Below are 57,671 nucleotides of genomic sequence, written 5' to 3' on the forward strand. Positions count from 1 at the left end.
CCTCCGGATTCACCTTCCTCAAGATCGGATCCTATTACCAGGAGATCATCAAGGGAGCCATCATCGTCCTCGCCGTCGTCATCGATCAATACAGACGTTCAAGACAGGCAAGGGGAACTTAAACGGCCAAGGGCCGCGGCGATGGGGATCGCCATTGCCGCGGCCAGAGCTACTTTTATTGCTGTGTGGCGTGCGACGCCCTTGTCCGCCTCCAGATCCATCGCTCAAGGACACGCGCAAATGGCGACGATCGATTTGAACAGTGATCTCGGTGAAAGCTTCGGCCCATGGCAGATGGGCAATGATGCGGCTTTGCTGAAGATCGTCTCCAGTGCGAATATCGCCTGCGGTTTCCATGCGGGCGATCCCGCGGGAATTCTCAAGACGCTGCATGCTGCCCGCGCCTGCGGCGTCATCGTCGGCGCACATGTGGGCTACAGAGATCTGGTCGGCTTTGGTCGTAGAAACATGGATCCGACAAGTGCCGAACTCATCGCCGACACGATTTACCAGATCGGCGCTCTTCAAGCACTGGCGGCGGCGGCCGGAACATCCGTGCGCTACGTCAAGCCGCACGGAGCGCTCTACAATACGATCGCTCACGACGCGAGACAGGCATCCGACGTGATCAACGCCATCCAGCAGCTCGATAAGCGGCTGGCGGTGGTCGCTTTGTCGGGCTCGCAATTCGTCGAGCAAGCACGATCGGCTGGACTCAAGGTCATATGCGAGGCGTTTGCCGATCGGGCCTACAATCGCGACGGCAGCCTTGTCAGCCGCCGGCAGCCCGGTGCAGTCATTCACGACAGCCGAGAGGTCTGCGCACGAATGCTGCGCCTTGTGCAGGAGGGCCGGGTAACGGCCATCGACGGCACGGACATCGCCATCGAGGCACAATCGATCTGTGTTCACGGTGATAGTCCGGATGCCGTGGCGATCGCCAGGTCATTGCGCGAAGCCTTCTCGACACAAGCGATTGAAATACGGTCCTTCGCATCGGAGGGCGAAGACGATGCCTGAAAAGATCCGGTTCCGGCCATCTGGATCGAGTGCGATTCTTGTCGAACTCGACGGGCTGCAAGAAACCCTTAACCTTTTGGACGCCCTGCGTGCTCACCTTCCCGAGGGCGTGCGAGACATCGTTCCCGCCGCGCGTACCGTCATGGTGGACTATGATCCCGCAATTATCAGCCATCATGCCCTGACGCAACTCATCTCGAATCTTGACCTGTCTTCGCAGGCAGTGCGTCACGGCGAAACCTTCGAGATCCCTGTAACCTACGACGGAGAGGACCTGCGGGAGGTGGCCGATCTTCTCGGCTGCACACAAGCCGAGGTAATCCGCCATCATACCGAGGCAACGTTCACCGTTGCGTTCACGGGCTTTGCCCCGGGCTTTGCCTACATGACCTGCGATGATCCGATTTTCAATGTTCCGAGGCGAAGCACTCCTCGGGTTAGAATTCCGGCTGGCTCCGTCGCGCTTGCCGGAAGGTTCGGCGGTGTCTATCCGTCCGACAGTCCGGGCGGGTGGCAACTGATCGGCCGCACGCCGCTCAAGATGTGGGACCTGTCACGCGAGCGTGCCGCACTGCTGACCCCCGGTGATCGGGTCCGGTTCCTGGACCTGGCGCGGATGGGCGCGTCGAAGTTTCCGAAACCCGCAAAATCGCTTTCGAAAAAGCGGCCGCCTGCGAAGGACGGCATTCATGTCATTCGCACCGACCGTCCTGCGCTGTACCAGGATCTGGGGCGAGGCGGATGTTCGGGCCAAGGCGTTTCGATGTCCGGAGCAATGGATCGTGAGAGCTTGCGGCGCGCGAATTTGGCTGTCGGCAATCCGCAGACGGAAGGTGCAATCGAGATTGCGTTCGGCTGCTTTGAATTGAGGGCAGATCGGCCCGTCACTGTCGCCGTGACAGGGGCAACGTGCCCGTTGACAATCCGCACGGCCGGCGGTCAGCAGGTGGGGGCCGCCCACGGTGAGGCAATCGCTCTCGATGAGGGTGACGAGCTGGTGCTCGGCTTTCCCGACAGAGGCAGCCGCAGCTATCTCGCGCTGCGTGGTGGCTTTGCCGTTGATCCTGTGCTCGGTTCGGTGTCGGCGGACACCCTCGCCAAGATCGGACCCGATCCGATCATCGAAGGTGACATGCTCGTTCCGGCCGGTCGCCATGCCAATGCCGTCTGGTTGGGAGGCCCGCCACCGCAATTGCCGGACGACAAGCTGCCGGTGACGCTTGATGTCATCCTGGGGCCCCGAGTCGATTGGTTCACCCCGAACGGCGTCGAGACCTTCCTGGAACAGGAGTGGGTGGTCACGCCAGAGTCCAGTCGCGTCGGCGTTCGCCTTGCCGGGCCGCGGACCATCGAGCGGAAAGACGACGCCGAGCTCCCGTCGGAGGCGACGGTGCTCGGGGCGATTCAGGTCCCGCACAGCGGCCAACCCGTCCTTTTTGCGGCCGACCATCCCTTGACGGGCGGCTATCCGGTCATTGCTGTCGTTGCCGCTCACCACCTGGACCTTGCAGGCCAGCTTCCGATCGGAGCACGCATCCGGTTCAAGGCGACAGGCGACCAAAATCAAATCGTCGGGGAGACGGACAGATGAAAAAACTTCTTATCGCAAACCGGGGTGAGATCGCCGTCCGCATCGCACGCGCAGCTCGCGACTATGGAATAAAATCGGTTGCCATCTACTCGGACGCGGACGTCCGCTCGCTTCACGCCGAGGTTGCCGACGAGGCTTACGGACTTGGCCCTGGCAGGCCGAGCGAAACCTATCTCGACATAGACAAGATCCTCGCGATCGCAGCCCGCTCTCGCGCAGACGCGATTCACCCTGGATATGGCTTTCTTTCCGAACGCGCCGAATTCGCCAAGGCAGTCATCGATGCCGGCCTCATCTGGGTCGGTCCGAAGCCGGAGGTCATTACCGCTCTTGGTGACAAAGTCGAGGCGCGTCGCATCGCTGCCAAGGTTGGCGCTCCGCTCGTCAAGGGATCGGACGGGCCGTTGGCGTCGGCCGCAGAGGCCGTCGCCTTTGCCAAGAAAGCCGGTTTGCCGCTCGCCATCAAGGCGGCATTTGGTGGGGGCGGACGCGGGATGAAGGTGGCCTGGAAGCTGGAAGAGGTCGGCGAGCTGTTCGATTCGGCCGTGCGCGAAGCAACGGAGGCCTTCGGACGCGGCGAGTGCTACGCCGAGCAGTTTCTCGACAAACCAAGGCATGTCGAAGCCCAGATCGTCGCCGATACCCGCGGGAATACCGTCGTGCTCGGGACGCGCGATTGCTCGCTGCAGCGCAGGAACCAGAAACTGGTCGAAGAGGCGCCTGCGCCTTTCATCACCGAAGAACAGCGGACCCGGATACATGAATCGGCTCGTGCGATCTGCATGGAAGCGGGCTATACCGGCGCGGGAACGGTGGAATTCCTGCTCGCCCAGAACGGCGTCATCTCCTTCCTGGAAGTCAACACCCGATTGCAGGTGGAACATCCGGTAACCGAGGAAACGACCGGTATCGATATCGTCGTCGAACAGCTGCGAATTGCCGACGGGCTTCCGCTTTCGGTCACGCAGACGCCGGCGCCGCGTTGTCATGCCCTCGAGTTCCGGATCAACGCGGAAGATGCCGGACGCGGCTTCCTGCCGACGCCGGGGCTTATCAGCCTTTTTAGGCCGCCTTCCGGACCGGGTGTGCGCTTGGATACAGGAGTCGAGACGGGATCGGAAATACCCGGCCTTTATGATTCGATGATGGCGAAGCTGATCGTTACCGGATCCACACGAAGCGAAGCGCTGGCGCGCGCCCGACGAGCGCTTTCAGAATTTCGCATTGAGGGCGTCGCCTCCGTTCTGCCGTTCCACCGCGCCGTGGTCGACGAACCTGATTTTGTTGCGGAATCGGGGTTCAAGGTGTTCACGAACTGGATCGAGACCAGCTTTCGCGGAATTGAGCCAGATGCCCGGGTCGCCGTCGCCGAAACCGGCGTGATCCGCAGCTTCATGGAAATCGACGGAAAACGCCATTCGATCGCATTACCTGCCCATCTTTTTGCCGCCGCCCCCGTTTCCGGAGGGACGGCGCCTCCCGCCACCGTCGTGGGAGACGACGCAGTCACAGCACCGATAGGGGGGACGCTGCAGCAATGGCTGGTCGAAAACGGGGCTCAGGTCGAAAAGGGAGATTCGGTCGCGGTGATCGAGGCGATGAAGATGGAGACACGTATCAACGCACCGAAATCCGGCCAGATCGAGATCGGTGTCGAGAAGGGCGCCGTGGTGAGCTTTGGTGCAAAGCTCGCCGCAATCCATTAATCGCTTATCAGGCAAATCCGTGATGGTGACTGTTTTCGATATCATAGGCCACGACGCCAAGCGCGTGCGCCATCCGGAAAAGGCGCATCGGCCGGATACGGAAGTCATGCGCAAGCCGGACTGGATCCGCGTCAAGGCGCCGACCTCGAAGGGCTATGCCGAAACGCGCGCGATCGTGAAGGAGAACAAGCTCGTCACCGTCTGCGAGGAGGCCGGCTGCCCGAATATCGGCGAGTGCTGGGACAAGAAGCACGCCACCTTCATGATCATGGGCGAGATCTGTACCCGCGCCTGCGCCTTCTGCAATGTCGCCACCGGCAAGCCCAATGCGCTTGACATGGCAGAGCCCGAGAATGTCGCCAAGGCCGTCAGGGAGATGGGCCTCAGCCACGTTGTCATCACCTCGGTTGACCGCGACGATCTGGAGGACGGCGGCGCCGAACATTTCGAAAAGGTGATCTGGGCGATTCGCGCCGCGTCGCCGGCAACGACGATCGAGATCCTGACGCCGGACTTCCTGAAGAAGCCGGGCGCATTGGAGCGTGTCGTCGCCGCCAAGCCCGACGTCTTCAACCACAATATGGAAACGGTCGCCGGCAACTATCTCACCGTTCGTCCCGGCGCCCGCTATTTCCACTCCATCCGCCTGCTGCAGCGGGTGAAGGAACTCGACCCGACCATGTTCACCAAATCGGGCATCATGGTCGGCCTCGGCGAGGAGCGGAACGAAGTTCTCCAGCTGATGGACGACCTGCGCACCGCCGATGTCGACTTCCTGACGATCGGCCAATACCTGCAGCCGACCCGCAAGCACCACAAGGTCGAAAGCTTCGTCACCCCCGAGGAATTCAAGTCCTACGAGACGGTCGCCTACAGCAAGGGCTTCCTGATGGTCGCTTCCAGCCCGCTGACCCGCTCCTCGCACCATGCCGGCGACGACTTCGCAAGGCTGAGGGCGGCGCGGGAGAAGCGATCCAATGAAAAACACGACGATCCGCATCCCGATGATCGGATGCGAACACGTCCTGGCGAGCAGGCCTTGTCCGATCAGATCGCCACAAAGAGCCCGGGGGAGTAAATGTCACTGATTGCAATGCCTCCGGCCAGTGCCGACATTCTCTCGCGTGCATCTCACATAGTTGCAAGCCTCAAGGCAGTCCTGCCTCCTGACACCGTCATTTGCGATATCGAGGAAACCAGGGCCTATGAATGTGATGCTTTGACGGCGTATCGATGCCCGCCGCTTGCCGTGGTTCTTCCACGAACCACCGATGAAGTCGCGCTCGCCATGCGTACATGCCATGAGCTGGGCGTCCCTGTTATACCCAGGGGTGCCGGAACATCACTTGCGGGCGGTGCGCTGCCGACAGCCGACAGTGTCGTGATCAGCACGATACGACTGCGTGAAATCCTCGAGGTCGACACCGCCAATCGCTACATCCGCGTCCAAACCGGGGTCACGAATCTGGCGGTTACCGCGGAACTGGAAAGCGAAGGATTTTTCTACGCGCCGGATCCTTCATCACAACTTGCCTGCACGATCGCCGGCAACATAGCGATGAACTCCGGCGGCGCCCATTGTCTCAAATATGGCGTCACCACCAACAACCTTCTGGGGGTTCGCGTTGTTACGGCGTCGGGTGAGATTGCCGAGATCGGTGGAACGACCTGCGGCACCTTTGGTCTGGACCTTCTGGGACTGATCTGCGGATCGGAGGGTCAGTTGGCAATCGTGACCGAGGCGGTGCTGAAGATAGTGCCGAAGCCGGAAGGTGCACGACCGATGCTGATCGCCTTTGCCAGCGCGGAAGTCGCGGGAGAGTGCGTGGCGCGCATCATTCGCTCCGGCCTGCTGCCGGTCGCGATCGAATATATGGACGATGTCTGCCTGCGCGCCGTCGAAGCCTTCGCTAAAGCCGGCTACCCTGTTTGCGCCGCACTTCTGATCGTCGAAGTGGAAGGCTCGGAAGATGAGATAAGCAGCCAAACCGAGGCCATTCATTCAATCGCCTCCCAGCTCAATCCCGTCGAATTTCGCAGCAGCAGAAATGCCGAGGAATCGCTTGCCATCTGGAAGGGCCGCAAGTCGGCATTTGGGGCCATGGGCCGGCTTGGAGATTACCTCTGCCTCGACGGAACCGTTCCCGTATCGCAACTGCCCTACACGCTGAAACGAATTGGGGAACTGTCGAAGGACTATGGTCTGGAGGTGGCAAACGTCTTCCATGCCGGGGACGGAAACATGCACCCGCTCATCCTCTTTGATGCAAACACTCCCGGCGAACTCGAAAAGGCCGAGAGATTTGGCGCCGACATTCTGCGCCTTTGCGTCGATGTTGGCGGGTGCCTGAGCGGCGAGCACGGCATTGGCATCGAGAAGCGCGATCTGATGCCCAAACAATTCACCTCAATCGATCTTGCCCTTCAGATGGAGGTCAAGAGCGTCTTCGACCCCAGCTGGTTGCTCAATCCGGCGAAGGTCTTTCCGTTGGATGCGAGCAGAACCTTTCGCGAGGCGCACGCCGATGGTCGCTAAGCCTTGCTTCGAAGGTAATTGTCTCGCGCCCACGTCTGAAGCCGAATTGTCGGAGCTTGTCGCTGAGAGCGCTCGGTCAGGAACGCAGCTTCGCGTCATCGGCGGCGGTACGCGCGTTGAACCGGCGGGGATGGCAAGCGGGCACGAGGCCGTATCCACGCGACTGATTTCCGGGATTGTCGACTACGAGCCTGGCGCCTTGACGCTCGTGGCGCGCGCCGGCACGCCGCTGCATCAGATCGAGACCTTGCTGCAAAGCGAAGGTCAGATCTTGGCCTTCGAGCCGATGGATCATCGTCATCTGCTTGAAACGACTGGCACACCCACGGTCGGGGGTGTGGTTGGCGCAAATGTCTGCGGACCGCGCCGGTTGCTTGCCGGGGCCTGCCGCGACCATCTGCTCGGTGTTCGTTTCGTTGATGGATCGGGACGGATCGTCAAGAACGGTGGACGCGTGATGAAGAACGTCACGGGTCTTGACCTCAGTAAATTGATCTGCGGATCGTTTGGAACCCTGGGAATTGCAACCGAAGTTTCGTTCAAGACAGCGCCCGCTCCGGAACGAGAGGAAACGCTGGTTTTCAGCGAAGTCACGGCTTCTGAAGCAAGCTCCATCTTTTCAACGGCGCTTGCAACGCCCTTCGAGGTTTCCGGCGCTGCCTACTTCAAAAGCACCGCAAGGCTCCGGATCCAGGGCTTCTCGCAGCAGATCGCCTATCGTCGTGAACGGCTGAAAGAACTGTTTCGCAATTATTCAATCGATGTTTTCGACGGGGAGCAAAGCAAACAGTGTTGGATCGACACCCGTGACGTCAGGCATTTTGCGGCTACCGGGCACCCCGTCTGGCAGATCCTGGTCCGGCCGACGGATGCGCCCGATGTTGTATCGGCGCTGGAGCGCTTGGGCGGCACGGCCTCGCTCGATTGGGGCGGCGGACTTATCTGGTACAGCGGCGAGGCGTCTGCGACCGACGTTCGTCGTGTCTGCGGGCGCAGCCAGGCGAGAGCGGTTCGCGGCACCACCCTTGGCCCCAAGTCCTTTTTTCCTCTTGAAAATGAGTTCGTATCGCGCATCAGCCGATCGCTGCGCGCGACATTTGACCCTGCCGGGATTTTGAATCCCGATTTGCTGGATCGCTGACATGCAGACAAATTTCGACGAGACTCAGCTTGCCGACCCGGCCATCCAGAGGTCGAACGAAATCCTCCGTTCTTGCGTCCATTGCGGCTTCTGCACGGCAACCTGCCCGACCTACAAGGTTCTCGGGGATGAACTCGACAGCCCGCGGGGGCGCATCTATCTCATCAAGGATATGCTGGAAAACAGCCGGGTGCCGGACAAGAAGACGGTTGGGCATATCGATCGCTGCCTTAGTTGCCTGAGCTGCATGACGACGTGTCCGTCGGGTGTCCACTACATGCATCTGATCGACCATGCCCGTGAATATGTGGAAACCCGCTATAGGCGACCAATCCTCGAGCGATCGCTTCGGTGGGTTTTGGCGCAGATATTGCCTTATCCCGGCAGATTCAGACTGTCCCTTCGGGCGGCGCGGCTTCTTCGCCCTATGAAGCGCCTGCTTCCGGACGCTCGCCTGCGCGCCATGCTGGAAATGGTACCGGAACGGTTACCCGCGCCGAGTCGGAACGACAAGCCGCAGGTATTTCGTGCCGTGGGCGCGCGACGAAAGCGGGTGGCACTTCTAACCGGATGTGCGCAACGCGCGCTGAACACGGATATCAACGACGCGACGATCAGGCTGTTGACGCGCCACGGCTGCGACGTCGTGATCCCGGAGAATCTCGGCTGTTGCGGCGCGATCACCCACCACATGGGAAAGGCGGCACAAAGTCACGTGGCTGCCGCCGCGACGATCAATGCTTTCACGGCGGAGATCGAAGGGGAGGGTCTCGACGCCATTGTTGTCAACACTTCGGGCTGTGGAACGACCGTCAAGGATTACGCCCATTTGTTTCGCGACAGTCCTCTCGCCGGAAGAGCCGCCCGCGTCGCGACCCTGGCCAGAGACATCACGGAATTGATGCATGATCTCGGCGGACTTCGCCAGCCGCTTGTAAAAGAGCGTTTGCGCGTAGGCTATCACGCCGCCTGTTCGCTTCAGCACGGCCAGCAGATCAAAACGCTCCCGAAGGATCTGTTGAAGAGTGCGGGGTTCGAGGTCGTCGAGCCGAAGGACGCCCATATTTGCTGCGGATCGGCCGGAACCTATAACCTCATGCAGCCGGCAATATCCGCAGAATTGCGATCCCGAAAAGTAAAATCGATCGAGTTTGTCAAGCCGGATGTCATTTGCGCCGGCAACATCGGTTGCATGATACAGATTGGGTCGGGAACCGACATACCACTGGTTCATACGGTCGAACTGCTGGACTGGGCGACCGGCGGACCACGCCCGCGTTCGCTGCCGTCTGACGGACAGCATGCACCCGAGGGCAAGTCGAGATGAGAAGCTTACGACGCGCCGAGCCGGTTGGAAACGAGCCTAGCGGCCTCGATAACGCGTTGACCTATACGCTTTATCTGCCGATCGGGCATCCGGTGAGCCGGCCCCGATACGGAAATCCCCGCAACGGCTTCACCGTGGACGTTCAATATGGGAGCAGCAACACATCGCATTCCGGCGGCTTTTTCTTCATCATCGAACGCATAGCCGCGTTGTCGCGTGACTTCCAATTCGTCCTTAAGCTGGTCGAACGTACGCAAAGTATTGGCCGTGAAGCGCTGCAGAGTCGCGCCTTTGAAAAGAACGCCGAGCCTTTCCTCGTCATAGGTGCTGAGAAGCGCCTTTCCGATCCCGGAAGCGTGCAAGGGCGAGAGCGTTCCGGGCGGAAAGAAGGCTCGGATCGATTCGTGAGTTTCAACCTGACTGACGAACAAGACCTTTCCATTTTTCTCTATTCCAAGGTTGGACGTCTCGCCCGTCTCCAGCATCAGCTCTCGCATGACGGGACGGCTCCGCTCGATGACATTCGTTCGTCTCAGGAACGCTGCGCCGAGGCGATACGCCTCCGGGCCGATGTGGAAAATCTGACCGTCGGGGCTCATCTCGACATAGTCCCGTCGTTCGAGGGTTGTGAGAACACGGTGCATGGTCGCTGCGGACTGGCCCAAATGTTTTGCGAGCTCGGACAGCGTCATTCCCTCCGGCGACGCAAGCGCCTCCAGCACGTCCAGGGCGCGATCGAGCGACTGAACGACATTCTGGGTCTGGGGGTCGTTGAATCCTTTCGGCCGCCCACGGCGACGTACTGGCACAGTCATCGGCTTCTCCCTGCAGCAACGAATTCAAGTATTAAATGCACTGAAAAATAATGTCATACAATGAAAAAATATAACCGATTGATTTGTAATCTATTTATGCAAAAATCTCACTTTTTGAAAAACATTTTCAAAAAAATATACCGCCGCCTTGGATCGTGCTAGTCATAGGATATCGCCAGCAGGAAAGGCTAGAAATGTATACGCAGAACCCCGTCTTCATACCTGGCCCGACGAACATGCCGGAGGTCTTGCGCAGGGCAGCGGATCTTCCGACGATCGATCACCGCTCGGCCGCGTTCGCAGACATCCTTCAGCCGGCGCTTGCCGGCGTAAGGAAGGTTGTGAAGTCCGAAGACGCGGAGATCATCGTGTTTCCGGCGACCGGCAGTGGGGGATGGGAAGCAGCGATTACCAATCTGCTGAGCCCCGGGGACAAGGTTCTCGCCGCACGTCACGGGATGTTCAGTCATCGCTGGATCGATATGTGTCAGCGTCACGGACTGCAGATGGATGTCGCCCATTCGTCCTGGAAACACCCGCTTCCCCTGGCCGAATACGAAAAGAGACTTGTTGCCGATAAGGGGCACGACATCAAGGCGGTGCTTGTAACGCACAATGAGACTGCGACAGGGGTCAAGTCGGACGTCGGTGCGGTCAGACGTCTCCTCGATGAAGCCGGGCATCCGGCGCTGCTGCTCGTTGACGGCGTCAGCTCGATTGCCTCCATGGATTTCCGTATGGACCAGTGGAAGGTCGATGCGGCGATCACCGGCTCCCAGAAAGGCTTTATGCTGCCCGTCGGCCTGGCGATCCTTGCGCTGTCGGCAAAGGCGATGCAGGCGGCCCAGTCCGCAAAACTCCGCAGAGGTTTTTTTGACATCCGCGAGATGGCTAAAAGCTATCCTGCAAGCGGCTATCCATACACGCCCTCTGTTGGCCTGCTGAACGGTTTGAAGGTATCGACCGAGTTGCTGCTCGGGGAGGGGCTGGACAATGTTTTCAAGCGCCATGCCCGCATTGCATCAGGGGTGCGCGCGGCTGTTTCAGCCTGGGGGCTGCGCCTCTACGCGCAGGAAGCAAGCTCGTTCTCCGATACTGTAAGTGCGATCGAAACCCCCGAAGGCTTTGACGCGACTTCCATCGTCACTCTTGCGGCGCAGAAATACGGCGTTGCCTTTGGCGCCGGCCTCGGGGACGTCGCCGGCCGTGTCTTCCGTATTGGCCATCTCGGAAGCATGAGCGACGTCATGGCTCTTTCGGGAATTGCGACCGCCGAGATGGCGATGGCCGATTTGGGCTTGCCGATCCGCCTGGGCTCGGGTGTGGCGGCCGCGCAGGAGATCTATCGCAACACTGCGGCTTCGCCTGTCCGCAAAGCAGCCTGAGAGGGAACTGAACATGTATATTCCAACGATCTCCGACATGTTCGAGGCGCATGATCGCATTCGTCCTTTCATCCACCGAACGCCTGTCATGACCTCGGCCTACATCAATTCGCTGGCCGGCGCCGAACTCTTCTTCAAATGCGAAAACCTTCAGAAAGCCGGTGCCTTCAAAGCTCGTGGGGCGTCGAATGCGGTCTTCGGTCTCAGCGACGAACAGGCTGCCAGGGGCGTCGCGACACATTCGTCGGGCAATCACGGGACATGTCTGTCTTATGCGGCGGGACGCCGCGGCATTCCCTGCACCGTCGTCATGCCGCACAGTGCTCCGCAGGCCAAGAAGGATGCCGTGCGCGGTTACGGTGGCACGGTGGTTGAATGCGAACCCTCAACGTCTTCGCGAGAGGCAGTATTTGCTGAAGTCGTCGCGAAATCCGGAGCGGAATTCGTCCATCCTTATAATGATGCGCGCGTTATCGCCGGCCAGGCGACATGCTCGCGAGAGCTTCTGGAACAGGTCGATAATCTCGACGCCGTCATCGCGCCGATCGGTGGAGGGGGCATGGTTTCAGGCACATGCCTGACCCTTTCGAACCTCGCTCCGCGCGTCAAAGTCTACGCTGCCGAGCCAGAACAGGCCGATGACGCCTACAGAAGCTTCAAGGCAGGCCACATCATTGCCGACGACGCGCCGAACACGGTTGCTGACGGGCTCAAGGTCCCGCTCAAGGAACTGACGTGGCATTTCGTGAAGCGTAACGTCAGCGATATCGTGACCGCTTCCGAAGAAGAAATCATCGAGGCCATGAAGCTGATCTGGAAGAGAGCAAAGCTTGTCATGGAACCGTCGAGCGCCGTTCCGCTCGCCGCGATCTTGAAAAACAAGAGCATTTTCGCCGGCAAGCGTGTCGGCGTCATCATCACCGGCGGAAATGTCGATCTCGACACTCTGCCCTGGCTATGAAGGGGAATCTCATGAACGCAGATGCAAAATTCAATCAGCTGGACGTTGGCTATGATGTACCGGCCGTGCCGGGCATGTCGGTAGACGATATACAGACGCCATGCCTTATCCTCGACCTCGACGCACTCGAGAGAAACATTCGCAAGATGGGCGACTATGCTAAGGCCCACAACATGCGTCATCGCGCCCACGGCAAGATGCATAAGTCCGTCGATGTTCTGCGGCTGCAACAGGAGCTTGGCGGCGCGATCGGCGTATGCTGCCAGAAAGTTTCGGAAGCAGAAGTGTTCGTGCGCGGCGGGATCAAGGACGTCCTTGTATCGAACCAGGTCCGCGATCCGGCAAAGATCGACCGTCTTGCCCGGCTGCCGAAGCTCGGCGCGAGAATAATCGTCTGCGTCGACGATCCGCTCAACGTTGCAGAGCTCGCAACCGCTGCTCGCAAGCACGGCACGACCATTGAATGTTTCGTCGAAATCGACGTTGGCGCGGGGCGCTGCGGCGTGTCGTCAAGCGCCGCGGTGGTAGAGCTCGCAAAGGCCATTGCAGGCGCGCAAGGGCTCCGCTTTGCCGGCATACAGGCCTACCAGGGCGCGATGCAGCATCTCGACAAATATGTGGACCGAAAGGCGAAGCTCGATCTTGCCGTGGCACAGGTGAAGGAAGCCGTCGAGGCTTTGAAGAAGGCTGGCCTGGAACCCGAACTCGTCAGCGGCGGCGGGACCGGCAGCTACCATTTCGAAAGCACGTCCGGTGTCTACAATGAGCTACAGTGCGGAAGCTATGCATTCATGGACGCCGACTACGGTCGCATCCTCGACGAGAGCGGCAACCGCATCGACAAGGGCGAGTGGGAAAATTCCCTGTTTATCCTGACGAGCGTGATGAGCCACGCGAAAGCCGACAAGGCGATCTGCGATGCGGGTCTCAAGGTTCAGTCGGTCGATTCCGGCCTTCCCTTCGTCTACGGGCGGGACGACGTGAAATACATCAAGGCAACCGACGAACACGGCGTGATCGAAGACAAGCAAGGCATTCTCAAGATCAATGAGAGGCTTCGCTTGGTCCCTGGCCATTGCGACCCGACCTGCAACATCCATGACTGGTATGTCGGCGTGCGCAACGGCAAGGTCGAGACGCTCTGGCCGGTATCGGCGCGCGGCAAGGCCTACTAGTTTCGTGAAGTTCACTTTGTAGGATTAATCCGAAGATGATCATCGTTCCCGAAAGCGCCATAGGCGAACTCGTTTCGCTCGAAGATTGCGTCGATGCAGTCGAAAAGGTCTTCGTGTCCATGGCGGAGCGCTCGGCACATAACTTTCCTGTCGTCCGCGAAGCAATCGGCTACCAAGACGCGCTTTTCGGGTTCAAGTCGGGTTTCGACCGCGAGGGTTTGGCTCTTGGTCTCAAGGCTGGCGGGTTCTGGCCGAACAATGCCGACAAGGGGCTGACGAACCATCAGTCGACCGTTTTTCTGTTCGATCCGGAGACTGGTCGATGCCGGGCAATCGTTGGCGGCAATCTTCTGACGGCGCTTCGTACGGCTGCAGCGTCCGCCGTATCGATCAAGTATCTGGCGCGCAGGGACGCTAAGGTCTTGGGCATGGTTGGAGCGGGACATCAGGCGTCGTTCCAGCTACGCGCGGCCATGCAGCAACGACCATTCGAAAAGGTGGTTGCGTGGAACTATCATCCGGAAATGTTGGCCAAGCTTGCAGCGGTCGCCCAGGAACTGGCCGTCCCCTTCGAAGCAGTCGACCTTGACCGCCTGGGCGACGAGGCGGATGTGATCATCACGATCACGTCCTCATTCCAGCCAATTCTCAAGGCGCTGCAGATCAGGCCCGGTACCCATCTGGCGTGTATGGGCACAGACACGAAGGGCAAACAGGAGGTTGATGCTGCTCTCGTCGCGGAGGCAACGCTGTTTACCGATGAGATCGCCCAAGCGATATCGATCGGCGAATGCCAGCATGCTGTCGCGCAGGGTATGATCGCTCCCATTGATATCGTCGAGATCGGCGCAGTGATCAATGGACAACAGCCCGGACGAACCTCACCGGATCAGATTACGCTCTTCGACGGCACCGGGGTCGGCCTTCAGGATCTGGCAGTTGCGCAGGCGGCGGTCGGACTGGCGATCGCCAGGGGCACCGCCGTCGAGGTTGATTTTTAGGTGCCGTCAATGAAACGCCCTCCGCTTCGCGTTGCCATCAACGGGTTTGGTCGGATCGGAAGGACCCTTCTGCGTCAGGCAATGGACAGGGCCGATGTCGAGGTCGTGCTGATCAATGATATCGCGTCGCCGGAGCTTGCTGCTTATCTTTTCCAGTATGACAGCGTCTTCGGCCCTTGGCCCGGGTCTGCCGTCGTTGAAAACGATGTGCTGCACATCAACGGGCGCTCGATTCCGATGGCGCGCAGCGCCGACCTCGCCGAAGTCGACCTATGCGCGGTCGATGTTCTGTTCGAATGTACCGGTTCGGACGCCGCCGCCGCCAATGCACGCTGCTGCATTGATAAAGGGGTTGAGCAGGTTATCGTCTCCGGTCCGGCATCCTGGGTCGACGCGACATTGATACTCGGGGCGAACGCAGATTGCTTTTGCGGCGAGCGGATTGTTTCGAACGGCTCGTGCACCACGAATGCGCTTGCGCCGCTCCTGCGGCTTGTCGACGATCTCTTCGGCGTGATCGGGGCTCAGATGACGACGGTTCACTGTTATACCGGCAGCCAGCCAAGCGTGGATCAGCCACGTGGAGACTTCGCACGCAGCCGTGCCGCGGCATTATCCATGGTGCCGACGACGACCAGCGCACATCGTCTTTTGAAAGACGTGTTGCCACATCTTGCCGGACTGGTTGAGGCCCGCGCAATCCGCGTTCCGACGGCAAGCGTTTCGGCGATCGATCTGACCGTCGCCGTTCGTCACGGCCGGAGCGAGCGTGAGATGAGCGAAGATCTGAAAAGAGCGGCGACCTCATCAGCGATAATAGGATGGACCGACGAGCCGCTCGTCTCCGTCGACCTTCGCGCACGGCCGGAATCGCTCGTGCTTTGCGGCCGCGAAATTTCGCTCGCACGTGGCGGACTTCTGCGGCTCTTCGGTTGGTATGACAACGAATGGGCGTTTGCCGCGCGCATGCTCGACATGGCGTGCTATTTGCGAACGAAGCGCGAGGGAGCAGGCGATGCCGTTGCTTGAGGCGACTGCTCAACTGCCACGTTTACGGCGGACTCCGCGCTTGAGAAAACGGATCATCTTTGCCGAGGGACATGACCTCCGGGTCCTTCGCGCCGTTCAGGGTATTGTCGAAGGACAGTCTGCCGTCCCGATCGTTGTTGGCTTTGAGAAAGATGTTTGCAATAGGATTGCGGAAGCCGATATCGGCTTGAGGGTGGGTCACGATCTGGAGGTCGTGGAGCCGCATGACGAGTTCGAGTTTTTTGACCAGTGGCTGGCCTTCTCCTCGGCGCGGCAAATGAAGTGGAGCGTTCCCGACTTGCCCTTGTTCATCAGAGACAGTCGCAACACGGCCTCTGCTGCGCGACTTGTGGTTGGATCGCGCGCTGATTGTCTGATTTGCGGAACTTCTGGAGAGTTTCCCTGGCACTTCGTACAATTGAAGGAAATGCTGGCATCCCTGCAGCGGCAGACTGCAGGGACTCTCCACATGCTATTTGCCAACGAGCGGCTGCTTTGCCTCTCCGACATTATCGTCGACGAAGTGGCCAACCCCGCGCAGCTTGCGGAGGTCGCCGTAGCAGCAGCGCAGCATGTCTCAGCAATCGGTGAAAGGCCCAGGATTGCCCTGTGTCTCGACAGATGCGGGAAAGATAGTTTGTCCCAGGGTGACAGACTGCGCAAGGCGGCGCAGCTGGTAAAGGCAGCGGCCGCTGAGTTGGATGTTGATGCTCCTGTCGCCCTGGTGGATGCAATGAGTGCCGTGGACGGAAGCGGACGGGCAAAAAGAACGGACGTTCCGTACAACGTCCTCATTTTTTCCAGAGCCGGAATTGCCGCGACGGTACGAGATGTATTGCGGTCGAATTCGGATTGGAGCGAGGTCGGGCCGTTTTTGCTGGGAACAGCAAACCGTGCCCATATCGTCACGCCGGAGATTTCGTTCAAAACACTGATTGATATGGCTTCCTTCGCCGGAAGAAATCTCGACGGATCCAGCTCGTCCGTCGGATCAACAGGCAGAAATACGCATAACTTAGGGGAACGATGGTGACGACGAAGAATATTGACGCTGAGATTGAGGCTTGCGATTTGAAGGCGCATTATCGGCCGGTTGCGCTAAAGGCGGTGGTCGCTGCGCTTTGTATCCGCCCCAAAGTCGTCGATTGCGGTCCGCGCGCGAGCGAAGCCGATGGCTATGCGCCTCGCTTCCGCGATTATCCCGAATTCGACCGATGAATGCGTTACCGCGATCCGGAATCTTTTGGCAAACGGTATCATTCCAAAACGCTGGGCGAGGGTTTTATCGTGACGATAACGGACCGGATCAAGTTATCGAACTTGGGGGGCGGCTGGCGCCCAGCGTCGGTCGCCATGGGATCGGTAACTGCAAGATCATCGTCAAAGGCCTCAAGAGCCTGATGTACGGACTCTGCCGGCGCGGCCGATAGGCGCCACGTATGGCCGCACTTCAGCAAAGATGCGTCGAAGATGATCTCGGCGGAAATGCCGGGCCAAGCATAGGATGCTCAATGCCATGTTTTCGAGCAAACTGAGCGGTTATCAGCTCCCTTCGGCTGATTGTTTCGAGCGCCGGGAGCTTTTGGTGCCGTTTGACAGGAGATACTCGCCGGAATTCACGAGGAAATGTTCATTGTCGCGAATTCGGCGTTGTGCCGTCTCGCCTAATTTGCTGATGGTCAGTGCGGCAAGGATGTTGGCGATCGCTATCGCTCCGAGCGTGGATTCGGGGAATGCCCGGCCGGACGATTGCGCCACGAAATGCAGCGGTCCTGCAAATTTGCTGATAGGTGCGGCAAAACTGTCGGTGATGGCGATCACCTTTGCTCCTGAGAGGGAGGCCTTTTCAGTCAACCTGTGCACCAGCCGGTTGAACGGCGCGAAGGTGACCGCGACAAAGGCATCGCCGGGCCGGATATCGTCCAAAGCGCCCTCCGGAGCTCCTCCTGGGTTGTCCAGCAACACAATGTCCGGACGCGCTTTCTGGAGGGTGTAGGCGAGCGTATAGGCAGGTGTGAATGCCGTGCGCCTGCCGATGACGTAGACTTTCCGTGCACGGGCCAGCAAGTCCACGGCATTTTCAAGCCTTTCCTCCGACAAATGCGCTCTTGCCTGCTCGACGACAGATTGCTCTGTCGCAAAGAAAGAGTCGACGAAAGCCTTCAGTCCAGCACTTTTGCCCCTTTCGGCGATCAGCGTCCGCGCACTTGCCTCGTTGCGATGAATGGATTGACGATCCCGCTGCGGGCGTTCCGGTGTCGTATCGATAAACTGTTGGCGCAGATCACCATAGCCCGCCAAACCCAGCCTCTGAGCCAGCCTGACAAGATTTACCGGCTGAACATTCGCCCGTCGCGCGATCTCTCGCATCGAGTAATATGGAACTTCGTCGGCATTGTTGATGACGTAATGGGCCGCATCCACCATCTGCCCCGAGAGCTCGACGCATATTGTCTTAATTTGCTCGATCAACTCTGGCCTGGTCATACGTCCTCTCCGGAACAAAAAGACTTCGATTTGTCGAAGGTAGACATATTGTCCGCAAGGACAGCGGGTACGAATGGTTTCCAAATGGACCCAGATGCATTCCCAATATCGGCGCTCTCCGGTTTGCGTATCGAACCTAACATCGCTTGACCTAAGACACATAATCTAAGAACTACGCTGGACAAACTCTGTGATCGGCCCGAATGCTCTCGTCAAGCCGTTTGTCTATCCGAAGTGGGCCGCGCGCATAACGGACCGAACCGCGAATTGGCCGCGCCTGGTTGTTACCTCATCCACGAACTTCAATTCGCGAATTTCTCTATTGATCGAAACACCTTTCCTCTCGACACAGCCGCACACGGCAGATGGGGCGGCGTAGGTCGTGTGAACGAGTGGCATCTCTATACCTACTGCAGAGTGGCAGAGCGGAGAGATCGCAGATTCCTCTAACGGCGGGGTATTCAAGCTTTGCCCGAAAAGTGCATGTGCGCGGGCAGTCGCAATGGCCCGATTATTTCACGGCGCCACCCAGCGAAAACCCTGCTTTGAACTGACTGGCCATGCCCAAGAATAGGAGAACGACCGGCAGGGAGTAGATAATCGAAAATGCCGCGATCGCGCCATAGTCGATCGAGTTCGACCCCATGAAACCGAATAGGTGTACCGGCGCCGGCTGATCATCGAGACTGTTGATCAAAACCACCGGCATCAGGAAATTTCCCCATGCATTGACGAAGCCGAAAATCGCCGAGGAAGCAAGGCCCGGTTTGGTTAGCGGAAGGATCACTCTATAGAGAATCTGCAGGCTGCTTGCCTGTTCGAGAGTGGCCGCTTCCTCCAGCTCCGCCGGTATCGCGTCGATGAAGTTCTTCAGCTGGTAAATCTGAAAAGGAATGGCGGTCACTCCAAGCAAAATGCCAGTCGGGATGATGGATAGCCATCCCAGTGATGCAAACATCTTGTAAACAGGGACGATCAGGATCGAGATCGGCACTCCGGACAGAAACAACACTGTCAATAGAAGCGGGTTCTTGAAGGGAATGTTGTGCTTCGAGAATGCGTAGGCCGCTGTAAACGCTGCGGCGGTACCAATGACGGTGGCGACCGTCGATATGAGAAGACTGTTGCCGAGTGCAGCAAGGTTGTCTGCCTGTAAGGCAACCCAGTAATGCTCGGCGGTCAGTTCGGGGGCTCTCAACTGGTTTGTCGCACCCTGGTCCACCGACGCGAGTATCATCCACAACATGGGCAACGCGAAGAAAATTGCCAGTACGAGTGCGGTGGTATTGCTCACAACCCGGTCCGCAGTAATGCTTTTTGGCTTATTGAGCTTCAATCCCGATGGGGATCTGGAAGCATGCGCGGCTGTGAGTGTCTGCATTGCGAATAGCCTTCCAATGAGGTCTGAAACCCTGGCCAAAGAATTTCGAAACTAGCGGCGAGTCTTGGTGGCCCAAACGAACAGACCCCCGAGAAGTGCCGAGAGGAGCACCATGACATTTCCAAGAAGCGCGGCGTAACCAAGGTTGTGAAACTTGAAGCCCTGGAGATACGTATAGACGGGCAGAATATTCGTATCGTTACCGGGCCCCCCGCCCGTCATCAGATAAATCAGGGTGAAGTTGCCGAACGTCATCAGCATCATCAGCAGGGCGCAGGTGATAATGGTCGGCTTCAGCATGGGCAACGTTATCCGTCTCAATGTCTGCGCCGACGAGGCGCCTTCCAGTTGAGCAGCTTCCATCAGGTCGCCGGGTATGTTGCGAAGAGCAGCCGAAAACATCGTCATCGCAAGGCCCGCGAGTGACCATGCGTTAGCCGTCGAAACCACTGGCATCGCGTGCTGGTAGAGAAGATCAAGACGCATATTGCCGGCCAGCATGGCAATGAGACCTGACTGCGTGCTCGTCGCCATCCAAAGGAAAGCGATTGTCGTGGGAGGAAGTGTCCAGGCCAGGATCGCCGCGGCGCTACTGATCCATCTGATGGGCGCAAGACAGTCCTGCAATGCAAGGGCCAAAACAAGACCGAGCGCGGTCGTTGCGATTGCACCCGATCCAACCACGAATATTACAGTGAGCCAGAGGGATTTATAGAAGACCGCGTCGCCGAGAAGAAACGCGACGTTGCTCAGCCCGGTGAAGCGGTAGTTGACCGCATGGATTCCGATAAGCTGCAGATTGGTAAAGCCGAGATAGATCGCATAGATTACCGGCCCCAGGAAAAGCGTGCCAAGAAGGAGCGCCGCAGGAGAGAGCAAGGCAAAGCTGACTGGATCCACGCGAGGTTCATCCAGGCGTACGCGTGCGCTCGGCTGGCTAACCCTACTCCTTTCCGCCTTGGAGCCGGTCAGGATGACCGGCTCCTGGTTGGCGCTCAATGAGTGCTTTGAGGTCAAGGGAGAGTCTCCAAATTATCCTCGCCCACCTGAGTTGCCATGTAGGATCGGAGTATCTCGACGCCTTGATCGATCGTCGTCTCTGGCTTCAACACCATTGCTTGCGTAGCCTGTTGGAAAGCGTTGCCCCAGATTGGAAATTCCGGCTGGGAGGGCATGGCTCGCGAACTTGAAGCCAGGTCGGCGAAAGCCTTCTGGAAGGGTGGTCGACTGAGAGCAAGATAGCTCGCGTCGGTCGTCAGCCCAGTTGTGGGCGGAGCAACCGCCACCCAGGCTGCGATATTCAACATATTTTGCTTTTGCTGCATGATGTCGATTGCGGACCAAGCAAGTTCAGGATCGGACGGATTCTTGGACATCGAAAGGACGACGCCGTTGAAGCTTGCTCCTGTGCCGGGTGCCTGACCCTGTGAGGTCGGCACCTTGGCGAATCCGATCGTTTCTTCCTTGTCATCCCAGCAAGGAGCACAGATATCCTTGCTCCAGAAAATCGGGATCCAATTGCCGGTCAGCGTGATGCCGAATTTGTGACCGTGCAGAGCCTCCGCCGGATGAGTGGCGCCATTGGGATCCATGATTTGCGAGGTGGGTGCGAGGAGACCCTCAGCGGCAGCAGTCTTGTAGAAATCGAGAACTTCTCTGATGCCCTTGCTGTCGACCACCCATTTCTTGGTGGCTGGGTCATAGATCGTCGGGGTGCTGGATGCCGACAGCAGAAGGCCCGGTCCTGCCACTACGCCGAAGGTGCCTTGCGACGTGCCGGTTATGACATAGAGCGGGGAAGCATCGGGGGACGTTTTTTTGATCGCTCGTGCGGCATCAAGAATGTCGTTCCAGCTCTTTGGGCTCCAATCCTTCGGCAGCCCGGCCTTGTCGGTCAGAGTGCGGTCAAAGAGAATGCCGTAGGTATTGATACCTTGCGCGACGGAGTAGACCTGGCCGTCATACTTTCCCGCATCCTTCACGGCATCCGGGGTATCCTTCCACCACGCTGTGTCGGCGACCTTATCATCAATGGGCGAAAGCAGGTCGCTCCCGGCGAACTGACCGACATTGATGTCGAAATACTGGATCACATCAGGTTTGGTCTTGGGCGAGTTGTAAAGCAGGCTCAACTTGGTGATAAAGTCATCATAAGCGCCGGGAACTGGTATCAGTTCCATTGTATCGCCCGGATGCTTCTTCTCGAACTGAGCCTTAATATCGGCGAACCATTTTTGGGCAAGTTTGGGATCAGCGAAGGTCCAGTTCAGACTGAAGGCCACCTTCACATTTGCGGCGTGGGCGGCGTCGACACAAGCGCCGGAAAAAGCCGTTGTCGCCATCAGAGCCGCCAAGGCGTAGTTGCGCAATGCTCGTTTGATAGCCGTTCGATGGCCATTTGTCTGATCGGCGGCCTGATGATCCCTTCGGCAGGAAGCCAGTCCAATTCGGTGTATCAACATAAACTCTTCTCCCAGTTTGATTTGCGTTCCGTTTAGTTGTTGTTGGCCGGCCTGACCTTCAGGCTCGCTCCGGTTCCCGCATCGAAGAAATGCAGATCCGCAGGATCAAAGATCAAATCGACCGTGTCTCCGCGCTTTACGGGAGCAAAGCTCGGAAATTTGGAATTCACTTGTGTTCCCTCAACATCGACTACGACGAAGGTGTCGGATCCCGTTGTTTCCAGAGACGTCACGACGCCGGTGATCTTTTCGGTGCATCTCGACGGGGCATCTTTTACCCATTGAATTTCGTCTGGCCGGATCCCCAATTCGATTGTTTCCGACACTCGATCCCGGAGGAAATGACGTGCTTCCATGGAGAAGGTCGCGCCCAGGCAATGTATGTTCACGAGGCTTCCGTCATGGCTTACCCTGGCCGGCAGAATATTCATTCGCGGTGAACCGATGAACATGCCAACGACCTTGCTAGCCGGCGCGCGGTAAAGTTCCGCCGGCGTTGCAACCTGAAGAATGCGACCGTGATCGAACACCGCTATCCTGTGTCCCATGGTCATCGCTTCGACCTGATCATGCGTGACATACACTGCCGTGACGCCTAGCTGCCGCTGCAACTCCGCAATCTCGGTACGCATGTGCGTTCGCAGGCTGGCATCCAGATTTGAGAGAGGTTCGTCGAGAAGGAAAATGCGCGGCCGGCGGATCATTGAGCGAGCGAGAGCCACGCGTTGACGCTGTCCGCCGGAAAGCTCGCTCGGGAAGCGGTGCAGCAGCGCCTGAAGTCCGACAAGGTTGGCGACCCTATCGATGCCAGCGGCGATCTCGGATTTGTTTTCGTGACGGATTTGCGGACCGAATGCCAAATTCTGGCGAACGGTCATGTGCGGGTAGAGCGCATAGCTCTGGAACACCATCGAGATGTTTCGGCGTCCTGGCGGGGTTAGCGTGACATCCTCGTCTCCAAGCAAGATCTTACCGAATGTCGGGATTTCCAGACCCGCAAGCATGCGCAGCGTCGTTGTCTTTCCGCAACCGGAAGGCCCAACGAAGACCATGAACTCGCCATCCTTGATTTCAAGATCAAGCTCTTCGATGGCTGTATGCGCACCAAATTGCTTCCAGACATTGGCGAAAGTGACGGAAGTCATACGCTCTCCTTCAGAGGGTCGTCTTGCTGGTGAAACTGAATGAGCCGAAAGGCTACTTTTGGAGCGCTTGCGGATGCGTACCCAGCTCAATCGCCGAGTCCTCAGACCCAGCTTCTCTCGCCCTCAATCCCCTTTTATTGGGACGCAGTGAACAACATGATCCAATTCATTGTCAAGAGGATCATGTGATCCACGCTGACTTTTGTTTTCGGCTGCGCGGCCTCTGCGCGCGGCGCAGAGCGGTCGCGCTCTCGTTGCCTTGCGAGGAGGCGAGGCCCGTGACCCGTCCTTGCCGGAATAGAAAAGTCATTGGGATCAGATGATCCTATTGACATATATTTGGATCACGTGTTCATTGGATCTTAGTTTGTACAGCCTGAAGCGTAATGGTTTTCGGCACCGGCGAGGAAGCGAACCACGCGATCTGTCCAGCCTGCGCTGTGCGCAAGGGAGCCGCCAGGGCGCGCTCGGCACGCGGTTTCTTGCTGCCAAGCAATACGAGAAAGTCGAGAGGAAAAGACGATGAGTGAACCCAAGTTTCGAGTCCTCCACACAATGGTGCGGGTCAGAGACCTCGACAGGTCGATTGATTTCTACACGCGACTCTTGGGAATGAAGTTGCTGCGCAAGTTGGATTATCCCGAAGGCAAGTTCTCACTCGCATTCGTGGGTTATGGTCCGGAAGAATCTCACGCAGTCATCGAGCTAACCTACAATTGGGATCAGCAAACCGCATACGATCTCGGTACTGGCTACGGGCACATCGCACTCGGCGTCAGGAATATCTACGGCATTTGCGATGAGTTGGCGGCAAACGGAGCGCGGATTCCTCGACCGGCAGGACCAATGAAACACGGCTCAACCGTGATCGCCTTTATCGAGGATCCCGATGGGTACAAGATCGAACTCATCGACCTCGACACCATGAGCTGAAGCTTGCCAAAAGCCCAGGCCAATCTCGAGCGGTCGTATGGGAACCATCGACATCCGTTGAGACATGCAACCGGCCGCGCCCACCGAATTCATGGCAACATGCGGAGACAGATAAGATGAACATGGCAGACGAGACGGGGATTATCCTGGTCGCTCCCCATCGCTTCCCGAACGTGAACAGGGAACGTGCACTAGCCGCACGCTTCGGCAGAGAGATCGTGGTTGCCGAGGATCAGGCATCATTCCGCAGTCGGATGCCCGATGCTGAGGTTGTGATGGTCACACCTTACGCCAAGATGTCGGCGGAGGAGTTCGGGATGTTGCAGCGTTGCAAGGCAGTCGTGCGCTATGGCGTCGGATACGACAACATTGATGTCGCGGCTGCGAACGAAGCCGGCGTGCCTGTGACCATTGTTCCCGATACGGCGTCCGAAGAAGTTGCCTCACATGCATTGGCGATGGGATTGAGCCTAGCGCGGCGCATCCCGCACGGTCAGGAAGCAATCCGTGCGGGGGAGTGGGCCGGAGTGATCGGTTTGGATACGCCCAAGCTCTCGAACCTTCAGGTTGGCGTAGTAGGAATGGGCCGCATCGGGAAGCTAGTCGCGAAATGGTGGAGCGCTATCGGCGCGAAGGTCCACGCCTTTGACCCGATATCTACTTTTTCAGACGTCCCCGCGGCTAACCTGAAGCAGGTGCTTGAGGAGTCGGATGTCGTCTCGCTTCACTTGCCTCTCACCGCGGACACCCGCCACCTCATTTCGGCCGATGTATTGGGGCGCATGCGTCGCAATGCGGTAATCATAAACGTTTCGCGTGGAGGCCTGATCGATGAGGAAGCACTCGCTGCTGCTCTTCGCGCGGGAACGATCGCCGGCGCAGGGCTTGACACGTTCGCACAGGAACCTCTGGCGGGAGGACATCCATTGCGCGACGCGCCGAATACGATATTCACCCCTCATGTTGCCTGGCGTTCCACCACGTCATTGGATGCATTGCAGGAGCAAGCCGTGGAAAGGGCGCGGCGCGCGCTCCAGGGAGAGGCCCTTCCGGATCTTGTGACGGGGTGATGGTCTTGCCGCTACATGTCGACAGCATGCTTTTGAAGTTGCCGGCGGAGGTGGTGACCAGAGATCAGGATATCATCTCCTCATATCTCACGGATTTTCGTCGACAATACGTCGGAGCTACAGCCGCCCTGTTGCGTCCACGCAATACGGCTGAAGTTCAGGCGATTATCCGTGCCTGTGCTGAGCACAAGATCGGCGTTGTAGCCCAAGGCGGCAACACGAGCTATTGCACGGCGGCAACGCCAAGCGCCGATGGGCAGGAATTGCTCGTGAGTCTGGAGAGAATGAACAAGGTCCGGGAGCTCGATCCTAAAAATCTCTCCGTCACCGCAGATGCAGGCGTGATATTGAGCGATCTGCAGCAAGCCGCCGATGCTGCTGGTCTCTTGTTGCCCCTTGCTTTGGGTTCACAGCAATCCTGCCGCATTGGCGGCAATCTCTCGACCAATGCCGGCGGCATCAACGTCATCCGATACGGCATGGCTCGCGACTTGGTGCTCGGGCTTGAAGCGGTGTTGCCGGATGGCTCTCTGTTTAGCGAATTGAACCCGCTCCGGAAAAACAATTCCGGCTATGACGTGAAGCAGCTTTTCATTGGCGCTGAAGGAACGCTCGGGATTATCACAGGTGTTTCCCTGAAACTGGTGAGGAAGCCGCGTCAGACGATTACTGCTTTTCTGGCCGTGCGCGACATTGCCTCGCTGGCCACCATTCTCGATGCCGCCCAGACACAGAGTGGAGAGGCGATTACATCATTTGAATATATTTCCGGCACGTCCTTGCAACTGCTCCTCAATGCTGACGACCGCCTTCGGAATCCGCTCGAGCACGAAAGTGCACATTACGTCATTCTCGAAGCCGCGACCGCCTCGCCAATTTTGAACCTCGAAGAATGTATAAGCGCGCTGCTTGCCGAGCTCTTCGAGTCCGGCCTGATCAGCGATGGCACAATTGCCGCAAGCGAGCTGCAACGGGCAGGCCTTTGGCATTTGCGCGAAAACATTCCTGAGGCCGAGATCTATCATGGCGGATCGGTCAAACACGATATTGCCGTGCGGACGTCTCGCCTTGCAGAATTCATCGAATCGGCGTGCCAACTGGTTCACAGCTATCGGAGAGGTTCCATTCTATCAGTCTATGGCCATGTCGGCGACGGCAACGTGCACTTCAACATCGTTCCTCCTGAGGGGACAGATAAGGCAATTTTCAAACGCGGCGTGGAGGAGGATATTTCTCCGGAAATTTACAGGCTGGCGTTCGAAATGGGAGGGACGTTCAGCGCGGAATATGGGATAGGGCGCACCAAGCTCAACCTGCTTCAGCGCTATGGCGCTGACGGAAAGATTGCCTTGATGAAGCGGATAAAAACGGCGATCGATCCGCACAACCTGCTCAACCCTGGAAAAGTAATTCCCTGATTTCAAACGTTCACACAGAGGCGTTGCAATCAGCTAACGCCATTTTCCACCTGCTGCTGAATGGATGAAACGGAAGTCGCAAGCCATGCGGTTCAGCGTTTTGTCACACCGGTTAGGTAGCCTCACTCTGCCGACACGTCGAGGTACACCGCCCCTCTTGCTTGCACCCGCTCAACCGTCTCCATGATCTCGTCGTAGTCGGGGGTTTCGTACAAAGCTTCCTGTCCCGGATACAGCAACTTCCGGGTGACAGCCTCGTCCAGAAAAAAGGCTCCCGCGATCAGGAAAGATATCGTGTAGAAGTCATCGGCGCCGAGAGCGCGGACGGTGCCTAACGGATCGCTCGGACGGTCCTCGGGCAGACGCGACAACGCTTTGAAGAACGATGGCGCCATATCGTCGCGCTCCTTCAGCGCTCGGGGTAGCAGACGATCCAACATGCCGGCTTCCGTGGCCGAGGGCATACCGAATTTAGGGTCTGAAGGGATCAGGGCATCTGCTACCCACGCGATTCTGGTCCTAAGGTCATCAATGTTCTTCGTCATGGATTAGAGTCCAGCTTTGTGCGCTTCAGCAGTCCGACTGACTGGCTGGGAGCGTCTGTTTTCAATGATGGATTCAGCATTCCGCAATGCCAGCGCGGTCACGGTACCGGTAGGGTTGACCGCACCCGAGGTCGGCATAACACTTCCGTCCATGACGAAGAGGTTTGGCACATCGTGCGAGCGTCCAAACGAATCGACAACCGACGTGCTTGGGTCGTGGCCCATTCGCACTGTTCCCAGTATGTGCCAGCCGGTTTCCCGCATCAGAGGTGTTCCCGACACTTCATAGGCGCCCGCTTCCTTCATGGATTCTGAAGCCCGCAAGAGGTTGAAGTCCAAAAGATCCAGAGTATTTTGTGATGCCTTGTATGACACCTTTACGGCAGGCATGCCCTGGGCGTCGGTCACATCAGGATCGAGGGTAACCATATTGTCCTCGCTCGGCAGGTCTTCCGCCATGATCCCCCAATAAGCCGAACGGCCGAACCGTTTGTGTACCGTCGCATGGAAGTTGTCGCCCCAGACATCGGCATTGCTGCCCCAGGGCCAGCTGCCTACCGATGCGAGGGGACCACCCATTCCCATGAGCTGCCATTTTGCTCCTCGGTAGAAATTTGTTTCTTTGCGGGTCTCGGCAAATTCCAGCGAATAGGCGCGTTGACCGTAGGGTCCTTGCCAATTCTCGAAGAAATCGTCGAACAGACCGCTCACGGTGCCATATGGATGCATCATCAATCGCTTGCCCACCAGCCCGGACGAATTTGCCAATCCGTTCGGATGGTCGATCGAGGTGGAATTCAGGAGCAGCCTCGGCGTACCCACGCCGTTAGCAGAAACGATAACTGTACGGCCGGGCTGAAAATGCGTGGTTCCCGTTTCCCGATCCACATAGGTCACGCCCGTGGCGAGACCGTCGGATCCCGTTTCCACGCGCAACACTCGCGCGTTCTGGACAAGCTTCACGCCAAGCTTGATGCAGGTCGGCCAATGCGTCCGATCGACTGAAGCTTTGGCACCATCGAAACAGCCCCACGTACACGCACCGCGCCGCACACAGGGCAACAGTCCATTATGTTTCACGGTCGCGATGGAATTGCTGCCTGGCCACCAGTGCCAGCCAAGCCGGTCATGGGCCGTGGCGAATTTCCGCTCCATCGCTCCCATTGGAAACGGCGGCAACGGGATGTCGAAACCTGGCGGATAAGCGGAGTCTCCCCCGACACCGGATACCGCGAAGTCGTTCTCGACCCGGGCGTAAAAAGGTTCGAGCTCCGCATAGCTGAGAGGCCAGTCGTCGGCGATTCCGTCCACCGTGCGTACCCGGAAATCGCTTGGCTTAAGTCGATGCCAGGCAGCCGCGTAGAGCACCGAACTGCCGCCGACGCCGTTCCACATCAATGGCTCGATATCGGTATCGCTGACGTCGATCGGATAGTCTGAGGGCGCCTTGCGACGATTTGGGTTTGTGGCAAAATGCTGTTGTTTTGTCAGTTCGAACTCGAGGCCGGAGTGCCGAAGTTTCGTGTAGTCGGGATAACCACCTTGCTCGAGACAAATGACGGACATACCTTCTTCTGCGAGCCGTTTTGCGGCCACCGCTCCGGAAGGCCCGGCGCCGACAATCACGACGTCATACACGGATGTTCGGCTTTCGTTGGCCATTCAACTGACTCCTCAATATTTGCCCAGTATGTGTCCTGCGGCGATTCCTATGCGAGTAGCATTTCACGCCGCCATGGAGGCGCCCATTTTAACCGCCGTCCAAATCGGGAACTTGCAGCGCGAGGTCATTGAATAAATCGTCTGAATCGTAGCCTCTCGATTTGTTCACGCTTCAACGGCAGCTGCGCTCCATTCGAGCTCGGCAAGCCACAGTGAACACTATGATCCAAATTGATGTCAAGTGGATCATCTGATCCTTAGAGATATTTTAATTTTAAACTTGGGCCGCTGGAGCAGCAGCGGTGGCGCTTATAAAAATATCTTGGAGCAGCTCGGTAGCTTCCATCATTTAGCTGGATGGTCGGCGTGGCTTACAGCCAACTGCTCGGGTCATATGACTCGCAAGTGAGCGGCCAATCAGGTTCGATCGCTTGAGATGCGCACCGGTTGTTCGAGACGTCAGTACTCCCTTCAGTGGCGGAATGGGAACTCTCCCGCCGTCAATCATCAAAGAGAAGTTGGATCACATGATCCTGTTGACATTAATCTGGATCATAGTGTTTATTGCTCCTCACTCAAGAATGGATGGAGAACAGGATGACACTCGGCTCAGGGCAGAGCAGCGATGAAGCAGGTTCCGCTATCGGCAAGCGCTCCGAAGCCGCCTATATGAGAGAGCGGAAGGTGGTTCCTGGTGGGTCGATGCGGGCGGCATCGTGGCTTCAGCCGCATCCACCTTACGCAGCGCGTGGTGAAGGATGCTGGGTCATCGACATCGATGAGCGACGGCTTCTCGATTGCGCAAACAACTTTTTCTCGCTCATCCATGGCCACGCCTTTCGCCCGGTTCTGGACGCGGTGCGCGACGCGATGGCCACCGGAACCGCGTTCGGAATGCCGACGGAGAGCGAAATCCTTCTTGCCGAAGCGCTCGCCGCCAGAAGCCCGCGAATGGAGCAGACCCGTTTTTGCAACTCGGGAACCGAGGCCGTGCTGGCCGCAATCAAGGGTGCACGGGGCCTGACCGGCCGGCACAGGATTGCCAAGTTCGAGGGCTGCTATCATGGGGCCTACGACTGGGTTGAGGTGAGCCTTGATCCGACGCCGTCGAACTGGGACGACGAGAATGGCAACCCTGCATCTGTTCGCTGCAATGCCGGCACACCGGATTCGGTTTTGCAAGAAGTGGTGGTCCTCCCCTACGACGATCCGCAGCGTTGCGCAGACATTCTTCGCCGCGAAGGGGCTACGCTGGCCGCAGTTATCGTCGATCCGAATGCCTCCCGTGCCGGTACGGTGCCGATGTCGAAAGAAACAGCTGTTGTCGTCCAGGATGCTTGCCGTCGTGATGGGATCATTCTCATTGCCGACGAAGTGATCAGCTTCCGTCTGTCCTATGAAGGAGCTTCCCCTCTTTTCGGCCTTGAGCCGGATCTGATTACGACGGCCAAGATCATTGGCGGCGGATTGCCGATCGGCGCTGTATCCGGGCGCGCCGAATATATGGCGGTCTTCGATCACTCCGCTGGCAAACCGAAAGTGTCAATGGGAGGCACGTTCAGCGCCAATCCGCTCAGCATGGCTGCGGGCCTGGCCTCTCTCGATCACTACTCGCGGCCGGTCGTGGAACGACTTAATAAACTCGGCGGCGCCTTGCGCGATAGAATTAGCAAAGGACTTGCGGACGCTGGCGTGGCCGCAACGGTCACCGGAATGGGATCGCTGTTTCGGCTTCACATAGGCGCGGGAAGGGTTACCGGCTATCGGAGCGCATTTCCGACTGCAGAGGCCGCAAAGCTCATCCGTCGGATTCAGTTGGCCATGCTGAACGAAAACGTCCTGCTCACGCCCAACTGTTCCGGGTCGCTGTCCAGCCCGATGACAGAGGTCGAGGTCTTCTCGATAGCGGACAAGCTGGTGCACGTCGTCGAAAGGGAACTTGACGCTTACAAAGGCACGTCCAACTGAGACAAAGGGTTCAGCAGCCTTTGGCAGAGATATAAGGGAAATGGTGAAGCAACGATGAGTGGACAGCCGATGTTAATTGCACCCTACCGCGTCGGAGTTGATATCGGCGGTACCTTTACCGATCTTGTCATGGTTGACTCCAAAGGGGCCGTGCGTGCATTCAAGGCGCCTTCGGTCCCTTCGGATCCGACGGAAGGCGTGCTTTCGGCAATTCGACTGGCGGCGGATGCTTTGGCAATCGACGTCGAAACCTTCCTTTCGAACACTGAGCTTTTTGTTCATGGCTCGACCATTGCGACAAATACGCTGCTTGAAAAGAAGGGTGCAAAGGTTGGGCTTCTGGTCACGGAAGGCTTCCGCGATTCGCTAGAGATCCGACGATCCATGCGTGAATATGTTTGGGACCATCGAAAGCCGTTCCCCGAAGTCCTGGTTCCCCGTTATCTGCGCCTCCCGGTCGTCGAACGACTGGAGCAGGATGGTACCGTCAGGATACCCTTCAATCCGGATTCTGTCGCAGCCGCTGCGCGTGTGTTCGAGGAGGAGGGCGTCGAAACGGTTGCGATCTGCTTCCTGCATTCCTACGCAAATCCGGTCCACGAAAGAGCAGCCAAGGCAGAGCTGAAAAAGCTTCTTCCGAACGTCTGGGTCACCGCGTCATCTGAAATCGCTCCGACGATTGGCGAGTACGAACGCACGTCGACGACCGTCGTCAATGCTTATGTTGCGCGCCGTGTCGTTCCTTATCTCGAAAGCCTTTCGCAGCGGCTCTCCTCGCTTGGACTTAAGCGCAAACTTTTGATGATCCAGTCGAACGGCGGCGCGATTTCCATAGATGAGATCGGTCAATCGCCAGCCAGTCTCGTTCTGTCTGGCCCGGCCGCCGGTGTCGGTTCGCTGAAGTTTTTCGGCCAGGACACCGGGTCCGAGCACCTTATGTCGATTGAGGTTGGTGGAACGAGTTGCGACGTTACGTTGATGGAGCACGGGACGGTCTCAATGACAGACCAGATCGTGGTCGACGGTTACCATCTGAACATTCCGTCCGTTGACATTCACACTGTCGGCGCAGGCGGAGGTACGATTGCGTCCGTGGACGGCGCCGGGCTCCTGAAGGCCGGACCGGAAGGCGCGGGCTCCACCCCCGGACCGGCCTGCTATGGCCGTGGCGGCACACGGCCCACTGTGACCGATGCGCAGCTGGTCCTTGGTCGGCTCAAGCCGGGTCCTTATGCTGGCGGAGTGATCACCTTGAATCTTGAAAAGGCGCTCGAGGCGATCGAGACCCATGTCGCAAAGCCTCTTGGTCTCAGCGTCAACGACGCGGCGGCCGGTATCATACAGCTCGTCGAGCAAAATATTCTCCACGCGGTGGAGCAAGCCTCGCTCGAAAAGGGTTACAATCCACGGGCATTTACACTCGTGGCCTGCGGTGGGGCAGGTCCTCTCCACGGTCCATCGACTGCAAGGCTGCTCGGATGCTCAAGTCTGTACATCCCGCGCCTCGCTGGTGTGTTTTGCGCATTTGGCATGTGTAATTCCGACCTTCGCCATGACTATGTCCGAAGCTGGCTCAAGGATCTGGACAATCGCGAAAGTTCAGGCCCGGACCTGCTCAAGGCCGCTTTTGTCGAGATGCAGGCGGAAGCGAGCGATGTTCTTGAGCGCGAAGGTTTCACAGGCGACAAGGCGCTTCTGAAACGCGCCTATGATCTTCGTTATTTCGGCCAGCAGTGGACCATCCCGGTAGAGTGCGCCTCGACGGATGCGGGAACCATACGCGCGGCATTCGAGCAGGTTTATCAACGGCTTTTCGGTTACGTACAGCCCTCAGGTGCAATTGAGATCGTCAATCTGCGATTGGCAGCGATCGGCAGGCTTGATGCGTTGGAAGTTGCTTCTGCTCCCGCCGCAGTGTCCGATCCGGTAGCCATTTCGCGCCGCCCGGTATGGGTCAACAGGGAGTTGGGTTTCGTCGAGACGCCTGTTTACGATGGCACGGCCCTGACCCCGCGCCAGCAACTGACTGGACCTGCCATCATCGAAGAAGCAACGACCACGCTCATACTCGGGGCCGGCGACAAGCTGACGATGACCGAAGCCGGCAACTATCACGTCGACATTCTGCAGAGCGAGGCAGCATGAACGGGCAAAGCATCCCTGGGCCCTATCTGAAAGATGCTGCGTCTCTGGTGCGACCGCAGTCAAATGCCTCGCAGGCCGAATGGTTTATTGCAAGAATTGATGAGGTCAAATTATGAGCACTGTTTTGTCTCCGGAATACGATCCGGTTCTCATCGCAATTCTGCAGCGGCAGCTGGATCATATCAGCCTGCAAATGGGCACGATCATGACTCGGACGGCGCGCAGTCCGATCTTCAGCCAAAGCCATGACTTTTCGTGCTTCCTGAGCAATGCGGATGGCGAGACGATCGCGCAGGCGGACGGTTTGCCGATCCATTCCGGCAGTGGCGGATTTGCCGTGCGCGCGGTTCTGCGGGATTTCTCCGGGCGTATCGAGCCGGAAGATGTGTTCATTCTGAGCGATCCCTATGCGGCCGGCGGCAATCACCTGCCGGACTGGACGCTTATTAGGCCTGTTTTCGTCGAAGGCGAACTGATCGGCTTCTGCAGCAATCGTGCTCACCAGTCTGATATCGGCGGCGGCGCTGCTGGTACCTACAATGCCAAGGCGACAGAGATTTTCCACGAAGGAATTCGCCTGCCCGTCCTCAAATTGATCGAAAAGGGCCGGTTGCGCGACGACCTGTGGCGCATGCTGCTTCTGAACTCGCGCTGCCCGGACCTGCTGGAAGGCGATCTTGGAGCGATGATCGGCTCGACACGGATTGGCGGCCAGCGCTTGGCTGACGTCATCTCCCAACTCGGTCTCAAGAAGGGCCGCACCTACCTTGATGCTCTTCTTGACTACGGCGAGCGGCGAATGCGCCAGGCGATCGCGGAGCTTCCGAATGGCGTATGGCATGCATCGGACTTCAGCGATACCGACTGCTTCAAGCTTGTCGATATCGAAACCCGCATCAAGATGACCATCGACGACGACACGATTACCTTTGATTTCACGGGCACATCGCCTCAAATCAAGGGATTCAAAAATAGCGGTATCGCCAACACGCATTCGGCCGTCTACTGCGCTCTTTCCGCCTTTCTGGACCCCGCAATTCCGCATAACGAGGGTACCTATCGATGTGTCAAGATCATCGCGCCCGAAGGAAGCGTGGTGAACGCCTTGCCGCCGGCACCAATGACGATGAACACGGTATTCCCGGCGATCGACATCATGAATGCGTGTTGGGGAGCATTGGCGCAGGCCGATCCCGAGCGCGCCTGCGCGGGGTGGGGTAAATCGGTGTTCGGCATCTCGTCGGGCACGAAGCCTGACGGAAACGTCTTTGTTCTCTATCACTGGCACGGCAGTTCCGGTGGAGGTGCGGTCAAAGGGCGGGACGGATTTCCGACCTCCAGCCACCAGATGACGCTCGGCGGGATGTTCATCCCGAATGTCGAGACCTATGAGCAATCTTATCCGATCCGCGTGCATCGCTACGAGATGCGTTGCGATACGGGCGGTGCAGGCCAATATCGCGGTGGAACCGGCGTCGACTATGTTGTTGATGTCCTTGCGCCCGGTGAACATCTGCTCCGAGGCGAGGGGGCACGCAAGAAGACCGCTGCTGGCGTCAATGGCGGGCACTGGGGCGAGAAGGGGTCTATCAGGGCTTTCGATCTTGCGACGGGTGAAGAGCTATATTGCCCGCCCTATGGCGTCGAGGAAGTCAAGCCATTCCAGCTGGTGATTGAGGCTACGGCGGGCGGCGGCTGGGGGCCGCCTCACCAGCGGGACCCCGCGTCCGTTCTTCGCGATGTCCGCGACGGCGTCGTATCACGCAGCGCAGCACTTGAGATTTATGGTGTCGCGATCTCGGCCGATGGAAAATCCATATCGTCGACCGAGGCGAGGCAAAGGACCGCGTAGTTTCTCTCAGCCGATTCAACGTAATAGCGAATAAGGGGAGTAAAATGGGCAAGAAGCGTGCAAAGGAAATATTGCGTGAGTATCACGAAGCATGGTCGAGCGGCGATGTCGAAAAGGGCTGCAGCTACTATGCGGACAATCTCGTGGTGCATATGGGTGGAACGCACCCCGTTCTTTCCCGCGATTTCCATGGTGCCAAGGGCTTTGTCGAAGGCTGGGTGAACAAGGTCGCCGCTTATACCGACAAATGGATCGTCGGTGGTGAGGCCGGGCATGATGAACTGATCGCAGAGTCGGATGAGGCTATTTTGATCATGGTTCATGAGATTTGGGCGCGCGGTGACAAGCAGGTTCGCACCGACCGTCTCGCAGCTTACCGTTTCGAGAACGAGCAGATCGTGGAGTGCTGGTTCTGCGACATGCGTCAGGCAGAAGTTGATGCGTTCTTCTCGGGGATCCGATAGGCGGAACAGCCCTGGTCAGCGTCTGCTCATAGTCATGTGCGGGGCCGTACGCGGTATATTACTCAGATTAGGATAGTGTGATGCCCGATTTTATCGTGGTGGGTGGGGGATCTGCGGGGTGCGCTATAGCGGGTCGGCTGAGCGAGGATCCGGATGTATCGGTGACCCTGTTTGAGGCAGGGCCGAGGGACAGCAGCATCTGGATCCGCTTTCCGGTCACATTCTATAAATCCTTCAAGAGCTCTTTGCTTCATTGGTACAAGGTCGAGAAGCTTAAGCATCAAAATGACACCGAGCCACAAGTCGGACAAGCAAGGGTCCTAGGCGGCGGCAGCTCGCTGAACGCGATGATCTATATGAGGGGCGCGCCATCGGATTTCGACCGTTGGGTCGACCATGGAGCAGAAGGTTGGGGCTACAGGGATGTGCTCCCCTACTTCCGCAAGGCAGAAAACAACGAGGTTTATTCGAACGATGCTCATGGTCAGGACGGACCATTGAGCGTTTCGAACCAGCAGTATACTTTGCCGCTGACCAAAGCCTGGGTTAAGGCCTGCCAAGAGGCGGGAATACCCTATAATCCGGATTTCAATTCGGGCGATCTGCAGGGGGCGGGGCTTTACCAGCTGACGACGAAGGATGGTCGTCGGTGCAGTTCCGCCGATGCCTATCTTCGTCCAGCCCGAAAGCGACGGAATCTCAACATTGTCACTGACAAACAGGTCACGAAGATCCTGGTTGAGGGCGGCCGCGCCGTTGGTGTCCAATACGTGGAAAACGGCCGCCTTGAAACGATGCGGGCAGAACGCGAGGTTATCATATCCTCGGGGGCAGTTGGATCTCCTCGTCTTCTTTTGCTCTCGGGAATCGGGCCTGCCGCCGAGCTCCAGCGCTCAGGCGTTCAGGTGGTTCACGACCTGCCAGGCGTGGGGCAAAATCTGCAGGATCATACGGATTGCTTCCTGATTTATAACCTGAAGTCGAACACGAGCTATGACAAGTACAAGAAGCTGCGGTGGCAGCTTGCCGCGGCGGCTCAATTTGCGCTTTTCGGCTCAGGGCCGATTACATCGAATATTTGCGAGGGCGGAGCCTTCTGGTGGAGCGATAAATCGGATCCCACCCCCGATCTCCAATATCACTTCTTCGCCGGCGCCGGCATCGAGGAGGGGGTGGAAACCACGGCGAGTGGCAATGGATGCACGTTGAACGTCTATGCCTGCCGGCCAAAATCGCGCGGCCGAATTGCTCTCCGCTCAGCGGACCCGAGTGTCCCGCCAATAGTGGATCCCAACTATCTCAGTAACCAATACGACGTTGATCGGCTTGTCGATGGGATCCGGCTTGGACAGGAGATCATGGCACAGCCATCAATGAAGAAGTTCGTCAGCGAACCCCATTTGCCGGCCAAGCCGCTGAAAACCCGGGCAGAGTTCGAGGCTTTCGTCAGGAAATATACGCAAGGAGCCTATCATCTGAGCGGTGCCTGCAAAATTGGAACGGACGAGATGGCCGTGGTCGATCCGCAGTTGCGCGTGCATGGCATCGACGGCCTTCGGGTCGCCGATACTTCCGTTATGCCGTTCGTGTCGTCCAGCAATCTGAATGCTCCTGCGATCATGATCGGTGAACGCGCTGCCGACTTCGTCAAAGGGAATCGAATCTAGCTACGGGGCACCGGGGGCCACAACAGGTCGATCGATTTTCAGCCGTGAACGGAGAGTTCCGGTCCGCGGTCCTTGCCAACGGCTGAATGCTTTTTCTCACTTTTGAATCGAAAGCACCAACCCGGTGCGAGGAGGACAAATGAAATTAGTGACATATGACTCGGCTGGCTCGTGGCGAGCAGGTGTTGTGGTGGATTCCTCGATTTTCGACGTGGATACGCTCCTTAAAGGCGAACCCCGCGAGAACGCGAAATCTGTCTTATCGGTGCGTGAATTGCTACGGGAGCACGGAGGAGCGTTGTCAGAGCTCTCGGGGCGGCTCGCTGCTGCTGCCCGGAAGAATCCAAAAGCCGAAGTGGGGCCGTTTGGCAAAGTTCGACTTGGTCCGCCGGTCACCGATCCCTCGAAGATCCTTTGCATCGGCCTCAACTACAACGACCATGTTGCCGAGACCGGGCGCGCACTGCCGACACACCCCGACATTTTCGCGAAGTTTGCAAGCACGCTTATCGGTCCTTTCGATGAGATATGCTGCTCCAACATTACTTCCAACCTGGATTTCGAAGGCGAGCTCGCAATCGTCATCGGTCGGGAATGCCGCTCCGTCTCTGCTGACGACGCTCTCGATTTCGTAGCCGGCGTGACCGTTTTGAACGACATCACGGCACGTGATCTTCAGTATCGCGGCACACAGTGGCTTGCAGGCAAGGCTGTCGATGGTTCGACGCCAGTTGGTCCGGTTCTTGTTACGCTGGAAGAGGTCGGCGATATCCAAGATCTCGATATTCGGACGCGCGTCAACGGTTCGGAGGTCCAATCATCCAACACGCATCTCATGATTTTTCCGGTGCGCCAGTTGGTCAGCTATATATCGCATTTCTTGACCCTTTCTCCCGGCGATATCATCTCGACCGGAACCCCTCAGGGTATTGGCGCCAAGCGGCAGCCGCCTCTGTGGTTGAAGCCGGGCGACATTGTAGAGGTCGAGCTGGAGAATGTAGGCGTCCTGCGCAACACTGTTCGTTGACGGAGGGGCAGTCCAAGCACAGCTCGGTATCGCCCGTGTCACGAGCCGAGGAGTCCAGGAATCCGCGGCGACGAGTGTGCAATGCGTGCTTACACGGATCATCCACACGAACTGGCCGATGTAGATGAGCAATGGCGGTTGAGAGAGGATTGCATAAATGAAGATTCTCGTCCCAGTCAAACGGGTTGTCGACTACAACGTGAAGATCCGGGTGAAGCCGGATGGCACGGGTGTCGAGCTTGCCAATGTGAAGATGTCGATGAACCCGTTCGACGAGATCTCGGTGGAAGAGGCGCTGCGGCTGAAGGAGGCCGGCAAGGCGGAAGAGGTTGTGGTCGTGTCGATCGGCCCGGCCAAGGCCGAGGAAACGCTGAGGACTGCGCTCGCCATGGGCGCCGACCGGGCGATCCTGGTCGAGACCGACGGTCAGGTCGAGCCGCTCACTGTCGCCAAGATCCTCAAGGCGGTCGCCGATGCCGAACAGCCAGGCCTGATCATCACCGGCAAGCAGGCGATCGACGACGATTCCAACCAGACCGGCCAGATGCTGGCGGCCCTGCTTGGTTCGGCCCAAGCAACCTTCGCCTCGAAGATCGAGATCGCTGACGGTAAGGCGACGGTGACCCGCGAGGTCGATGGCGGCCTGCAGACGATCGAGATCAAGCTGCCGGCGGTCGTCACCACCGACCTGCGCCTGAACGAGCCGCGTTATGCCTCGCTGCCGAACATCATGAAGGCGAAGAAGAAGCCGCTCGACAAGAAGAGCCCGGCTGATTTCGGCGTCTCCACGACGCCGCGGCTGAAGGTGTTGAAGACCGAGGAGCCGTCCGGCCGCAAGGCCGGTGTCAAGGTCAAGAGCGTCGCCGAACTGGTCGATAAGCTGAAGAACGAAGCCGGCGTGCTGTAATCGGGCAGGAACAGGAGCAACTATCATGACCATTCTTCTTCTGGCCGACCATGACGGCAATCATCTCTCCGACCAGACCGCCAAGGCGCTGACGGCAGCCTCGCAGATCGGCGGCGACGTCCATGTTCTGGTCGCAGGCAAGGCCGCCAAGGCTGCGGCCGATCAGGCGGCGAAACTTTCCGGTGTGGCCAAGGTGCTGCTGGCCGAAAGCGACGCGCTTGCCAACAATCTGGCCGAGCCGCTGGCCGATCTGATCGTCTCGCTCGCCGGTTCCTACGACACGATCCTGTCTGCCGCCACCTCGGTCGGCAAGACCGTGTTGCCGCGCGTCGCCGCCCTGCTCGACGTCGCCCAGATCTCCGAGATCATCGAAGTCGTCTCGGCCGATACCTTCAAGCGGCCGATCTATGCCGGCAACGCCATCCAGACGGTGCAGGCAAGCGATGCCAAACGCGTGATCACCGTGCGCACCGCCTCGTTTGCTTCGGCTGCTGAAGGTGGCTCGGCCGCCGTCGAGGCGATCCCGGCCATCTCCGATGCGGGTCTGTCGCGGTTCGTCTCCGATGCGCTGTCGGCCTCGGAGCGTCCGGAACTGACGTCGGCGAAGATCATCATCTCAGGCGGCCGGGCCTTGGGCTCGGCCGAGAAGTTCAAGGAAGTCATCCTGCCGGTTGCCGACAAGCTCGGTGCCGCCGTCGGCGCCAGCCGTGCGGCCGTCGATGCCGGTTATGCCCCGAACGACTGGCAGGTCGGCCAGACCGGCAAGGTGGTCGCCCCCGATCTCTACATCGCCGCCGGCATCTCAGGCGCCATCCAGCATCTGGCGGGCATGAAGGATTCGAAAGTGATCGTCGCCATCAACAAGGACGAGGAGGCGCCGATCTTCCAGGTCGCCGACTACGGCCTCGTCGCCGATCTCTTCGACGCACTGCCGGAATTGCAAAAGGCGCTCTGAGCGAGGGAGATAGAATGTGGCTCGCGCGGTAGGACGCCCAATCAAACCTGGTGCCGACCTTCTTCTGAACGATGACGCAAAGCCGGCACTCCACGACCTGCTACATCAGGAACTCCAACCAGAACATAAACTGGATGCCATATGATTGCGGATCTGGAACTGGCGAAACGCGAGGCTAATGAACGTCCTTCCGAGGAGAGTTCTAATCTTCGCAATTCGATAGCCGTATGGGACGCACTCAAATGCTTCTTTATGAAAGGAGCATCAGCTCTCCGAAAGCTCATTCGCCGTATGTATATAGCGAATGAACGCGGCCCGAATATTTGAAGCTTTGCTGGAGCAGTTTAGCATAGCATTCGGCCGATATTCCAGCCTGGCCATTTCAAATTGTCCGCCTTGAAAGAACCCTGGACTTCAGTTTGGTGGCGGTGCGTTGGTGTTGTCGACGTCATCTACGGAGCGCGTCCGAGCGCTGAAATTGCTGGGCATCCACCAGTTAGGTTGCTGGCCGAGCAACATCTGGAAAAAGCCCGCCGCGTAGTCCATGTCCTCGGTTGCATTTTCCCGAAAGGACCACCAGCTGCGAAGATCGTCGACCATCTGGCTGACGTGGACGTCCATGTGAAATTCCTGGTCCATCGTGGCAGCATAGACAGTCAGGCAAAATGTCGTGGCCACATATCCCTCAGGCCAGAACGCCGCTGCCGACTTGGGGTCGACGCGGGCAGGGACATGCGCAGCCTTTATTGGCATGTCCACCACCAATTCGCGAAGAACGAGAGAGGGTACAAATTGGAAAAACTCGCGTCGTTCGGCCTTCTCTTTCGGCTTTTGACGATCGACATTATCCAGCCAACGAACGAATGCTCCCGCTAGCTTCACGTCATCAATGGCGAAATCGCATCCTATCGATCCCCCGCAGAGCGCTGCGTGTGCATGAAAGGCTGCTTTAAACCAATGTAATTGCCTGACCGCCACCCTCAGCGGCTTATTGGTTCGAGGCAGATTGTGCACGGATCGGGACAAATCAAACATGGCTTGCGCACCGTTTCAGAAGCGAGGCCAGAGCCGATATGTCTTTTTGCTGATATAGATCCTGGATCTTCGCTTGGACAGCAGCGGCAAGATCGGTTGCAGCGGAAATGATCGCTTCTCTGTCGGCTTCGTCTGATACCGCGAGCAATGAGAGCATTGCTGCAAAAACCGCGACGACTGTAATGCTGGAGAGTGTTACGGGTGATCGATCGTCCAATTGATCGACCACTATCGAATCGTCATCCGCGAGGTGCAATGTTAACTGGGCCGCAAGCTCGAAGACATCTTGAGATTGGCTCAGTCGTACAAAGGCCCGGCGGCCGGCACTTTGGCGAACCAACGCTCTCTTCGCACCAAGATGGCTTAGTACGAGTTTCATCGTTTGATAATAAGCGACTGAAAACTTATAGTCGGGCCGCGAAGAGGCAGCGATCTCACGCAGTCCTTCGGTATCCGCCGCGGAATCGCTCAAGACGGAATGTGCAAAATTGCACATGAAATGATCGACATTGCGGGCGAGGACCTCAATCTCGCCAAGTGCGGAAAGCGCGATGCCCGATGCCGGTGTTGGGAGCCGGCGGGGCGCAGTCTCCTTCATCGTGTCGCGCCCCTTTTTAAGGGTATAACGCAACGACCTCAAAACGTCCTTCAGTTGCGTCGTTCGTGGAGCGAAATCTGGCGACATGCCAATGTACCCTCTTGCCTCACTGCGCCTCTGTCATGCCACAATATCATATCGCAGTTCGCGCCGGGGTGTCGCCTTAATAAATGCGCGAGTCGCATCATAATTGGTCACGCCGGCCTGACTTCCCAGGCCGGTAGCGTTCAATGCGGAGGACGCTTGACCAAGTTCGACTGCATCTCGAGGCGACAGTCCCTTTACCAATCCACTCGCGAAACCCCCATTGAAGCAGTCACCGCAGCCGCATGTGCACTTTACATCGACCTGGAACGCCGGCGAGTGGAACTCAAATCCCGTCTCGTCGTGATAGTAGGCGCCCTCGGCACCCAAAGTCAGAATGACACACTTTGCCCCTCTGCTGAGAAGGAAAGTCGCCAGGTCCTTGTTGTGGGTCAATCCGGAAAGTGCTTGCGCTTCCTCTTCAGAAGGCAGGAAATAATCCGTATACGGCAACAGAGCTTCGATTTTGGGAAGGTCGGCCGGCGTTGAAGCGAAGACATCAAGCGTGGTGATCACACCTCGACGGCGCGCTTCCGCCATAAGTTCCGCGGTACGACCGGAATCATCCATCCGATTCATCAGGCCGACACCGCCCACATGCAGGATTTTGGTGTCCAGAACCCGATCCACTTCTGAATCTGATATGAAGAATGCGTCGGTTGCACCGCGCTTGTGAAGTGCCGGTCGCTGACCGTTCGGCCGTGTCGTCACGATTGAGGATGATGTCGTGTAGCCCTCGTAGCGCCGCATCATCGTGGTGTCTACGCCGAAAGACTGCAGCTTCATATGGACCCAGTCGCCCATATCATCATAGCCCACTCCGCCGACAGCTTGCACCGAGAGCCCATACTTGGCGGCCACGATCGCCGCCGAACCGGCTGCGCCGGATACGGCCAAGGTGAAGTCCTCCACGAATAGGGTCTGCCCCCCTGCCGGGATTTCCGCGACCGGTCGGCAAAGAGCATCGAAGGTGTAAAAGCCGACGCAGCTGAAATCAAAGGTCGCCGACATCACTGGGCTCCGATCCTGTTGCCATCACTGTCGAAGAAGTAAAGCCGGCTGGGATCAAACCCGATCGATACGGAAGAATCTATTTTTGCACGGAATTCCCGGCCAGCTTTGATTTCGAAGATCTTCTCCGGAGTGCGGACGGACAGGTAGGTGATATCGCCGGTGGGCTCGACGCCAAAAACCGTGCCGTGGAGATTTTCGCCGCCGATCACGCAATCCTCCGGCCGGAAGCCGAGGGTAACCTGACCGGACAGCTTTGCAGGGCAGGCGACCTTCAGGCCGGCAGCCGAGAAAACCCCATTATCTGCAGTGCCAGACACCAGGTTCATCGGCGGCGAGCCGATGAAGCCGGCTACGAAGGTATTCGCCGGATTCGAATAGATCTCATCGGGAGTGCCGATCTGCTGAATGATGCCCTTGTTCATAATCACGATCCGATCAGCGAGCGTCATCGCCTCGATTTGGTCGTGTGTCACGTAAACCGTGGTCACCTTCAGGTCGCGCTGCATGTGCTTGATCTGGACACGCATGCTGGCACGCAGCTTCGCATCGAGGTTGGAAAGCGGCTCGTCCATGAGAAAGACTTGCGGCTGGCGGACGATAGCGCGCGCCAGCGCAGCGCGCTGTCTCTGGCCGCCCGAAAGCGCGCCGGGTTTACGCTCCAGAAAGGGTCCAAGTTCAACCATATCCGCGGCTTTGCGGACTAGGCTGTCATGCTTGTCCCTGGGGATGCGCCTCATTCTGAGGGGAAAACGGATGTTCTCGTAGATCGACATATTCGGGTACAGGGCGTAGCCCTGGAAAACCATCGCAACGTCTCGATCGCGGGCATCGATCTCGTTCACAATATTGCCGCCGATACGTATCTCTCCGCCCGTCGGGTGCTCCAGACCAGCAATCATGCGCATGGTCGTGGTCTTCCCGCAGCCCGACGGCCCCAAAAGAACCAGAAACTCCTCATCGGCGATATCGAGAGAGACATCTTGGACTCCAAAGAAGGAGCCAAAGCTCTTCACGATGTTCTTAAGTTCAATAGAAGCCATGGAATTATCCTTTCACAGCGCCCATGGTCAGGCCGCGCGAGAGATGCTTCTGGATCAGGATGACGAGGATCAAGATCGGAGCGAATGCGAGGAACGAGACGAGTGCGATTGCGTTGTAGATCACCCCGTCGGAGCCGCCGGTGAAGTTGGCGAGCGCAACGGACATCGTGTAAGCCTTGGAGGTCGATGCGATGAGAAGGGTGAACAAGAATTCGTTGATAGCGAAGATCGCTGCTATAACCGCCGCGGTAATGATACCGGGCAGGCAAGCCGGGATCATGATTTCCCAAAGAATAGTCAGGTCTCCGGCGCCGTCTGTCCGTGCCGCGTCCTCTAATTCCTTGGGAATATCCAGCATGTAGCTGCGAATGATCCAGGTGACGAGACTGAGATTGATGGCCGCGTAAATGAGCATCAAAGCCCAGACGGAATCCAGCAAACCCATATTTTTGAACAGAAAGAAGATCGGAACCGCAACGATGGCGGGCGCCATCATACGCGTCGACAAGATGTAAAAACCGATGTCCTCTCGGCCACGGAACTCATAACGAGCCAACGCGAAGGCTGCGGGAATTGCCAGGATCAGATCAATGACGACCGAGCCCGCGACGGCAACCACCGAATTTCGCAGATAGGAAGCGACCGGCCAGTCGCTGACGAGCAGGCGCCAGGCGTCCAGACTCCACGTCGGCCAGTAGATCGGCCTTGGCACGATGATCTCAGTTCTCGGTCTGAACCCTATTGTGAGGAACCAGATGATCGGAACAAGACAAACAAGCGCCCAGGCGACAAGGATGATGTAGCGAAGAAGGAGGCTTTCACCGCCGTTTTTTCGAATGCTGGCCATATCATGATTTCCCGGATTTGAATGCGCGCTTGACGACAGTCTGGGCGATGACGATCGTGAAGATCAGCATCAGCACCGATGCCGCCGACGCGTATCCGAAATTGAACATCCTGAAGCCCTGACGATAGATGAAGTAGCTCATCGTCTCCGTTGCGCCGCCCGGCGTGCCCTGAGTCATGATGTAGACGTTTGTGAACATTGTCGTGATGTCGATGCCGCGCAGCGTTACGGCAACCACGATGATAGGTCTCATCATCGGCAATGAAATGTTCCAGAAAATGCTGCTCCAGCTTGCCCCGTCCAGTCGAGCCGCTTCCTCGATTTCCTCGTCCTGGCCTTGAAGGGCTCCGACGAAGATGATGAAAAGAAACGGTGTCCACTGCCACACGTCCGCGACAATCAGGGTGAGCCTTGCCAGCCAGATAGAGGCAAGCCAGTCGACATTGTTGGAGACTATTCCGATGGACATCAGAATATCGGAGATCACCCGGCCATCGTTGAATGCGAGCTTCCAGATGAAGGCCACGGCTGACGGCATGAACAGCATCGGCATCAGGAAAATGATGCGCCATCCGCGGACAAACGGGTCGCGGTAACAGAAGAAGGCCACAGCCATCGCGATCACCGACTGCAGGACCAGGGATATGCCGCCGATGAGAGCGGTATTACCCAAAGCAGCCCAGAATTCACGATCCTGGATGATCCGTGTGTAGTTGCCGAGCCCGACCCAAGACCAAGTGACGAACTTGACGACAAAGAGGCTTTGATACATCGCGAAAAGACCCGGATACAGGGTGATCGCGAGTAGGTAGGCTACAGCAGGTCCAACCAATAGATACGGGAAGACCTTCCTCGCCGTAGCCGAACGGGGACGAGGTCTTGCGGGTAACTTTACGTTGGAGGCGGCGAACGCCGCCTCCGTTTCAAGTCTTTGAGTTGAATGTGTCATGATCTTAGAAAGGCAGTGCCTTGCCCTTGCCTACATAGAGGCCTGGCTCTGCGTCCGAGTAAGCAATCGGTGCGCTTCCACCGGAGAAGCCATTCTTCTCCAGAATGCTCTTCCAGGCTTTCTGCCCGTTCTCGAGGGCTTCCTTCCCTGAAATCTGACCGGTGACCGCCCGGTTGATTTCATTCCCGAGCGCCTGCTCCATCTCGAACATCCCAGGAATGCGCGGCGCGCACCAGGCGTGTTCCAGACTGTCCGCCCACACCTTCATAGGTTGGCTGACAGCGCGGAGACGCTCGTTGGCAAGAACGGACCGGTAGCCCGGAGCAACACCATTCGCATTCGCTTCGTTCATCGCCATGATAGACGAAGTCGTGAGGAATGCGAGCATAAGGAACGCGCCCTCGGGGTTTTGCGACGTGGCTGCAACGCAGGAGGTCGATCCGGCAATATTCGGCGGAGCGAAGACGCCGCCGGAAATGCGGGGCTCGTAGATCGTAACAAAATCATCGACGATCTTCGACTGATCAGGCCGCATGGCCTGGGTGCCGCTGTCCTGCCAGCTGATATTCGCTGCCACCTGTCCGCCAAGCCACGCGGCGCGGTTTTCACCCCAGCCGGCGCCCGATACGCCTTCGATGGCATTTTTCTGCAGAGCCATGATGATATCCATGGCCTTCATCCCGGCGTCGCTTGTGAGCTGCGGATTCCATTGGCTGTCGAATAAGGTCAGACCCGCTTGCGCCGCGATATGCTCCCAGGTGTAAGTTGCCCAGAAACCACGGGCCGCCATTAAGCCAACACCTGCTACGCCGCCGCCGAGCTTGTTTGCTTCGGCCGTGACGCGAATGAGTTCGTCGTAGCTTGGCACGGATTGGGCACGATCAATGGGGCCGCCGAGTATCTTCTCCATGATCGACTTGCGCAGATGCACCATCTGAACGTCGCAGTCGAACGGGATGCCGACCAGCTTGCCGCCGACGTAGCCGTAGTTCAGACGATAGGTATCATAGAAGTCGTCCAGCGGCAGTTTCCACTTGTCCGCATATTCGCTGAGGTCGGCAAGGAAGCCTGGGCCGGCGAAATCACCGAGCCACGGCGAGAAGAACTGCAGGGCGTCGAAGGATGCGTTTCCGGAAATGAATTCGGAAACCGCCTTGTCATAGAAGCTGTCGTCGGGGATCGGAACCAGCTCGACCTTGATGCCCGACAATTGTTCAAAGGGCTTCAGCCCCTCGGCAGCCGACTCCTGGTCGGCAGCGCCTACGGCAAACCTGACGGTTTTCCCGCTCTGTTCCGAGCGAACTTTCTCCCAATCCACCGTACGGATCCAGTCTTTCGCTGGGTCCCAGAGTGGATCGTCCGACATCTTGTATAGCTTGCGGTAGTCCTCGCGGACATAATCTTTAACGGAAATCTTGTCCAAAACCGACTGGATATCCGGCAGACCCGATTGCGCGAATGCGGGCAGCCTGAGGGCAGAGGCTGCGCCGGCAGCAAGCCCGAAAGCTGCGGAATGCCTCAGGAATCCGCGGCGCGATACGCCCGAACTTAAGACTGTCATGTTGTACTCCTCCCAATCTGAATAAACCAGTTGAATGCCAATGGAGGCAAGACTGTTTCGGTGCGGCCTCCACTCCGCGTCCATCCCTAGCACCATCCGCTCGAAGCGAACATTTGCTAACAAAAAATACAATGTGTTCATATTGCCCGGCTGTCAACCAGTTTTTGGATACGGTTTATAGGGCTGTGTATGAACATCGTGTTTTGTTTGGATATCTTTGTGCATTGCGGTAGGGCGAGTGCGCCTATTTCTTGCCGATCTATGCACTGCGAGATAAATCTTGTAACGAAACTCATGAATTTGGGACGGGCGCCGACATTGCGGGAAAACCGCTGATTTCCGTGCCAATGTCATCTGCCAACCGTAATGCACCCGAAAGGAAGCTAGATGCAGATCACGCCTCCAGTTGCCATGGTTCAGAGCGATTCTGAGAGGCTGCGAGCGCGAGTCGCGTGGCTCTACCACATAGAGAATTACACGCAGCAGGACATCGCCGCTCAATTGGGCATCAATCGGGTAATGGTCGTCCGACTCTTGGCGGAAGCGCGTCGCCGCAACGAGGTGCGTGTAACCATCTCCTCGCCCCTTTCCGATATGATCGCTCTTGAAAGAGAGTTGGAGACGACGTTTGGGATCAGGCAGGTCATTGTTGCGCCCTTCGCCGATCCTGAAGGCGACCCAACAAAGGTCATTGCAGCAGCAGCCGGAACGCTGATTACCGGTTTGATGCATTCGAGCATGATCGTTGGCGTAGGTTGGGGGCGCACCCTTTATAATACCTTGCCATTTATTGCCGGGGCCGCCCTCGACGACTTTCGCGTTGTCTCACTGCTCGGAGGCATTTCAGCTGCGCGTCGCTTCAATCCTGCCGAGTTTGCCTGGCAGTTCGCAGAGCTTTTCAAAGGCGAGGGTTTTCTCGTGACCGCACCGGCAGTGGTGGATAGCCCAGAGACAAAGCATGCGCTGCTGGAAAGATGCGGCCTTGCCGCGATTTTCGAAATGGCGGATAAGCTCGACGTCGCACTTCTCTCGGTCGGTGGGATCTCTGCACTGACGACGAGTTATCGCACCGGGTATTTGAGCGAGGCTGACCGTCGCTCCTTGATTGACGCCGGCGCCGTCGGAGACGTGCTTTATAATTTCATCGACAAGGACGGCAACGTTATCGACCACGAGGTAAATGCTCGGGTCATATCAGTGAACCTCGAGCGGTTGCGGCGCACACCGGAACGCATCCTAATCTCGGGAGGACCAGAAAAGCTGGCAGCGCTTCGTGCCTGCCTTGTCACAATAAAGCCAACAACCCTGGTGACCGACGAGCAGACTGCGGGCGCCCTGCTGGCGTCAGTGTAAATCGACGCCCGGAGCGCCAACGAACCGGAAGTGGCGCTTCCTATTCTCGCGATAGTGTGCGCAGTGTAGCCTGCTCACTATCCCCCACGCCCGCGCGGCAAATCGCGCGCAATCCATACCAGCAACAAAATTAATTATGGCCGCGGCACGCTGTTTCGGGTGCCGGTGTTCGCCTGCCCGCGAGGGTAATCATTTGCGTTCTTTTAAATTACAAAAGTTCTCTTTTTCCACACAGAACGAGGGTTGGCGGCACCTGGATGCCAAATCGAGAACATATTGATTGACTGGATAACAAATGTACATTACCAATCTGTCTCGGATGAATTCGGGAGGAATGGAATGCCCATTAACGTTGCGCCAACCGGGCTTGCACGCGATCTCATGCGTCGAGGGACCGAGGGAAAGCCTATTCGCATTGGACTGATTGGAAGCGGGGAGATGGGCACCGATATCGTGACCCGTGTCGCCCATATGCAGGGTATCGAGATCGGGGCAATCTGCGATCTCAACGTCACTCGTGCCCGCGAGGCCGTTGATATTGCTTACCGGGCAGGCGGTCATCATCGCGAAGCCGCCAGTGCTGATCAACTCAACAATGCGATCGAGTCGGGCAAGATCGCCATCACAGCCGACTCCGCCAATATTCTGAACAGCGGCTTGATCGACGTTGTCGTCGATGCCACCGGTGTGCCTGCCGTCGGTGCGGAGATCGGCTTAGCAGCCATGGAGCACGGCAAGCATCTCGTGATGATGAACGTCGAAGCCGACGTTACGATCGGCGCCTATCTCAAAAGTGAGGCTGAGCGGCTTGGCGTTACCTATTCGCTTGGAGCGGGAGACGAGCCATCGTCTTGCATCGAATTGATCGAGTTTGTTTCGGCGATGGGGCATCCGATCGTTGCGGCAGGTAAGGGCAAAAACAACCCGTTGAACATCGATGCGGTCCCGGACCAATACGCGGAAGAAGCAGCCCGCCGGAACATGAACGTTCGTATGCTTGTCGAATTCGTGGACGGCTCTAAAACCATGGTGGAAATGGCCGCCATCGCAAACGCAACAGGTCTAGTGCCGGATAAGCCCGGCATGCATGGTCCGGCGGCCACGCTTGACGAACTGTCGAAGGTTCTCGTGCCTGAAAAAGACGGCGGCGTACTGACGAAGGCAGGTGTTGTCGACTATTCGATCGGAAAGGGTGTCGCCCCTGGTGTGTTCGTCGTTGCGGATATGTCCCATCCGCGGATCTCGGAGCGCATGGAAGATCTGAAGATGGGAAAGGGGCCGTATTTCACCTTCCACCGGCCATATCACCTGACCTCATTGGAAGTGCCGCTCACCTGTGCCCGTGTGGTTCTTTACGGGAAACCCGACATGGTCCCTCTGTCCACTCCTGTGGCCGAGGTTTGTGCGGTGGCCAAGAAGGATCTCCAGCCTGGCGACAAGCTCGATGCAATCGGCGAGTACTGCTACCGCGCCTGGATCATGACTGCGCCTGAAGCGCGCAACGCCTCTGCTATTCCATGCGGAATGCTGCAGGGAGGCAAAGTGACCGCGGCGATCAAGAAGGGTGAACTGATTACCTACAGCAACGCATCGGTCGCGGAAGGCTCTCGTCTAGCCGCCTTGCGTGCTCGGCAAGACGCTCTCGTCTACGGCAGGGAGGCGTAAATGGCGAACTCAGCAAGAGCGATGAAGAGTGCCGAGACCAGCAATCTCCCCTTCATCTATCGACAATATACCCGCGACCAACTGCTGGACGCTCTTCGAAAGATGCACCTCATTCGCCAGTTCGAAGAAGGCGCTGAGGAAAGCTACACACGCGGTCTCATCCACGGGACGATGCATCTGTCGATCGGTCAGGAAGCCAGCGCTATGGGCGTTTGCCTCCCGCTGACGCAACAGGATCAGATCACCTCGACCCACCGAGGCCATGGTCACTGCATCGCCAAGGGCGCGGATGTCAAACGCATGTTCGCGGAGTTCTTTGGCAAGACGACCGGCTATTGTGCTGGCCGCGGCGGTTCCATGCATATTGCCGATGTTACGACCGGCAATCTCGGCGCAAACGGCATTGTCGGGGGCGGCTTGCCTATAGCTGTCGGTGCCGCTCTGACATCGAAGCGCCTGAAGACCGGTAAGGTCGTCGTCTGCTTTTTTGGCGACGGCGCGAACAACGAAGGTGCGTTCCACGAAGCGTTGAATATGGCTGCCGTTTGGAAGCTGCCCGTTATCTTCGTCTGCGAAAACAATGGTTACGGCATGTCGACATCGACCGCACGATCGACGGCGGTTGCCAATATTGCAGACCGTGCGGCCGCTTACAGCATGCCCGGCGTCATTGTCGACGGAAACGTGCTTTCGGAGGTGGCAGAAGCCACTCACAACGCCGTCGAGCGCGCCAAGCGCGGCGAGGGGCCGTCGCTCATCGAGTGCAAAACCTATCGTTACCGAGGTCATTCGAAAAGCGACCGAAATCGCTACCGCACGAAAGACGAAATCGAGGACTGGATGAGCAACCGCGATCCAATCGCCCGGTTCGAAGCAGAGCTCCGGGAGTTCGGTGTCGCGAACGACACAGAGCTGTCGGCAATCCGCAAGTCCGTAGAGGACGAAATCGCGGCCGGGATTGAATTCGCAAAACAAAGCCCGATGCCCGAGATTTCCGGTCTGGCCGATAACGTCTACACGGAGCAAGCGTAATGGATACCACGGTTCGAGAGCTCAGCTACTCCCAAGCTATCCAAGAAGCCATGGCGATCGCGATGGAAGCGGACGAGCGCGTCATCCTGATGGGTGAGGACATTGGTGTCTACGGCGGCGCTTTTCAGGTCACCGGCGATCTCATCGACAGGTTCGGTCCGGATCGCGTGATGGACACGCCGATTTCCGAACTTGGCGGCGCAGGCGTCGCGGTCGGTGCTGCTATGACCGGACTGAGGCCGATCTTCGAATTTCAGTTCTCAGACTTCGCCGCTCTGGCGATGGAGCAGATCGTTAATCAGGCCGCCAAAATGCGCTACATGCTCGGCGGCGAAGTCTCCGTGCCGGTTGTCATGCGCTTTCCAGCCGGCTCAGGGACCGGGGCGGCTGCTCAGCATAGCCAGAGCCTGGAGGCGTGGCTTGGACATGTCCCAGGTTTGAAGGTGATTCAGCCGGCAACCCCATATGATGTTAAGGGCATGCTGCTCGCCGCTGTCGCCGACCCCGACCCGGTGATGATCTTCGAACACAAGCTCCTCTACAAGATGAAGGGGCCGGTTCCGGAAGGTCACTACACGGTTCCCCTCGACAAGGCGGAGATCCGCCGACAGGGTAAAGATCTTAGTATCGTGGCGACATCGATCATGGTTCATAAGGCGCTCGAGGCAGCCCAACAGCTGGCTGCTGAGGGGATCGACGTCGAAGTGATCGATCTCCGTTCGGTGCGTCCGATCGATAGAGCGACCGTCATCGCAAGTGTGAAGAAGACGACAAGGCTGCTCTGCGTATATGAGGGCGTCAAAACACTCGGCGTCGGTGCAGAAATAAGTGCGATGATCGCTGAAAGTGACGCATTCGACTACCTCGATGCGCCGATTGTCCGCCTTGGCGGCTCCGAAACGCCGATTCCGTACAATCCGGAGCTCGAAAAGGCTGCCGTTCCGCAAGTCCCCGACATTTTCAATGCAGCCCGGGATCTTGTGAGGGGAGTGCGATAGAATGGCGACAGAAATCATCCTCCCCAAGGTCGACATGGATATGGCGACCGGCAAGATCTCGAAGTGGTTCTTCAAGGAAGGTGACCGCGTCGGCAAGGGCGACGTGCTGTTCGAAATCGAAACCGACAAAGCGGCAATGGAAATAGATTCCCCCGCTGCGGGCATTCTTCGCAACGTCAACGGCGAAGAAGGCGTTGATATTTCCGTCGGTTCGGCGGTCGCTTGGATCTACGAAGAGGGCGAGGAATATCAGGCCGCATCTGTGCCATCCACGCCGACCATGCCCGCAGAGACGGGGGCTTCGGAGGCGACCGATCTCGGCTCAATCAGCGCACCAAATCATACCGCATCGGCAGGTGCCGGAAGCTCAATGAGGGCTACGCCCTTGGCAAGGCGCCTGGCGCGGGAAACCGGTATCGATCTGGGATCGGTGGTCGGGACCGGTCCGCATGGAAGAATCGTGAGCGCGGATGTTTCGAAGGCTCGGGTTTCCGAAGTGCCGCCTACCCCGTCCGCGCCCGCCGGCGCGCAGCATGTCGGGCAGAAAGCTGCGTCGGACGGGTCTTTGGCGCTATTTGCCGAAGGCACGTTCGATGTGCAGCCTCATACCCCGATGAGAAGAACGATCGCCCGGCGACTGCTGGAAGCGAAGACCACCATTCCGCATTTCTACCTGTCGGTCGACTGCCGCCTCGATGCTCTGCTCAAGCTGCGAGCCGAGCTCAACGCGTCGGCGCCGATGGCGGATGGCGCGCCGCAATTCAAGTTGTCGGTCAATGACATGGTCATCAAGGCCTACGCGCTGGCCCTTGGATCAACACCCGATGCGAACGTGTCCTGGACGGAAGAGAGCCTGTTACGTCATCATTTCGTCGATGTAGGAGTTGCCGTTTCGGTGGCGGGTGGTCTGATTACGCCAATCATCCGGCATGCGGAATCCAAGACGCTTTCCGCGATCTCGAATGAGATGAAGGATCTGGCTGCACGCGCCAGATCGGGAAAATTGAAGCCGGCCGAGTATCAAGGCGGCACCGGAGCAATCTCGAACCTCGGCATGTTCGGGGTGAAGGAATTTGCCGCGATCATCAATCCTCCCCATTCAACCATCCTGGCCGTTGGCTCCGGGGAGAGAAGGCCGATCGTCAGCGCTCAAGGCGATTTGACGAGCGCGACTATCATGACTGTGACGTTGTCTACCGATCATCGTGCGGTTGACGGTGCTCTCGGCGCACAGCTCCTCGGAAAGTTCCAGGCGTTCATCGAAAATCCGATGAGTATGCTGATCTAGCTTCCTCCCAGGCCTCGGGGGATCTTGTCGCGAGGCGAAGGCCTCGTGACGGATCCCCCATCTTTTCAAGGAAATCAGATGTCCTACGACGTCATCATTATCGGCTCCGGTCCCGGCGGCTATGTCGCCGCCATCCGCGCCAGCCAGCTCGGCCTCAAGACGGCGATCGTCGAGCGCGAGCATATGGGCGGCATCTGCCTGAACTGGGGCTGCATCCCGACCAAGGCGCTGCTGCGCTCGGCCGAGGTGCTCGATCACGCCAACCACTTCAAGGATTTCGGTCTCGTTCTCGAAGGCTCGGTCAAGCCGGATGCCAAGGCCGTCGTCGGCCGCTCGCGCGCCGTTTCCGCCCGTCTGAATGCCGGCGTCGGCTTCCTGATGAAGAAGAACAAGATCGACATCATCTGGGGCGAAGCAAAGCTGACCAAGGCTTCGACCGGGGCTCAGCCCGGCGAGATCGTCGTCGGCAAGTCGTCGAAGCCTGTGGTCGAGCCGCAGCATCCGCTGCCGAAGAACGTCAAGGGGGAGGGCACCTACACCGCCAAGCACATCATCATCGCGACCGGCGCCCGCCCGCGCGCGCTGCCCGGCATCGAGCCGGACGGCAAGCTGATCTGGACCTATTTCGAGGCGCTGAAGCCCGACGCGCTGCCGAAATCCCTGATCGTCATGGGTTCGGGCGCGATCGGCATCGAATTCGCGAGCTTCTATCGCTCGATGGGCGTCGACGTCACGGTCGTGGAAGTCATGCCGACCATCATGCCGGTTGAGGATGCGGAAATCACCGCGATCGCCCGCAAGCAGCTGGAAAAGCGCGGCCTGAAGATCTTCACCAGCGCCAAGGTCACGAAGGTCGAGAAGGGTGCCGGCAGCATCACCGCCCATGTCGAAACGTCGGATGGCAAGGTGCAGCAGATCACCGCCGACCGGATGATCTCTGCCGTCGGTGTCCAGGGCAACATCGAAAATCTCGGTCTCGAAGCGCTTGGCATCAAGACCGACCGCGGCTGCGTTGTCGCCGATGGTTACGGCAAGACCAATGTCGCCGGTATCTATGCAATCGGCGACGTTGCCGGCCCGCCGATGCTGGCGCACAAGGCCGAGCATGAGGGTGTGGTCTGCGTCGAAAATATCGCCGGCCTGCCGAATGTGCATCCGACCGACAAGGGCAAGGTTCCGGGCTGCACCTATTGCAATCCGCAGGTCGCCTCCGTCGGCCTTACCGAAGCCAAGGCCAAGGAACTGGGCCGCGACATCCGCGTCGGCCGCTTCTCCTTCGCGGCCAACGGCAAGGCGATCGCGCTCGGCGAAGACCAGGGCATGGTGAAGGTGATCTTCGACAAGAAGACCGGCGAACTGCTCGGCGCCCACATGGTCGGCGCTGAAGTCACCGAACTCATCCAGGGCTTCGTCGTGGCGATGAACCTGGAAACGACAGAGGAAGAACTGATGCACACCATCTTCCCGCATCCGACCGTGTCCGAGACGATGAAGGAAGCCGTGCTCGATGCCTATGGCCGTGTGCTGAACGCTTGAGGCCCGATAATAAAACGCTGCATGATCATCCGTCAGACACGCAGCTGGCGCTTTTCAGCTAAAGGAGGATTTTCAGATGGCACGCATCACGCTCAGGCAGTTGCTGGATCATGCAGCGGAGGAGGGCTACGGCGTTCCCGCCTTCAATATCAATAATATGGAACAGGCGCTCGCCATCATGGAAGCCGCGGATGCGGTCCGCGCCCCGGTCATCATCCAGGCATCGCGCGGCGCGCGCGCTTACGCCAACGACATCATGCTGAAGCATATGATGGACGCCGTCGTCGAAATTTACCCGCACATTCCCGTCTGCGTGCATCTGGACCACGGCAACGATCCGGCCAGCTGCATGACGGCCATACAGGCAGGCTTTACCTCGGTCATGATGGACGGCTCGCTGAAAGCCGACGCGAAGACACCTGCCGACTGGGATTATAATGTCGGCGTGACCAAGAGAGTGACCGAAATGGCCCATCTCGGCGGCATCTCGGTCGAAGGCGAGCTCGGTGTGCTCGGTTCTCTCGAGACCGGCATGGGAGAGGCCGAGGATGGCCACGGCGCGGAAGGCAAACTGTCGCATGACCAGCTGCTGACCAACCCGGACGAGGCGGTGAGATTCGTGCGTGAAACTGGCGTCGATGCACTGGCGATCGCCATGGGAACCTCGCACGGCGCCTACAAGTTCACACGTAAGCCCGACGGTTCGGTGCTGGCGATGAATGTCATCGAGGAAATTCACCGCAAGCTGCCGAACACGCATCTCGTCATGCACGGGTCGTCGTCGGTGCCCGTCGAGTTGCAAGAGGTCATCAACAAATACGGCGGCCGGATGAGGCCCACCTGGGGCGTACCTGTCGAAGAAATCCAGCGCGGTATCAAGAACGGCGTGCGCAAGATAAACATCGACACAGACGGCCGCATGGCGATGACCGGGCAGATCCGCCGGGTCTTGCAGGAAGATCCGAGCGAATTCGATCCGCGCAAATATCTGAAGCCGGCAATGGCCGCGCTCACAAAGCTTTGCAAGGAGCGCTTCGAACAGTTCGGCACTGGCGGCATGGCGGAGCGGATTACGCCCCTTCCTGTCTCGGTGATGGCAAAGCGCTATGCCTCCGGCGAGCTCGATCCGTGCTTCTCGTGATTATCAAGTCACGGAGCACCGATCTGAACTTATGTTCGGCCAAGTATCAATTGTCCAGCGGGGATTCCGCAAACGCTTCCAGTGTTTGCTAGTATGAACATTTCTACAGTGTCGTCGCCGTTTGTAATACCGAAACGTAAATTTAATCAGTCCGTGTAATCGTGTCTCAATTCGGAGCAGCGAGTGCTTTTGGGAGGGGCAAAATGGACAGGATACTTGCGCGGTTCAGAATTCAGACAAAGGTTATCGTACTGGTTCTGCCGTTGTTGCTGACGATCGTCGCGGTCGGCGCCACAGGACTTTACGCAACGGGAGTCTTGGAAGCGCGACTCAACACGTCAAATGACGTGGTCCGGCTGCTTTCAGGATTTAAGGCCGTTTACGCCGGCATTACGACGTTTCTGCGCGAGCCCGATGATGCGACATTCAAGCAAGCCTCCGACACAACCGCAGCACAGATCAGCGAACTCGACCGTATGGTCACAGTGATTCCGGACGCCCAGGCAGCTGCTGAACTAAGGAAAGCGCAGGAGGCAACGCGCACGATCCTGAGCCACATCAACGAGATATGGAAACTACGACAGGACCGTTCGCAGCTGACGAACAACATTGCCGCGCAGCTCGAAGCGCTAAACTCTGTTCAAATGGAACTTGGCAAGCACGCGTTCAAGATCGTCGCTCAGGCTGCGCAGCGTGAAAATAAGCGAAAATCGAGGCTTTCCGAGACGTTGGCACTTCAATCCATTCTCAGTGGCTGCGAAAACCTCGAGGTTCAACTACGGTCGCTTGAGGGCCAGTCCTTGGGACGCGAAGGAACAGCTGTGCGAGCATCATTGGAAGGCCTCGCACACAAACTCTCGAAATCTGAGCGTCTTCTCACTTCAATGGGTGTGCGCGACGGGTCCCGCATCGCAGACAGGATTTTGGCATTTCTAAACCAGAGTGGAAGCCAGGAAACGGGGGGCCAGCTCGCGGCATTGGCCATTGCCAATGACTTGGCTGGTTTGACCGAAAGCTTACGGGTGCAGAGTGCGGCAGCCGTCGAGCAAGCCGCTGCCGATCTGAACGGTTCGAGCGATGGCTCTGTCGACGCCGACAAGGTGACGAAAAAGCTTCGGTCGATTGTGAGCAATGGCAGCGACGTAAAAATCGCCTTCGCCAGCCTTTTGGGTGAACCGACGGCGGATAACGTCAAAGCAGTCGAGCGATCCCTTTTTGTCTACGCGGGCGAGATACACTTGCTGACGGAACTGGCAGCCGTCGATTCTTACTTCGGCGAAGTCCCGGCAAGGGTAGGGGGAATCGCCGACCAATTGCGCGAAAGCGCAACCGGACTTGAGGCAAATCGGGCGCATGCCGAGGAGCAATATCGCCACGCAACCGACAAGATCAACGAGATCTGGGGATTGATGGACGCATTTGCGAACGCCCAGCGGCAGATGGCATCCGCCGAGCGATCGTTGACCAACTCGGTGTCTCTCACATCGATGGCGATCGGATTTCTCGTCGCGATAGCATCCGGCGCCGCATTGGTCGTCACCCTCAAACGGCCGATCGGTTCAATCACAGACAGCATGCGGCGTTTGGCCGGTGGCTCGTTGGACATTGCGATTGACGGAGACCGACGAAAGGATGAGATCGGCGAGATGGCGCGTGCACTTGCCGTGTTCAAGGAAAACGCCGTCCAGAAGATTGCCATCCAGGCGCGGACGGAAGAGGTCCATCGACTGGCCCAGTCGGAGCGGGACACGAACG

General features: G+C 58.0%; 48 protein-coding genes and 1 pseudogene (1 of these 49 running past the window's edge). 34 read left to right on the top strand and 15 right to left on the bottom strand.

All coding sequences use genetic code 11. The features are described from left to right. The 8 genes and pseudogenes from ATY76_RS34190 to glcF all read left to right on the top strand — a co-directional run. A pseudogene (locus ATY76_RS34190) lies at positions 1–122 on the top strand (ABC transporter permease); the annotation flags it as partial. A 118-nt stretch (positions 123–240) separates the two neighbouring features. Continuing rightward, complete coding sequence (locus tag ATY76_RS14300; RefSeq protein WP_088675412.1) at positions 241–1,020, top strand: 5-oxoprolinase subunit PxpA; 780 nt, start codon at positions 241–243, stop codon at positions 1,018–1,020. Continuing rightward, entirely contained in the window at positions 1,013–2,611 is a 1,599-nt protein-coding gene (locus ATY76_RS14305) for an urea amidolyase family protein (protein WP_088675413.1), read from the top strand. The genes ATY76_RS14300 and ATY76_RS14305 overlap by 8 nt, the downstream gene beginning before the upstream one ends. Next, positions 2,608–4,317 (top strand): biotin carboxylase N-terminal domain-containing protein, encoded by a 1,710-nt coding sequence (locus ATY76_RS14310; RefSeq protein WP_088675414.1) that lies wholly within the window; start codon positions 2,608–2,610, stop codon positions 4,315–4,317. The genes ATY76_RS14305 and ATY76_RS14310 overlap by 4 nt, the downstream gene beginning before the upstream one ends. Before the next feature lie 22 nt (positions 4,318–4,339). Then, positions 4,340–5,395: a lipoyl synthase gene (gene lipA, locus ATY76_RS14315; protein ID WP_088675415.1), complete on the top strand. Its 1,056-nt coding sequence runs from the start codon at positions 4,340–4,342 to the stop codon at positions 5,393–5,395. Further along, positions 5,396–6,853, top strand: a complete 1,458-nt coding sequence (locus tag ATY76_RS14320; protein ID WP_088675416.1) for an FAD-linked oxidase C-terminal domain-containing protein — start codon at positions 5,396–5,398, stop codon at positions 6,851–6,853. Continuing rightward, positions 6,843–7,994 (top strand): FAD-binding protein, encoded by a 1,152-nt coding sequence (locus ATY76_RS14325; RefSeq protein ID WP_088675417.1) that lies wholly within the window; start codon positions 6,843–6,845, stop codon positions 7,992–7,994. Before ATY76_RS14320 ends, ATY76_RS14325 begins: the two co-directional genes overlap by 11 nt. A 1-nt stretch (position 7,995) precedes the next feature. After that, positions 7,996–9,321 carry a glycolate oxidase subunit GlcF gene (glcF, locus tag ATY76_RS14330; protein WP_088675418.1) on the top strand — a complete coding sequence of 442 codons (1,326 nt, stop codon included), beginning with the start codon at positions 7,996–7,998 and terminating at the stop codon, positions 9,319–9,321. Positions 9,322–9,326: 5 nt separating this feature from the next. Here the strand turns inward: glcF and bhcR are convergent, their stop codons facing one another. After that, positions 9,327–10,136 carry an HTH-type transcriptional regulator BhcR gene (bhcR, locus tag ATY76_RS14335; protein ID WP_088675419.1) on the bottom strand — a complete coding sequence of 270 codons (810 nt, stop codon included), beginning with the start codon at positions 10,134–10,136 and terminating at the stop codon, positions 9,327–9,329. A 194-nt stretch (positions 10,137–10,330) separates the two neighbouring features. Here bhcR and bhcA point away from each other — a divergent pair, with 194 nt between their 5' ends. The 7 genes from bhcA to ATY76_RS14370 are packed head-to-tail and all read left to right on the top strand — an operon-like array spanning position 10,331 to position 16,905. Continuing rightward, on the top strand, positions 10,331–11,521 hold the full coding sequence (gene bhcA, locus ATY76_RS14340; protein ID WP_088675420.1) for an L-aspartate--glyoxylate aminotransferase BhcA: 1,191 nt from the start codon (positions 10,331–10,333) through the stop codon (positions 11,519–11,521). A gap of 13 nt (positions 11,522–11,534) precedes the next feature. Next, positions 11,535–12,482 (top strand): beta-hydroxyaspartate dehydratase BhcB, encoded by a 948-nt coding sequence (gene bhcB / locus ATY76_RS14345; protein ID WP_020919827.1) that lies wholly within the window; start codon positions 11,535–11,537, stop codon positions 12,480–12,482. Positions 12,483–12,493: 11 nt separating this feature from the next. After that, entirely contained in the window at positions 12,494–13,657 is a 1,164-nt protein-coding gene (gene bhcC, locus ATY76_RS14350) for a 3-hydroxy-D-aspartate aldolase BhcC (RefSeq protein ID WP_088676044.1), read from the top strand. 35 nt (positions 13,658–13,692) lie between these two features. Then, on the top strand, positions 13,693–14,658 hold the full coding sequence (gene bhcD, locus ATY76_RS14355; protein WP_088675421.1) for an iminosuccinate reductase BhcD: 966 nt from the start codon (positions 13,693–13,695) through the stop codon (positions 14,656–14,658). 9 nt (positions 14,659–14,667) lie between these two features. Next, positions 14,668–15,687, top strand: a complete 1,020-nt coding sequence (locus tag ATY76_RS14360; protein WP_088675422.1) for a glyceraldehyde 3-phosphate dehydrogenase NAD-binding domain-containing protein — start codon at positions 14,668–14,670, stop codon at positions 15,685–15,687. Next, a complete protein-coding gene (locus ATY76_RS14365; RefSeq protein ID WP_190233657.1) occupies positions 15,674–16,720 on the top strand; it encodes a phosphate acyltransferase in 1,047 nt (348 codons plus the stop codon). The genes ATY76_RS14360 and ATY76_RS14365 overlap by 14 nt, the downstream gene beginning before the upstream one ends. Then, on the top strand, positions 16,714–16,905 hold the full coding sequence (locus ATY76_RS14370; RefSeq protein ID WP_088675424.1) for a hypothetical protein: 192 nt from the start codon (positions 16,714–16,716) through the stop codon (positions 16,903–16,905). The genes ATY76_RS14365 and ATY76_RS14370 overlap by 7 nt, the downstream gene beginning before the upstream one ends. A gap of 324 nt (positions 16,906–17,229) precedes the next feature. Here the strand turns inward: ATY76_RS14370 and ATY76_RS14375 are convergent, their stop codons facing one another. The 5 genes from ATY76_RS14375 to ATY76_RS14395 all read right to left on the bottom strand — a co-directional run bounded on the left by ATY76_RS14375 (position 17,230) and on the right by ATY76_RS14395 (position 23,162). After that, positions 17,230–18,174: a MurR/RpiR family transcriptional regulator gene (locus ATY76_RS14375; protein WP_088675425.1), complete on the bottom strand. Its 945-nt coding sequence runs from the start codon at positions 18,172–18,174 to the stop codon at positions 17,230–17,232. Between the two features lie 511 nt (positions 18,175–18,685). After that, positions 18,686–19,555 carry a carbohydrate ABC transporter permease gene (locus ATY76_RS14380; protein ID WP_088675426.1) on the bottom strand — a complete coding sequence of 290 codons (870 nt, stop codon included), beginning with the start codon at positions 19,553–19,555 and terminating at the stop codon, positions 18,686–18,688. A gap of 51 nt (positions 19,556–19,606) precedes the next feature. Further along, positions 19,607–20,572 (bottom strand): sugar ABC transporter permease, encoded by a 966-nt coding sequence (locus tag ATY76_RS14385; RefSeq protein WP_088675427.1) that lies wholly within the window; start codon positions 20,570–20,572, stop codon positions 19,607–19,609. Next, complete coding sequence (locus ATY76_RS14390; protein ID WP_088675428.1) at positions 20,569–22,017, bottom strand: extracellular solute-binding protein; 1,449 nt, start codon at positions 22,015–22,017, stop codon at positions 20,569–20,571. Before ATY76_RS14390 ends, ATY76_RS14385 begins: the two co-directional genes overlap by 4 nt. A gap of 32 nt (positions 22,018–22,049) precedes the next feature. Further along, positions 22,050–23,162, bottom strand: coding sequence for an ABC transporter ATP-binding protein (locus tag ATY76_RS14395; RefSeq protein WP_088675429.1), 1,113 nt, complete (start codon positions 23,160–23,162; stop codon positions 22,050–22,052). A 522-nt stretch (positions 23,163–23,684) separates the two neighbouring features. Here ATY76_RS14395 and gloA point away from each other — a divergent pair. From gloA to ATY76_RS14410, 3 genes are all read left to right on the top strand, one after another. Beyond that, the gene (gloA, locus tag ATY76_RS14400; RefSeq protein ID WP_088675430.1) at positions 23,685–24,095 is read left to right on the top strand and encodes a lactoylglutathione lyase; all 411 of its coding nucleotides are present in this window, start codon (positions 23,685–23,687) and stop codon (positions 24,093–24,095) included. 116 nt (positions 24,096–24,211) lie between these two features. Beyond that, positions 24,212–25,165, top strand: a complete 954-nt coding sequence (locus ATY76_RS14405) for a C-terminal binding protein (RefSeq protein WP_088675431.1) — start codon at positions 24,212–24,214, stop codon at positions 25,163–25,165. Continuing rightward, positions 25,165–26,583, top strand: coding sequence for an FAD-binding oxidoreductase (locus ATY76_RS14410; protein ID WP_088675432.1), 1,419 nt, complete (start codon positions 25,165–25,167; stop codon positions 26,581–26,583). The genes ATY76_RS14405 and ATY76_RS14410 overlap by 1 nt, the downstream gene beginning before the upstream one ends. Before the next feature lie 122 nt (positions 26,584–26,705). Here ATY76_RS14410 and ATY76_RS14415 read toward each other — a convergent pair whose 3' ends face one another. Further along, positions 26,706–27,128 (bottom strand): hypothetical protein, encoded by a 423-nt coding sequence (locus ATY76_RS14415; RefSeq protein WP_088675433.1) that lies wholly within the window; start codon positions 27,126–27,128, stop codon positions 26,706–26,708. A gap of 3 nt (positions 27,129–27,131) precedes the next feature. After that, positions 27,132–28,790, bottom strand: coding sequence for a GMC family oxidoreductase (locus ATY76_RS14420; RefSeq protein WP_088675434.1), 1,659 nt, complete (start codon positions 28,788–28,790; stop codon positions 27,132–27,134). A 597-nt stretch (positions 28,791–29,387) separates the two neighbouring features. On the opposite strand from ATY76_RS14420, the gene ATY76_RS14425 reads away from it, so the two are divergent. From ATY76_RS14425 to ATY76_RS14460, 8 genes are all read left to right on the top strand, one after another. Beyond that, entirely contained in the window at positions 29,388–30,758 is a 1,371-nt protein-coding gene (locus ATY76_RS14425) for an aminotransferase class III-fold pyridoxal phosphate-dependent enzyme (RefSeq protein ID WP_088675435.1), read from the top strand. Positions 30,759–30,827: 69 nt separating this feature from the next. Then, positions 30,828–32,903 carry a hydantoinase/oxoprolinase family protein gene (locus tag ATY76_RS14430; protein WP_088675436.1) on the top strand — a complete coding sequence of 692 codons (2,076 nt, stop codon included), beginning with the start codon at positions 30,828–30,830 and terminating at the stop codon, positions 32,901–32,903. Between the two features lie 112 nt (positions 32,904–33,015). Continuing rightward, on the top strand, positions 33,016–34,755 hold the full coding sequence (locus tag ATY76_RS14435; protein ID WP_088675437.1) for a hydantoinase B/oxoprolinase family protein: 1,740 nt from the start codon (positions 33,016–33,018) through the stop codon (positions 34,753–34,755). A gap of 44 nt (positions 34,756–34,799) precedes the next feature. Continuing rightward, the gene (locus ATY76_RS14440; protein WP_088675438.1) at positions 34,800–35,219 is read left to right on the top strand and encodes a nuclear transport factor 2 family protein; all 420 of its coding nucleotides are present in this window, start codon (positions 34,800–34,802) and stop codon (positions 35,217–35,219) included. 80 nt (positions 35,220–35,299) lie between these two features. Continuing rightward, entirely contained in the window at positions 35,300–36,886 is a 1,587-nt protein-coding gene (locus ATY76_RS14445; protein ID WP_088675439.1) for a GMC family oxidoreductase N-terminal domain-containing protein, read from the top strand. Between the two features lie 139 nt (positions 36,887–37,025). Next, complete coding sequence (locus tag ATY76_RS14450; RefSeq protein WP_088675440.1) at positions 37,026–37,913, top strand: fumarylacetoacetate hydrolase family protein; 888 nt, start codon at positions 37,026–37,028, stop codon at positions 37,911–37,913. 157 nt (positions 37,914–38,070) lie between these two features. Next, on the top strand, positions 38,071–38,820 hold the full coding sequence (locus tag ATY76_RS14455; protein WP_088675441.1) for an electron transfer flavoprotein subunit beta/FixA family protein: 750 nt from the start codon (positions 38,071–38,073) through the stop codon (positions 38,818–38,820). 25 nt (positions 38,821–38,845) lie between these two features. Continuing rightward, the gene (locus tag ATY76_RS14460; RefSeq protein WP_088675442.1) at positions 38,846–39,775 is read left to right on the top strand and encodes an electron transfer flavoprotein subunit alpha/FixB family protein; all 930 of its coding nucleotides are present in this window, start codon (positions 38,846–38,848) and stop codon (positions 39,773–39,775) included. A 414-nt stretch (positions 39,776–40,189) separates the two neighbouring features. Here ATY76_RS14460 and ATY76_RS14465 read toward each other — a convergent pair whose 3' ends face one another. The 7 genes from ATY76_RS14465 to ATY76_RS14495 all read right to left on the bottom strand — a co-directional run bounded on the left by ATY76_RS14465 (position 40,190) and on the right by ATY76_RS14495 (position 46,903). Then, positions 40,190–40,810 carry a hypothetical protein gene (locus ATY76_RS14465; protein ID WP_088675443.1) on the bottom strand — a complete coding sequence of 207 codons (621 nt, stop codon included), beginning with the start codon at positions 40,808–40,810 and terminating at the stop codon, positions 40,190–40,192. Next, on the bottom strand, positions 40,803–41,495 hold the full coding sequence (locus tag ATY76_RS14470) for a hypothetical protein (protein ID WP_088675444.1): 693 nt from the start codon (positions 41,493–41,495) through the stop codon (positions 40,803–40,805). The genes ATY76_RS14465 and ATY76_RS14470 overlap by 8 nt, the downstream gene beginning before the upstream one ends. A 33-nt stretch (positions 41,496–41,528) precedes the next feature. Then, positions 41,529–42,503 carry a sugar kinase gene (locus ATY76_RS14475; RefSeq protein WP_088675445.1) on the bottom strand — a complete coding sequence of 325 codons (975 nt, stop codon included), beginning with the start codon at positions 42,501–42,503 and terminating at the stop codon, positions 41,529–41,531. Then, on the bottom strand, positions 42,503–43,546 hold the full coding sequence (locus ATY76_RS14480) for an ABC transporter ATP-binding protein (RefSeq protein WP_088675446.1): 1,044 nt from the start codon (positions 43,544–43,546) through the stop codon (positions 42,503–42,505). The genes ATY76_RS14475 and ATY76_RS14480 overlap by 1 nt, the downstream gene beginning before the upstream one ends. Before the next feature lie 4 nt (positions 43,547–43,550). Next, positions 43,551–44,393 (bottom strand): carbohydrate ABC transporter permease, encoded by an 843-nt coding sequence (locus tag ATY76_RS14485; protein WP_088675447.1) that lies wholly within the window; start codon positions 44,391–44,393, stop codon positions 43,551–43,553. A 1-nt stretch (position 44,394) separates the two neighbouring features. Beyond that, positions 44,395–45,165, bottom strand: coding sequence for a sugar ABC transporter permease (locus ATY76_RS33235; RefSeq protein ID WP_245309869.1), 771 nt, complete (start codon positions 45,163–45,165; stop codon positions 44,395–44,397). Between the two features lie 181 nt (positions 45,166–45,346). Then, positions 45,347–46,903 (bottom strand): extracellular solute-binding protein, encoded by a 1,557-nt coding sequence (locus tag ATY76_RS14495; protein WP_088675448.1) that lies wholly within the window; start codon positions 46,901–46,903, stop codon positions 45,347–45,349. Between the two features lie 387 nt (positions 46,904–47,290). On the opposite strand from ATY76_RS14495, the gene ATY76_RS14500 reads away from it, so the two are divergent. The 8 genes from ATY76_RS14500 to ATY76_RS14535 all read left to right on the top strand — a co-directional run. Further along, on the top strand, positions 47,291–48,256 hold the full coding sequence (locus ATY76_RS14500; protein ID WP_088675449.1) for a sugar-binding transcriptional regulator: 966 nt from the start codon (positions 47,291–47,293) through the stop codon (positions 48,254–48,256). Between the two features lie 339 nt (positions 48,257–48,595). Continuing rightward, complete coding sequence (locus ATY76_RS14505) at positions 48,596–49,921, top strand: NAD(P)H-dependent oxidoreductase (protein WP_088675450.1); 1,326 nt, start codon at positions 48,596–48,598, stop codon at positions 49,919–49,921. After that, positions 49,922–50,953 (top strand): thiamine pyrophosphate-dependent dehydrogenase E1 component subunit alpha, encoded by a 1,032-nt coding sequence (locus tag ATY76_RS14510; RefSeq protein WP_088675451.1) that lies wholly within the window; start codon positions 49,922–49,924, stop codon positions 50,951–50,953. Beyond that, positions 50,953–51,951, top strand: a complete 999-nt coding sequence (locus ATY76_RS14515) for an alpha-ketoacid dehydrogenase subunit beta (RefSeq protein WP_088675452.1) — start codon at positions 50,953–50,955, stop codon at positions 51,949–51,951. The genes ATY76_RS14510 and ATY76_RS14515 overlap by 1 nt, the downstream gene beginning before the upstream one ends. A 1-nt stretch (position 51,952) precedes the next feature. Next, a complete protein-coding gene (locus ATY76_RS14520) occupies positions 51,953–53,239 on the top strand; it encodes a pyruvate dehydrogenase complex dihydrolipoamide acetyltransferase (protein WP_088675453.1) in 1,287 nt (428 codons plus the stop codon). 78 nt (positions 53,240–53,317) lie between these two features. Continuing rightward, the gene (gene lpdA / locus ATY76_RS14525) at positions 53,318–54,775 is read left to right on the top strand and encodes a dihydrolipoyl dehydrogenase (RefSeq protein ID WP_088675454.1); all 1,458 of its coding nucleotides are present in this window, start codon (positions 53,318–53,320) and stop codon (positions 54,773–54,775) included. Positions 54,776–54,851: 76 nt separating this feature from the next. Beyond that, on the top strand, positions 54,852–55,916 hold the full coding sequence (gene fba / locus ATY76_RS14530; protein WP_088675455.1) for a class II fructose-bisphosphate aldolase: 1,065 nt from the start codon (positions 54,852–54,854) through the stop codon (positions 55,914–55,916). 203 nt (positions 55,917–56,119) lie between these two features. Beyond that, a protein-coding gene (locus ATY76_RS14535; protein ID WP_088675456.1) for a methyl-accepting chemotaxis protein crosses the window boundary here: on the top strand, positions 56,120–57,671 show its 5' portion. It continues 968 nt past the right edge of the window; the window shows 1,552 of its 2,520 coding nt (coding positions 1–1,552); the start codon lies at positions 56,120–56,122; its stop codon lies beyond the right edge, outside the window.

The organism is Rhizobium sp. R339 (assembly GCF_002211395.1).
Classification (GTDB): Bacteria; Pseudomonadota; Alphaproteobacteria; order Rhizobiales; family Rhizobiaceae; genus Rhizobium.

Bases quoted from the DNA above. Each gene is read 5' to 3' on its own strand.
- ATY76_RS14300 (WP_088675412.1), top strand. From the start codon at position 241: ATGGCGACGATCGATTTGAACAGTGATCTCGGTGAAAGCTTCGGCCCA.
- ATY76_RS14305 (WP_088675413.1), top strand. From the start codon at position 1,013: ATGCCTGAAAAGATCCGGTTCCGGCCATCTGGATCGAGTGCGATTCTT.
- ATY76_RS14310 (WP_088675414.1), top strand. From the start codon at position 2,608: ATGAAAAAACTTCTTATCGCAAACCGGGGTGAGATCGCCGTCCGCATC.
- lipA (WP_088675415.1), top strand. From the start codon at position 4,340: ATGGTGACTGTTTTCGATATCATAGGCCACGACGCCAAGCGCGTGCGC.
- ATY76_RS14320 (WP_088675416.1), top strand. From the start codon at position 5,396: ATGTCACTGATTGCAATGCCTCCGGCCAGTGCCGACATTCTCTCGCGT.
- ATY76_RS14325 (WP_088675417.1), top strand. From the start codon at position 6,843: ATGGTCGCTAAGCCTTGCTTCGAAGGTAATTGTCTCGCGCCCACGTCT.
- glcF (WP_088675418.1), top strand. From the start codon at position 7,996: ATGCAGACAAATTTCGACGAGACTCAGCTTGCCGACCCGGCCATCCAG.
- bhcR (WP_088675419.1), bottom strand. From the start codon at position 10,136: ATGACTGTGCCAGTACGTCGCCGTGGGCGGCCGAAAGGATTCAACGAC.
- bhcA (WP_088675420.1), top strand. From the start codon at position 10,331: ATGTATACGCAGAACCCCGTCTTCATACCTGGCCCGACGAACATGCCG.
- bhcB (WP_020919827.1), top strand. From the start codon at position 11,535: ATGTATATTCCAACGATCTCCGACATGTTCGAGGCGCATGATCGCATT.
- bhcC (WP_088676044.1), top strand. From the start codon at position 12,494: ATGAACGCAGATGCAAAATTCAATCAGCTGGACGTTGGCTATGATGTA.
- bhcD (WP_088675421.1), top strand. From the start codon at position 13,693: ATGATCATCGTTCCCGAAAGCGCCATAGGCGAACTCGTTTCGCTCGAA.
- ATY76_RS14360 (WP_088675422.1), top strand. From the start codon at position 14,668: ATGAAACGCCCTCCGCTTCGCGTTGCCATCAACGGGTTTGGTCGGATC.
- ATY76_RS14365 (WP_190233657.1), top strand. From the start codon at position 15,674: ATGCCGTTGCTTGAGGCGACTGCTCAACTGCCACGTTTACGGCGGACT.
- ATY76_RS14370 (WP_088675424.1), top strand. From the start codon at position 16,714: ATGGTGACGACGAAGAATATTGACGCTGAGATTGAGGCTTGCGATTTG.
- ATY76_RS14375 (WP_088675425.1), bottom strand. From the start codon at position 18,174: ATGACCAGGCCAGAGTTGATCGAGCAAATTAAGACAATATGCGTCGAG.
- ATY76_RS14380 (WP_088675426.1), bottom strand. From the start codon at position 19,555: ATGCAGACACTCACAGCCGCGCATGCTTCCAGATCCCCATCGGGATTG.
- ATY76_RS14390 (WP_088675428.1), bottom strand. From the start codon at position 22,017: ATGTTGATACACCGAATTGGACTGGCTTCCTGCCGAAGGGATCATCAG.
- ATY76_RS14395 (WP_088675429.1), bottom strand. From the start codon at position 23,162: ATGACTTCCGTCACTTTCGCCAATGTCTGGAAGCAATTTGGTGCGCAT.
- gloA (WP_088675430.1), top strand. From the start codon at position 23,685: ATGAGTGAACCCAAGTTTCGAGTCCTCCACACAATGGTGCGGGTCAGA.
- ATY76_RS14405 (WP_088675431.1), top strand. From the start codon at position 24,212: ATGAACATGGCAGACGAGACGGGGATTATCCTGGTCGCTCCCCATCGC.
- ATY76_RS14410 (WP_088675432.1), top strand. From the start codon at position 25,165: ATGGTCTTGCCGCTACATGTCGACAGCATGCTTTTGAAGTTGCCGGCG.
- ATY76_RS14415 (WP_088675433.1), bottom strand. From the start codon at position 27,128: ATGACGAAGAACATTGATGACCTTAGGACCAGAATCGCGTGGGTAGCA.
- ATY76_RS14420 (WP_088675434.1), bottom strand. From the start codon at position 28,790: ATGGCCAACGAAAGCCGAACATCCGTGTATGACGTCGTGATTGTCGGC.
- ATY76_RS14425 (WP_088675435.1), top strand. From the start codon at position 29,388: ATGACACTCGGCTCAGGGCAGAGCAGCGATGAAGCAGGTTCCGCTATC.
- ATY76_RS14430 (WP_088675436.1), top strand. From the start codon at position 30,828: ATGTTAATTGCACCCTACCGCGTCGGAGTTGATATCGGCGGTACCTTT.
- ATY76_RS14435 (WP_088675437.1), top strand. From the start codon at position 33,016: ATGAGCACTGTTTTGTCTCCGGAATACGATCCGGTTCTCATCGCAATT.
- ATY76_RS14440 (WP_088675438.1), top strand. From the start codon at position 34,800: ATGGGCAAGAAGCGTGCAAAGGAAATATTGCGTGAGTATCACGAAGCA.
- ATY76_RS14445 (WP_088675439.1), top strand. From the start codon at position 35,300: ATGCCCGATTTTATCGTGGTGGGTGGGGGATCTGCGGGGTGCGCTATA.
- ATY76_RS14450 (WP_088675440.1), top strand. From the start codon at position 37,026: ATGAAATTAGTGACATATGACTCGGCTGGCTCGTGGCGAGCAGGTGTT.
- ATY76_RS14455 (WP_088675441.1), top strand. From the start codon at position 38,071: ATGAAGATTCTCGTCCCAGTCAAACGGGTTGTCGACTACAACGTGAAG.
- ATY76_RS14460 (WP_088675442.1), top strand. From the start codon at position 38,846: ATGACCATTCTTCTTCTGGCCGACCATGACGGCAATCATCTCTCCGAC.
- ATY76_RS14465 (WP_088675443.1), bottom strand. From the start codon at position 40,810: ATGTTTGATTTGTCCCGATCCGTGCACAATCTGCCTCGAACCAATAAG.
- ATY76_RS14470 (WP_088675444.1), bottom strand. From the start codon at position 41,495: ATGTCGCCAGATTTCGCTCCACGAACGACGCAACTGAAGGACGTTTTG.
- ATY76_RS14475 (WP_088675445.1), bottom strand. From the start codon at position 42,503: ATGTCGGCGACCTTTGATTTCAGCTGCGTCGGCTTTTACACCTTCGAT.
- ATY76_RS14480 (WP_088675446.1), bottom strand. From the start codon at position 43,546: ATGGCTTCTATTGAACTTAAGAACATCGTGAAGAGCTTTGGCTCCTTC.
- ATY76_RS14485 (WP_088675447.1), bottom strand. From the start codon at position 44,393: ATGGCCAGCATTCGAAAAAACGGCGGTGAAAGCCTCCTTCTTCGCTAC.
- ATY76_RS33235 (WP_245309869.1), bottom strand. From the start codon at position 45,165: ATGTATCAAAGCCTCTTTGTCGTCAAGTTCGTCACTTGGTCTTGGGTC.
- ATY76_RS14495 (WP_088675448.1), bottom strand. From the start codon at position 46,903: ATGACAGTCTTAAGTTCGGGCGTATCGCGCCGCGGATTCCTGAGGCAT.
- ATY76_RS14500 (WP_088675449.1), top strand. From the start codon at position 47,291: ATGCAGATCACGCCTCCAGTTGCCATGGTTCAGAGCGATTCTGAGAGG.
- ATY76_RS14505 (WP_088675450.1), top strand. From the start codon at position 48,596: ATGCCCATTAACGTTGCGCCAACCGGGCTTGCACGCGATCTCATGCGT.
- ATY76_RS14510 (WP_088675451.1), top strand. From the start codon at position 49,922: ATGGCGAACTCAGCAAGAGCGATGAAGAGTGCCGAGACCAGCAATCTC.
- ATY76_RS14515 (WP_088675452.1), top strand. From the start codon at position 50,953: ATGGATACCACGGTTCGAGAGCTCAGCTACTCCCAAGCTATCCAAGAA.
- ATY76_RS14520 (WP_088675453.1), top strand. From the start codon at position 51,953: ATGGCGACAGAAATCATCCTCCCCAAGGTCGACATGGATATGGCGACC.
- lpdA (WP_088675454.1), top strand. From the start codon at position 53,318: ATGTCCTACGACGTCATCATTATCGGCTCCGGTCCCGGCGGCTATGTC.
- fba (WP_088675455.1), top strand. From the start codon at position 54,852: ATGGCACGCATCACGCTCAGGCAGTTGCTGGATCATGCAGCGGAGGAG.